General features: G+C 66.3%; 57 protein-coding genes, 1 pseudogene and 2 riboswitches (1 of these 60 running past the window's edge). Of the genes and pseudogenes, 33 read left to right on the top strand and 25 right to left on the bottom strand.

Annotated features, from left to right (window positions below; translation table 11 throughout):
* From ACEWQ0_RS08350 to metX, 4 genes are all read right to left on the bottom strand, one after another.
* Positions 1–1369, bottom strand: the 5' portion of a protein-coding gene (locus ACEWQ0_RS08350; RefSeq protein WP_476485069.1) for a sensor domain-containing diguanylate cyclase. It extends 437 nt beyond the left edge of the window; only the first 1369 of its 1806 coding nucleotides appear in the window; the start codon lies at positions 1367–1369; its stop codon lies beyond the left edge, outside the window.
* 132 nt (positions 1370–1501) lie between these two features.
* Positions 1502–2593, bottom strand: coding sequence for a homoserine dehydrogenase family protein (locus ACEWQ0_RS08345; protein WP_476485068.1), 1092 nt, complete (start codon positions 2591–2593; stop codon positions 1502–1504).
* Positions 2586–3794 carry a cystathionine gamma-synthase gene (gene metB, locus ACEWQ0_RS08340; protein WP_476485067.1) on the bottom strand — a complete coding sequence of 403 codons (1209 nt, stop codon included), beginning with the start codon at positions 3792–3794 and terminating at the stop codon, positions 2586–2588. Before metB ends, ACEWQ0_RS08345 begins: the two co-directional genes overlap by 8 nt.
* Entirely contained in the window at positions 3791–4786 is a 996-nt protein-coding gene (metX, locus tag ACEWQ0_RS08335) for a homoserine O-succinyltransferase MetX (RefSeq protein ID WP_476485066.1), read from the bottom strand. The genes metB and metX overlap by 4 nt, the downstream gene beginning before the upstream one ends.
* A 102-nt stretch (positions 4787–4888) precedes the next feature.
* Positions 4889–5007: riboswitch (SAM riboswitch) on the bottom strand.
* 114 nt (positions 5008–5121) lie between these two features.
* Positions 5122–5197: riboswitch (SAM riboswitch) on the top strand.
* A 61-nt stretch (positions 5198–5258) separates the two neighbouring features.
* Between metX and ACEWQ0_RS08330 the strand changes: the two genes are divergently transcribed.
* The 3 genes from ACEWQ0_RS08330 (at position 5259) to cspE (ending at position 8096) form a co-directional block, all read left to right on the top strand.
* Entirely contained in the window at positions 5259–6275 is a 1017-nt protein-coding gene (locus tag ACEWQ0_RS08330; protein ID WP_476485065.1) for a LysR substrate-binding domain-containing protein, read from the top strand.
* Positions 6276–6634: 359 nt separating this feature from the next.
* On the top strand, positions 6635–7591 hold the full coding sequence (cysK, locus tag ACEWQ0_RS08325) for a cysteine synthase A (RefSeq protein ID WP_476485064.1): 957 nt from the start codon (positions 6635–6637) through the stop codon (positions 7589–7591).
* A 295-nt stretch (positions 7592–7886) separates the two neighbouring features.
* The gene (gene cspE, locus ACEWQ0_RS08320) at positions 7887–8096 is read left to right on the top strand and encodes a transcription antiterminator/RNA stability regulator CspE (protein WP_476482466.1); all 210 of its coding nucleotides are present in this window, start codon (positions 7887–7889) and stop codon (positions 8094–8096) included.
* 62 nt (positions 8097–8158) lie between these two features.
* Here cspE and ACEWQ0_RS08315 read toward each other — a convergent pair whose 3' ends face one another.
* Together ACEWQ0_RS08315 and ACEWQ0_RS08310 are read right to left on the bottom strand one after the other, a co-directional pair.
* On the bottom strand, positions 8159–8329 hold the full coding sequence (locus tag ACEWQ0_RS08315; RefSeq protein ID WP_476485091.1) for a DUF1295 domain-containing protein: 171 nt from the start codon (positions 8327–8329) through the stop codon (positions 8159–8161).
* A 205-nt stretch (positions 8330–8534) separates the two neighbouring features.
* Complete coding sequence (locus ACEWQ0_RS08310) at positions 8535–8693, bottom strand: hypothetical protein (protein ID WP_476485063.1); 159 nt, start codon at positions 8691–8693, stop codon at positions 8535–8537.
* A gap of 222 nt (positions 8694–8915) precedes the next feature.
* Here ACEWQ0_RS08310 and ACEWQ0_RS08305 point away from each other — a divergent pair, with 222 nt between their 5' ends.
* The 10 genes from ACEWQ0_RS08305 (at position 8916) to hisIE (ending at position 17543) form a co-directional block, all read left to right on the top strand.
* Complete coding sequence (locus tag ACEWQ0_RS08305; protein ID WP_476485062.1) at positions 8916–9329, top strand: hypothetical protein; 414 nt, start codon at positions 8916–8918, stop codon at positions 9327–9329.
* A 143-nt stretch (positions 9330–9472) separates the two neighbouring features.
* The gene (locus tag ACEWQ0_RS08300; RefSeq protein WP_476485061.1) at positions 9473–9787 is read left to right on the top strand and encodes a YerC/YecD family TrpR-related protein; all 315 of its coding nucleotides are present in this window, start codon (positions 9473–9475) and stop codon (positions 9785–9787) included.
* Positions 9788–9996: 209 nt separating this feature from the next.
* Complete coding sequence (gene hisG, locus ACEWQ0_RS08295; RefSeq protein ID WP_476485060.1) at positions 9997–10911, top strand: ATP phosphoribosyltransferase; 915 nt, start codon at positions 9997–9999, stop codon at positions 10909–10911.
* The gene (gene hisD, locus ACEWQ0_RS08290) at positions 10908–12218 is read left to right on the top strand and encodes a histidinol dehydrogenase (RefSeq protein WP_476485059.1); all 1311 of its coding nucleotides are present in this window, start codon (positions 10908–10910) and stop codon (positions 12216–12218) included. Before hisG ends, hisD begins: the two co-directional genes overlap by 4 nt.
* Positions 12215–13279, top strand: a complete 1065-nt coding sequence (gene hisC, locus ACEWQ0_RS08285; RefSeq protein ID WP_476485058.1) for a histidinol-phosphate transaminase — start codon at positions 12215–12217, stop codon at positions 13277–13279. The genes hisD and hisC overlap by 4 nt, the downstream gene beginning before the upstream one ends.
* A complete protein-coding gene (gene hisB, locus ACEWQ0_RS08280) occupies positions 13276–14337 on the top strand; it encodes a bifunctional histidinol-phosphatase/imidazoleglycerol-phosphate dehydratase HisB (RefSeq protein WP_476485057.1) in 1062 nt (353 codons plus the stop codon). The genes hisC and hisB overlap by 4 nt, the downstream gene beginning before the upstream one ends.
* A 190-nt stretch (positions 14338–14527) precedes the next feature.
* On the top strand, positions 14528–15115 hold the full coding sequence (gene hisH / locus ACEWQ0_RS08275) for an imidazole glycerol phosphate synthase subunit HisH (protein WP_476485056.1): 588 nt from the start codon (positions 14528–14530) through the stop codon (positions 15113–15115).
* Positions 15116–15292: 177 nt separating this feature from the next.
* Positions 15293–16024, top strand: a complete 732-nt coding sequence (locus ACEWQ0_RS08270) for a 1-(5-phosphoribosyl)-5-[(5-phosphoribosylamino)methylideneamino]imidazole-4-carboxamide isomerase (protein ID WP_476482457.1) — start codon at positions 15293–15295, stop codon at positions 16022–16024.
* Positions 16012–16779, top strand: a complete 768-nt coding sequence (hisF, locus tag ACEWQ0_RS08265) for an imidazole glycerol phosphate synthase subunit HisF (protein ID WP_476485055.1) — start codon at positions 16012–16014, stop codon at positions 16777–16779. Before ACEWQ0_RS08270 ends, hisF begins: the two co-directional genes overlap by 13 nt.
* 161 nt (positions 16780–16940) lie before the next feature.
* Positions 16941–17543, top strand: a complete 603-nt coding sequence (hisIE, locus tag ACEWQ0_RS08260; RefSeq protein ID WP_476485054.1) for a bifunctional phosphoribosyl-AMP cyclohydrolase/phosphoribosyl-ATP diphosphatase HisIE — start codon at positions 16941–16943, stop codon at positions 17541–17543.
* Positions 17544–17607: 64 nt separating this feature from the next.
* On the opposite strand, the gene ACEWQ0_RS08255 is transcribed toward hisIE, so the two are convergent.
* On the bottom strand, positions 17608–18279 hold the full coding sequence (locus ACEWQ0_RS08255) for a YdcF family protein (protein WP_476485053.1): 672 nt from the start codon (positions 18277–18279) through the stop codon (positions 17608–17610).
* Between the two features lie 147 nt (positions 18280–18426).
* Between ACEWQ0_RS08255 and ACEWQ0_RS08250 the strand changes: the two genes are divergently transcribed.
* Genes ACEWQ0_RS08250 through ACEWQ0_RS08240 form a run of 3 tightly spaced genes read left to right on the top strand, consistent with a single transcriptional unit; the run spans position 18427 to position 21151 of the window.
* The gene (locus ACEWQ0_RS08250; RefSeq protein WP_476482452.1) at positions 18427–19605 is read left to right on the top strand and encodes a beta-ketoacyl-[acyl-carrier-protein] synthase family protein; all 1179 of its coding nucleotides are present in this window, start codon (positions 18427–18429) and stop codon (positions 19603–19605) included.
* Positions 19602–20393, top strand: coding sequence for a beta-ketoacyl synthase chain length factor (locus ACEWQ0_RS08245; RefSeq protein WP_476485052.1), 792 nt, complete (start codon positions 19602–19604; stop codon positions 20391–20393). Before ACEWQ0_RS08250 ends, ACEWQ0_RS08245 begins: the two co-directional genes overlap by 4 nt.
* Positions 20390–21151, top strand: coding sequence for a glycosyltransferase family 2 protein (locus ACEWQ0_RS08240; RefSeq protein ID WP_476482450.1), 762 nt, complete (start codon positions 20390–20392; stop codon positions 21149–21151). Before ACEWQ0_RS08245 ends, ACEWQ0_RS08240 begins: the two co-directional genes overlap by 4 nt.
* Here the strand turns inward: ACEWQ0_RS08240 and ACEWQ0_RS08235 are convergent.
* Positions 21145–21645, bottom strand: coding sequence for a DUF4124 domain-containing protein (locus tag ACEWQ0_RS08235; protein ID WP_476482449.1), 501 nt, complete (start codon positions 21643–21645; stop codon positions 21145–21147). The two genes, ACEWQ0_RS08240 and ACEWQ0_RS08235, sit on opposite strands and share 7 nt — an antisense overlap.
* A gap of 121 nt (positions 21646–21766) precedes the next feature.
* Between ACEWQ0_RS08235 and ACEWQ0_RS08230 the strand changes: the two genes are divergently transcribed.
* Positions 21767–23461, top strand: coding sequence for an NAD(P)/FAD-dependent oxidoreductase (locus tag ACEWQ0_RS08230; RefSeq protein WP_476485051.1), 1695 nt, complete (start codon positions 21767–21769; stop codon positions 23459–23461).
* A 7-nt stretch (positions 23462–23468) separates the two neighbouring features.
* Here ACEWQ0_RS08230 and ACEWQ0_RS08225 read toward each other — a convergent pair whose 3' ends face one another.
* Positions 23469–24443 (bottom strand): chorismate transformation FkbO/Hyg5 family protein, encoded by a 975-nt coding sequence (locus tag ACEWQ0_RS08225; protein ID WP_476482447.1) that lies wholly within the window; start codon positions 24441–24443, stop codon positions 23469–23471.
* Positions 24444–24623: 180 nt separating this feature from the next.
* Between ACEWQ0_RS08225 and ACEWQ0_RS08220 the strand changes: the two genes are divergently transcribed.
* Genes ACEWQ0_RS08220 through fabG form a run of 9 tightly spaced genes read left to right on the top strand, consistent with a single transcriptional unit; the run spans position 24624 to position 32043 of the window.
* The gene (locus ACEWQ0_RS08220) at positions 24624–24899 is read left to right on the top strand and encodes a phosphopantetheine-binding protein (protein ID WP_476482446.1); all 276 of its coding nucleotides are present in this window, start codon (positions 24624–24626) and stop codon (positions 24897–24899) included.
* Positions 24900–24921: 22 nt separating this feature from the next.
* Positions 24922–25530, top strand: coding sequence for a COG4648 family protein (locus ACEWQ0_RS08215; protein ID WP_476482445.1), 609 nt, complete (start codon positions 24922–24924; stop codon positions 25528–25530).
* Positions 25527–26858 carry an AMP-binding protein gene (locus tag ACEWQ0_RS08210; protein WP_476485050.1) on the top strand — a complete coding sequence of 444 codons (1332 nt, stop codon included), beginning with the start codon at positions 25527–25529 and terminating at the stop codon, positions 26856–26858. Before ACEWQ0_RS08215 ends, ACEWQ0_RS08210 begins: the two co-directional genes overlap by 4 nt.
* Positions 26855–27163: an ApeI family dehydratase gene (locus ACEWQ0_RS08205; RefSeq protein WP_476485049.1), complete on the top strand. Its 309-nt coding sequence runs from the start codon at positions 26855–26857 to the stop codon at positions 27161–27163. The genes ACEWQ0_RS08210 and ACEWQ0_RS08205 overlap by 4 nt, the downstream gene beginning before the upstream one ends.
* A complete protein-coding gene (locus ACEWQ0_RS08200; protein ID WP_476485048.1) occupies positions 27147–28103 on the top strand; it encodes an LpxL/LpxP family acyltransferase in 957 nt (318 codons plus the stop codon). The genes ACEWQ0_RS08205 and ACEWQ0_RS08200 overlap by 17 nt, the downstream gene beginning before the upstream one ends.
* Positions 28033–28602 carry a LolA-related protein gene (locus ACEWQ0_RS08195; RefSeq protein ID WP_476485047.1) on the top strand — a complete coding sequence of 190 codons (570 nt, stop codon included), beginning with the start codon at positions 28033–28035 and terminating at the stop codon, positions 28600–28602. Before ACEWQ0_RS08200 ends, ACEWQ0_RS08195 begins: the two co-directional genes overlap by 71 nt.
* On the top strand, positions 28599–30854 hold the full coding sequence (locus ACEWQ0_RS08190; protein ID WP_476485046.1) for an MMPL family transporter: 2256 nt from the start codon (positions 28599–28601) through the stop codon (positions 30852–30854). The genes ACEWQ0_RS08195 and ACEWQ0_RS08190 overlap by 4 nt, the downstream gene beginning before the upstream one ends.
* Positions 30851–31291, top strand: a complete 441-nt coding sequence (locus ACEWQ0_RS08185) for a hotdog family protein (protein WP_476482439.1) — start codon at positions 30851–30853, stop codon at positions 31289–31291. Before ACEWQ0_RS08190 ends, ACEWQ0_RS08185 begins: the two co-directional genes overlap by 4 nt.
* A complete protein-coding gene (gene fabG / locus ACEWQ0_RS08180; protein ID WP_476482438.1) occupies positions 31288–32043 on the top strand; it encodes a 3-oxoacyl-ACP reductase FabG in 756 nt (251 codons plus the stop codon). Before ACEWQ0_RS08185 ends, fabG begins: the two co-directional genes overlap by 4 nt.
* A 177-nt stretch (positions 32044–32220) precedes the next feature.
* Here fabG and ACEWQ0_RS08175 read toward each other — a convergent pair whose 3' ends face one another.
* Positions 32221–34395, bottom strand: coding sequence for an AsmA family protein (locus tag ACEWQ0_RS08175; protein WP_476485045.1), 2175 nt, complete (start codon positions 34393–34395; stop codon positions 32221–32223).
* A gap of 113 nt (positions 34396–34508) precedes the next feature.
* Positions 34509–35126 carry a hypothetical protein gene (locus ACEWQ0_RS08170; RefSeq protein ID WP_476482436.1) on the bottom strand — a complete coding sequence of 206 codons (618 nt, stop codon included), beginning with the start codon at positions 35124–35126 and terminating at the stop codon, positions 34509–34511.
* A gap of 144 nt (positions 35127–35270) precedes the next feature.
* Here ACEWQ0_RS08170 and ACEWQ0_RS08165 point away from each other — a divergent pair, with 144 nt between their 5' ends.
* Positions 35271–36755, top strand: coding sequence for an alkaline phosphatase family protein (locus ACEWQ0_RS08165; RefSeq protein ID WP_476485044.1), 1485 nt, complete (start codon positions 35271–35273; stop codon positions 36753–36755).
* 50 nt (positions 36756–36805) lie between these two features.
* Here the strand turns inward: ACEWQ0_RS08165 and ACEWQ0_RS08160 are convergent, their stop codons facing one another.
* The 4 genes from ACEWQ0_RS08160 to ACEWQ0_RS08145 form a co-directional block, all read right to left on the bottom strand.
* Positions 36806–38722 (bottom strand): right-handed parallel beta-helix repeat-containing protein, encoded by a 1917-nt coding sequence (locus ACEWQ0_RS08160; RefSeq protein WP_476485043.1) that lies wholly within the window; start codon positions 38720–38722, stop codon positions 36806–36808.
* A 157-nt stretch (positions 38723–38879) separates the two neighbouring features.
* Positions 38880–40487 (bottom strand): BCCT family transporter, encoded by a 1608-nt coding sequence (locus ACEWQ0_RS08155; protein WP_476485042.1) that lies wholly within the window; start codon positions 40485–40487, stop codon positions 38880–38882.
* A gap of 101 nt (positions 40488–40588) precedes the next feature.
* Positions 40589–40879 (bottom strand): hypothetical protein, encoded by a 291-nt coding sequence (locus tag ACEWQ0_RS08150; protein ID WP_476485041.1) that lies wholly within the window; start codon positions 40877–40879, stop codon positions 40589–40591.
* On the bottom strand, positions 40876–41373 hold the full coding sequence (locus ACEWQ0_RS08145) for a methyltransferase family protein (protein ID WP_476485040.1): 498 nt from the start codon (positions 41371–41373) through the stop codon (positions 40876–40878). Before ACEWQ0_RS08145 ends, ACEWQ0_RS08150 begins: the two co-directional genes overlap by 4 nt.
* 142 nt (positions 41374–41515) lie before the next feature.
* On the opposite strand from ACEWQ0_RS08145, the gene ACEWQ0_RS08140 reads away from it, so the two are divergent.
* From ACEWQ0_RS08140 to ACEWQ0_RS08125, 4 genes are all read left to right on the top strand, one after another.
* Positions 41516–42382: an aminotransferase class IV gene (locus ACEWQ0_RS08140; RefSeq protein ID WP_476485039.1), complete on the top strand. Its 867-nt coding sequence runs from the start codon at positions 41516–41518 to the stop codon at positions 42380–42382.
* Positions 42375–43112, top strand: a complete 738-nt coding sequence (locus ACEWQ0_RS08135; RefSeq protein WP_476485038.1) for a sulfotransferase-like domain-containing protein — start codon at positions 42375–42377, stop codon at positions 43110–43112. Before ACEWQ0_RS08140 ends, ACEWQ0_RS08135 begins: the two co-directional genes overlap by 8 nt.
* 154 nt (positions 43113–43266) lie before the next feature.
* The gene (locus ACEWQ0_RS08130) at positions 43267–44430 is read left to right on the top strand and encodes a VWA domain-containing protein (protein ID WP_476485037.1); all 1164 of its coding nucleotides are present in this window, start codon (positions 43267–43269) and stop codon (positions 44428–44430) included.
* 5 nt (positions 44431–44435) lie between these two features.
* Positions 44436–45041 carry a DUF2799 domain-containing protein gene (locus ACEWQ0_RS08125; RefSeq protein ID WP_476482427.1) on the top strand — a complete coding sequence of 202 codons (606 nt, stop codon included), beginning with the start codon at positions 44436–44438 and terminating at the stop codon, positions 45039–45041.
* 31 nt (positions 45042–45072) lie between these two features.
* On the opposite strand, the gene ACEWQ0_RS08120 is transcribed toward ACEWQ0_RS08125, so the two are convergent.
* From ACEWQ0_RS08120 to ACEWQ0_RS08085, 8 genes are all read right to left on the bottom strand, one after another.
* Entirely contained in the window at positions 45073–45621 is a 549-nt protein-coding gene (locus ACEWQ0_RS08120; protein ID WP_476482426.1) for a cytochrome b, read from the bottom strand.
* A gap of 124 nt (positions 45622–45745) precedes the next feature.
* On the bottom strand, positions 45746–46927 hold the full coding sequence (locus ACEWQ0_RS08115) for an MFS transporter (protein WP_476485036.1): 1182 nt from the start codon (positions 46925–46927) through the stop codon (positions 45746–45748).
* A 74-nt stretch (positions 46928–47001) separates the two neighbouring features.
* Positions 47002–47616 carry a cation efflux transmembrane domain-containing protein gene (locus tag ACEWQ0_RS08110; RefSeq protein ID WP_476482424.1) on the bottom strand — a complete coding sequence of 205 codons (615 nt, stop codon included), beginning with the start codon at positions 47614–47616 and terminating at the stop codon, positions 47002–47004.
* A 59-nt stretch (positions 47617–47675) separates the two neighbouring features.
* Positions 47676–48011 (bottom strand): DMT family transporter, encoded by a 336-nt coding sequence (locus ACEWQ0_RS08105; protein ID WP_476482423.1) that lies wholly within the window; start codon positions 48009–48011, stop codon positions 47676–47678.
* 43 nt (positions 48012–48054) lie between these two features.
* Complete coding sequence (locus ACEWQ0_RS08100; protein WP_476482422.1) at positions 48055–48300, bottom strand: DUF6868 family protein; 246 nt, start codon at positions 48298–48300, stop codon at positions 48055–48057.
* Positions 48301–48326: 26 nt separating this feature from the next.
* Entirely contained in the window at positions 48327–49052 is a 726-nt protein-coding gene (locus tag ACEWQ0_RS08095) for an SIMPL domain-containing protein (RefSeq protein WP_476482421.1), read from the bottom strand.
* A 30-nt stretch (positions 49053–49082) separates the two neighbouring features.
* Positions 49083–49697 (bottom strand): HdeD family acid-resistance protein, encoded by a 615-nt coding sequence (locus ACEWQ0_RS08090; protein WP_476485035.1) that lies wholly within the window; start codon positions 49695–49697, stop codon positions 49083–49085.
* A 177-nt stretch (positions 49698–49874) separates the two neighbouring features.
* On the bottom strand, positions 49875–50144 hold the full coding sequence (locus tag ACEWQ0_RS08085) for a zinc-binding dehydrogenase (protein ID WP_476485034.1): 270 nt from the start codon (positions 50142–50144) through the stop codon (positions 49875–49877).
* Positions 50145–50218: 74 nt separating this feature from the next.
* Here ACEWQ0_RS08085 and ACEWQ0_RS08080 point away from each other — a divergent pair, with 74 nt between their 5' ends.
* Positions 50219–50983, top strand: coding sequence for an SDR family NAD(P)-dependent oxidoreductase (locus tag ACEWQ0_RS08080; RefSeq protein WP_476482418.1), 765 nt, complete (start codon positions 50219–50221; stop codon positions 50981–50983).
* Between the two features lie 36 nt (positions 50984–51019).
* On the opposite strand, the pseudogene ACEWQ0_RS08075 reads toward ACEWQ0_RS08080, so the two are convergent.
* Positions 51020–52029 (bottom strand): annotated as a pseudogene (locus ACEWQ0_RS08075) (outer membrane protein assembly factor BamB family protein).
* A 103-nt stretch (positions 52030–52132) separates the two neighbouring features.
* On the opposite strand from ACEWQ0_RS08075, the gene ACEWQ0_RS08070 reads away from it, so the two are divergent.
* Positions 52133–53362 carry an ISL3 family transposase gene (locus tag ACEWQ0_RS08070; RefSeq protein WP_476485033.1) on the top strand — a complete coding sequence of 410 codons (1230 nt, stop codon included), beginning with the start codon at positions 52133–52135 and terminating at the stop codon, positions 53360–53362.
* A 355-nt stretch (positions 53363–53717) separates the two neighbouring features.
* Here ACEWQ0_RS08070 and ACEWQ0_RS08065 read toward each other — a convergent pair whose 3' ends face one another.
* Positions 53718–54038 carry a hypothetical protein gene (locus tag ACEWQ0_RS08065; protein ID WP_164834383.1) on the bottom strand — a complete coding sequence of 107 codons (321 nt, stop codon included), beginning with the start codon at positions 54036–54038 and terminating at the stop codon, positions 53718–53720.
* Between the last annotated feature and the right edge of the window lie 438 nt (positions 54039–54476).

Raw genomic sequence — 54476 nt, 5'->3', positions numbered from 1 at the left:
GATCCAGATCGAGAATCAGCACCGCGCGGTCAAGGGCGTCGTCGGGCGAGACGTTTTCAAGGTAGGTTCTGAGGAATCGCCGGTTGTAGGCTTCGGTCAGCGAGTCGAGGTTGGCCAGGCGCGAAGCACGATGCTGCTCTTCGATGGCGCGTGCGTGCCGACGATAGAGATCCCGCACCCGCCAGCTCAGACCCAGCGCGAGAATACTGGCTTCGACAACTGCACCGATATAGATCAGGTATTCGAAAATATTGCTGCGCGGCACCAGATCAAGCGATATGAACACGCGTGCCAGGCCGCTGAGAATGAACACCAGCCAGGCGGCCAGAAAGATGTAGCCCTCGGTTGCACCGCGCCGGCCGGCGACGACCGCAGCGACGATCAATAGCACCTCGAAAAGCAGCTGAACGGGCTGCAGCGCCGTAAGCAGCAGCGGCAGTTGCTGATCAGCAACCAGCGGCGTGGCGACGACGAAGGCGGCCAGCAGGCCCAGCAGGCCGTAGATGGCCCGGCTCAGGCGGGGCGCGTGCCGCTGCGGGTTGACGAAGGCGAAGAAGAACAGGCCGATGGTCAGCAGCGCCAGCGGCGAGAGCATGATGTAGATAGAGGTGGCGTGCCGCTGCAGAACCTCGGGCAGCAGGTAGTTCTGCACCAGTCCGGCATCGACCCCCAGCAGCAGCAGAATGCTGAGCATCGCCAGCACATAGAACAGATGCCCACCCTGGCGAAGGTTCAAATAGAGAATGAAGTTCTGGAAGATCAGAGCGAACAGAATTCCGAACAGCAGCCCCAGAAGCAGAGAACTGGTGCTCATCCAGTCCGAAAAGGAGGCTTCGCTTTCGATCCACAGCTCCAGCGGCTGAAGGCTTTCTTGAACGGTTTCAACGCGGATCAGCAGCGTTTGCACCTGGCCGGGCTGCAGCGTGAATCGGGCCGCATACTGACGGCCGGCGGTTTCCATGGTGACGGCCCTGTCGAAGGCGGCCTGAAACTGTTGCAACGTGCCGTCAGGCTGCGGCACATGCAGCTGAAACTCCCGGAAGAAGCGCCTGGCGACCCGCAGCACGTAATTGCCGGCGCCATGCCGGGGCGCGCTGACGCGAAGCTTCAGCCACAGCGGCGGGGCGCTGTGCCCCAGGCTGGCCATCCAGGGCTGAAAGCCGGCGTCGCTCTCCAGCAAAGCGTGCGGCTCGAGCTCACCCGCCGGATCAGGCCGGAACACGGCATATTGCTTGAGGTCGCCGGCCACGCCGTCGACGGGCAGCAGGATGGGCTCGGCCCGGTGTTGGGCATTCAGCGGCCCGGCGATCGCCAGCAGCAGAAACAGCCATGCCGCTGGCGGCGGACGAACCCTCCGGCCGGCACTCATGTGCCGCTATCCCGACATCTGGCGCGGGCACCCTTGAACATGAACAGATATCCTTCAACCCTCTGCAGCAAGGATATCCGCGAGCGTCTGTCAAGTCCATTGGTTGCCTGGGTTCGGCCCCCTGCCGCTGGGTCAGCTACAGCATGCCTCGCGGACCTCCGACCATACCTGCAGCGCGGTGATGTCGGCACCGGCTCCCGGGCCGCGAATCCAGATCGGCTGGTCACGATAGGCGGCGGTGCGAATCGAGACGATGTTGTCCCCCGGGGAAATTGCCGCCAGTGGATGCTCCGGCGGCACGCGCCTGAGCCCGACGCGGGCATGCACGCGCCCGCTCTCATCCACGCTCACGTGACCGGCGTGGATCACCGTCGCGCCCCGGCCCGGGCAGCCTGCCGCCGCTTCGCGCCAGCGCGCATCCAGCGCGTCGCTGCGGCTCAGAAACGCCGGCACAGCCAGATCAGCGGCGGCTGTCGGCACCAGGCTGTCGACATCGACCTCGTCGAGCCGCAGGGCCAGACCGGCGGCCCGCGCGGCGATCACCAGCTTGCGCGCCACATCCAGGCCGCCCAGATCGAGGCGCGGATCCGGCTCGGTCAGTCCAGCAGCGTGCGCGTCGACCAATGCACGCGAAAACGGCTTGCCGCTGGCTACCTGACTGGTGAGAAAGCTCATGGTGCCCGAAAGCACGCCTTCGATGCCCAGCAGGCAATCACCGGCCCGCCGGAGCCCGCGCAAGGTCTGCAGGATGGGCAAGCCGGCGCCCACCGTGGTGGCGTGACGATACCGCGGGCTGTGCAGATCAGGAGCGAACTCCAGTTCGCCGGCCGCGGCCCACTTGTTGGCGGTAATCACCTCGAACCCGTCCGCCAGCCACTCGGCGTGATGCGCAGCGACCTCGGGGCTGGCGGTGACATCCACCAGCAAGTGCCGACGGGCCGGCTGCGCGGCGATAAAGCGCGCCAGCTCGTTGACGTCGGCCACGCAGCTGCTGTCATTCAGCCGGTGGCGCCAGCTGTTGCCCGCCAGGCCAGTCGGTGACAGCACCATCCGGCGGGAGTTGCTCACGGCGTGCAGACACGCTCCCTCAGGCTGCTGCCGGGCCAGCCAGGCGAGCACGCGCGAGCCCACGTTGCCCGGTCCGATCAAGCCCATTGCCGCCGCCTGTTCCAGCGGCTGCCTGCTGGCCGGGCCGGGCCGAATCTGCGGCTGGAGTTCAAGCATGGCCTGCCAGCTCCTCGCGGCCGCGGTCGGACAGGGCCGCCAGCACGGCCACTAAATCCAGCGCAGCGCGCAGATCCTCGCGCAGGTCGTCCAGGCTTTCGAGCCCGACCGACAGGCGCAACAGGCCGCCACCGATGCCGGCGCGGCGTTGATCCTCGGGCGACATCGCGGCATGCGTCATCGTGGCCGGATGGGCCACCAGGCTTTCCACGCCCCCCAGTGACTCAGCGAGGGAAAACAGCTTCAGCCGGGAGACGCACTCGCGCGCGGCATTCGTGCCGCCCGTCAGCTCGAAGCTGATCATGGCGCCAAAGCCACGCTGCTGGCGACGAGCCAGCAGGTGGCCGGGGTCTTCGCTCAGGCCGGGATAGTGCACCCGCTCGACGGCCGGATGCCCCACCAGCAGATCGACAATACCGGCGGCGTTGTCCTGGTGCACGGCCAGGCGTGCGCCGAGCGTGCGCAGCCCGCGCAGGGTCAGCCAGGCATCGAAGCCGCCGCCGGTGACACCAATGCAGTTGGCCCACCAGGCCAGCTCATCGCCCACAGCGGCGTCGGCCGCAATCACCGCGCCGCCGACCACGTCGCTGTGGCCATTGATGTACTTGGTGGTGGAGTGCACGACGATATCCACGCCCAGCTCGATGGGCTTTTGCAGTATCGGTGACAGAAAAGTGTTGTCGGCCACCACCAGGGCATCCACAGTGTGGGCGGCGGTGGTTACGGCTTCGATATCGGTAATGCGAAGCAGGGGATTCGAAGGCGTCTCGAGCCACACCATGCGCGGCTGCCGGGCCAGCGCCTGCTCCAGCGCCGCGGGATCGCGAAAGTCGATCCACTCAAGCTGAAAGGCCCCGCGACGCGCCCAGCTGTCAAACAGGCGGAAGGTGCCGCCATAGCAGTCGATCGGAGCCAGCAACAGGTCTTGTGGCTTGAGCAGCTGCAGCACGGCAGTAATGGCCGCCATGCCGGTTGCGGTCACCACGCCGGCCTGCCCGCCCTCGAGATCGGCCAGGGCCGCGCCAAGATGCGCCCGCGTGGGGTTGCCCGAGCGACTGTAATCGAATCGCCGCGGCCGGCCGAATTCGGCGAAAGTGTAATTCGAGCTGAGATGAATGGGCGGCACCACGGCCCCATATTGGGTATCCGACTCGATGCCGGTGCGCACCGCGATGGTGTCGCAGCGAGTCCATGTGCTCATTCGATTTCTCCTTTGATGATGTCCCCGATCAATGGGTTGAGCTTTGCGCCTTCCTTCAGGAACGCGTCGTGGCCATAGTCGGAGACGATTTCGTGGTAGCGGCAGCGGCTGCCGATTCCCCGGGCGAGCGCCTTCATCTGGGCGGGCGGGACCAGGGCATCGCCGCGGACGGCAATCAGATCGGCGCCACAGCGCACGGCGGCCGGATTGACCCGGTGCCGATCGAGTGATTCAGACAGACACAGGTAGCGCTCGCAGTCGAACTGGCGGCAGAACTGCTGCCCCTGGTGGGCAAAGTAGCCTTGCAGTTCGGCCAGCACGACATCTGCATCGCCGCCGGCAAACCGTTCGGCAAACAGGCTGGCCGGTCGATAGGTGGTCAACGCCAGCGCGCGCGCAATCGACAGGCCTTCGTCGATGCGTCCGCTCTTTTGCCCCAGCGTCACGATCTGGCGCTGGATCAGGCGGCGCGCTACCGCCATCGGGTGCGGCTCGTGGGCACCACTGACGGCAACCAGGTGGTTGATGCGGGCCGGGTAACGGGCGGCAAAAGCCAGCGACACCATGGCGCCATAAGAAGCACCCAGCAGCGTGCCGATGCGGGCGATGCCGAGCTCATCGAGAACCAGCGACAGCGCGGCCGCCTGCTGGGCGGTGGTGACCGCCTGTCCATCCGGCCAGTGCTGTCCCAGCCAGTCGAAAGAAACGATGCGAAAAGTTGCCGGATCGAGCGCTTGATCTGCGCCGAAGATCTTCGGCCACCAGCGGTCCACGCGCCGATCAGCGCTGATCCCTCCGAGCACGACAACCACCGGCGCGCGAGCGGGGCCCCACACGCTGTAACGGATCAGCGGCGCATGCCGGCGCCCGGCGGCATAGGGAATCGGCCGGCAAATGCGACCGTCATGACGGCCGCCGCTCCGGACGGCCCGCAGGTAACCCCGCCCGCCGTGCGCCGACCGTCGTGTGATGGATGCAGATTGCGCTGCCATGAAAACCTCCTCACTGCTTGCTCCCAAACCGGCTCGATCAAGCCTGCGGAGCGGTGGATGAGAAGGTTTCACCAGACACCCGGTCGGACCGGGGAAGGGAAACACTCATCTGCCAGTCAGATACGCGTGATCTGCCGCAGGAATTGGCACCTTGCGAATCGGAGCATCCGCTGGTTGCCCCGGCGTCAAAGGGCCTGTCCCTCAGCCGGTCTTGATGAGTCATGGAGCGTCAAACTATCAGTCGCCAAGGGCAGAGGCAACGAAGTTCTGGTTATAAGGCAAGGCTTTGCAGCTCAGCGCGATCGGGGTTGACAATTGCGATGGAGTTCGCAATAGTCACTCACAGCGCCGATTTGAGCCAGCTTGCGGGCGCTTTAAAAGTTCAGCTAAAGCGGTCGGCCGTGCCGCCTTCCTCTTTATCCTGACTTTCGTGCTGGCTCATTCGATCCGGTCGCAAAATCAGGATGCATCGATGAAACTGCAGCAACTCCGCTTCTTTCTCGCGGTCATCAAGCACGGTCTCAATATCACCGTCGCCGCCGAGCACCTCTACACCTCGCAACCCGGCGTGAGCAAGCAGATCCGCCTGCTCGAAGACGAGCTGGGCCTGAAGCTTTTCGTACGGCGCGGCAAGCGGCTCACTGCGCTTACGCCCGCCGGCGAGCAGATTGCCCGCCGGATCGAGCGAATCTTCTCGGAGGTGCGCGGCATCAAGGCCCTGGCCGGCGAAATTCGCGGCGAATCGGGCGGTACGCTGTCGCTGGGCACCACGCAAACGCAGGCACGGTATGTGCTGCCACCGGTCATCGACGCCTTCCGGAAGCGTTTTCCCGACGTGGACTTTCATCTGCACCAGGGCACTTCCGAGCAGATTGGCCAGATGCTCGATGAACGCCAGATCGATTTCGCCATGCTCTCCGGCCAGCCCGAAGGCTTCGGCGCCGACCGCATTCTGCCGATCTTTCAATGGGACCGGGTGGTGCTGGTGCCGCGCGACCACGAGCTGGCGCAGCGGCAAGCCCCCCTGGACCGGGCCACGCTGGCGCGCCATCCCCTGGTCACCTACCTGTTCAGCGATCGGCCCGACTCATCGCTGATGAGCTCGTTTGCGGGTGAGAACCTGACCCCTCGCATCGCCTTTACCGCCCGCGATGCCGATGTGATCAAGACCTACGTGCGCATGGGCATGGGCGTGGGCATTCTGGCCAGCATGGCGCTGGAGGAGGGCGCCGACGACGATCTCGTCGCCATCGACGCCAGCGGCCTGTTCCCGCGCCTGACGACCTGGGTCGGGTTCAATGAGGAACTGCTGCTCAAGGCCTATCACCGCGATTTCATCGGCCTTTTGGCGCCGCATATCACCCGCGATGTGCTCGAGGACCTGGAACGCCAGGCGCCCGAGCTCGAGATGTATCGGCGCATCGGACGCCTGCCTCTGCCGCTCAAGTCCAGCCCCGCCGCACAGCCGCGCAGCCTGCGTGGATGCTGAGCCTGACCGGCTCCGATATCGGCTGCAAAGCTACGTGGGCGGCGGCATATAACCGGCGGTTATATTGACTTGGCGACGAAGTATTTCACCTGCTGTGGCGAACTCGCTACGCTGCCGACATCAAACCGGCTCCTCACAGGCCGACAGCCGCTGACTGCTGCGGTTTGTTGCGCTCCGCGCCCGGCGCGCGCGGTCAATCGGGTGCGGCGGGGGTCGAACCGACCCGCCCCCTCGGCGGTCGAACAGAACAGAGGCGGCCGGCCCCGGTTGGGGCGCGGATCGCCCGGGCGGTTCCTGAAACCTCGCATTCGGCGGCGAACGCTGCCGCCTGAGTGCTTTCATCAGCAAGGTAGACAGACATGCTTTACGACAATATCCTGCAGACCATCGGCCGCACGCCCGTCATCCGGCTCAACCGCCTGGCGCCGACACACGTCGATTGCTACGTCAAGGCAGAATTCTTCAACCCGATGGCATCGGTCAAGGACCGCCTGGCCATCGCCATAATCGAAGCGGCTGAACGCTCCGGCGAGCTGAAGAAGGGCCAGACCGTGGTCGAGGCCACCTCAGGCAATACCGGCATTGCCCTGGCCATGGTCTGTGCCGCCAAGGGCCATCCCTTCGTGGCCGTGATGACCGAAACCTTTTCGGTGGAACGCCGCAAGATCATGCGGGCGCTGGGCGCCCGGCTGATCCTGACCCCGGCCGAAGAGCGCGGCACCGGCATGGTCGACAAGGCCGCGGAGCTGGCCCAACAACACGGCTGGTTCCTGGCCAGGCAGTTCGAGAACGAGGCCAACCCGGAATACCATCGCAACACCACCGGTCCGGAAATCCTGCGCGACTTTGCCGGCAGGCGCCTGGACTACTTCGTCTCCGGCTGGGGCACCGGCGGAACCATTACCGGAGCCGGTGAAGTGCTCAAGCTGGCGCGACCGGATCTCCGCATCATCGCCGCCGAGCCGGCCGGGGCCGCAATGATGGCCGGCAAGGAGTGGAACGCGCACAAGATCCAGGGCTGGACGCCGGACTTTCTGCCCGCTGTGCTCAAGGTCGACATCGCCGACCAAATCGTGACCATCAGCGACGAACAGGCGCGCGACACGGCGCTGGCTCTGGCCAGCAGGGAGGGCATCTTTGCAGGCATTTCGGCAGGCGCCACGGTCGCCGCCGCGCTGAAGGTGGCCGACCAGGCAGCGGACGGCGCGAGCATTCTGGCCATGCTGCCCGACACCGGCGAGCGCTATCTGTCGACCTACCTGTTCGAAGACATCCACGAAGGCTCGGACGACGACTGGCTGGCCGAACAGGGCTGAAAGATTGCGGCCCGAGCGCTGCGCAGCATGCGGGGAAAGTGCGGTGAAAAAAAGCTCGCTTTTTTCTTCGAGCGGGCGTATAGTGCCGGACGCTGCAGAACACAGCAGTGGTCGAATCTGAAAAAGTATTCCTTTCCGTCTACCCCTCATATTCCACCATCTTGTTCTGGGAACTTCCGGGTCGTGTTGCGCCAGAGCGCTCGCGGTCGCTCGGTTTTCTCATACAGCATCATCGAGGCCGGCCATCGGGCCGTGCCTCATACATCAGATAATATTTGCAAAGGTAAAAGACATCATGTCCAGCACGACCGGAACAGTGAAGTGGTTCAATGACGCGAAGGGCTTCGGCTTTATCTCCCAGGACAATGGCGGCGCCGACGTGTTCGTGCACTTCAGCGCCCTGAGCGGCTCAGGCTTCAAGACCCTGGCCGAAGGCGCCAAGGTGAGCTTTGACGTCACCGACGGCCCGAAAGGCCCGCAGGCGGCCAACGTCGTTACCGTCTGAAGGTTTCGAACAGCCGTTCTGTCAGAAAGCCCCGCCACTGGCGGGGCTTTCTGCTTTCCGGGTCAAGCCAGGGCAGATGACCTGAACTGCCGCGTGCCTGCTCGGAGGGCGACCAGCGGATAGCTGCGCCAGTGCAGCCACTCATGACAGTAGTCGGGATGCCGCGATTGGCGCCACGGGCCACAGCGACAGAGCTGCCAACGCCTGGACGGGGCGGCCTTGCAAACCGCCACAGCCACAGCACGAACCGCACTGCGGCGCAGCAAAAAGGCGACGCGGGCAGGCCCATGGCGAAAAGAATGGCAGATAAGCAAACGCCCGCCGTGAAGGCGGGCGTCAGTGACCGGTCGATGTTACTGACTGGTCAGACAGGTGCATCCTCAACTGCAATGCACCGCGGGTTCCCCTTCCCGAAGTCTGTCTCGGGCCGGCGCGTCTTCAGCCGGCAACAGCGTGCAGGTTCTCTTCCTGCTCCAGCTGCATCAGCCACTCGACGACGACTTCATCGGCGAGCAGGTTGTCGAATCCGTGTTCTTCGCCGTGGACGGACAGTTGCACGTCCTGGTCCTGTTCTGCGGCTCGAATGTTGTTGTTCATGACTGGCATCCTTTGTCAGTTTTGCCGTTCGCTGACATAAATGCAGATCCTGTGCCAAAGCTCGAAATTCGACAGATTCAGGCTTGAGAAACGCTTTTTTGATCAGTTTCTGCTCACGATGTGACAGTTTTTGTCCACTGACTGACGCCCTGCGTCCATTCGGGGTCGGCCGACCAGCGTCGGGTTCAGAATCGGTTCAGCGCGCTGCCGCATAATGCCGCCATGAAACGCATTTCGACGCTGCCCGGTTCTTCCGCCCTGCTGGCCATCCTGCTGATCGCCGCCTTCGGTGCCGGCTACGCCGAAGCGCGCCCCCCGCACGGCTGGTCGGGCTGGCCGCCGCCAAGCGAGTACTACCATCTCGAGCATCCGCAGCATCGCCTGGCCTGGTGGTATGCCAACCAGTCGATGCGCCAGTCGCAGCAGGCGCGCGAGATGGCCTGCGGCTTTACCGGCCAGCGCTGGGCCCTGGACTGGGAGCTGCACTATCGCTGGGCCCTGCGTGCCGCACCAAAGCGCGCCTATCAGCGCATCGAGGAGCGCGACCGCCACCTGAGCACCTGCCGCAGCCGCAAGCTGCGCAACTACCAGCGCTCGCCCTATCGCCGCGGCCCCGGCGGCTACGGGCGCGGGTAGCGCCACGCCGCCACCCCGCCGCACACAACGATCACCCGCCTCCGCGGCCGTCCACCGCCCGCGCCGAATACCACGGCGCACTGATGCTTTTCATCTTCACACCACTGTGATAACGTATTAACATGCTATTACATTGGACCGCCATGAAAGACCTCGACCCCCGACACTCGCAGGCCAGCCGCGCCGCCCGCTCGAGCCTGACCGAAGCCTTGCTGGCCATGCGCACGCCCGAGGAGATGCGCGCCCTGCTCAAGGATCTGACCACCCCGGCCGAGCTCGAAGCCATGGTCGATCGCTGGCGCGTGGTGCGCCACCTCGACCAGGGCCGGCCCTACCGCGAAATCCACGCCCTGACCGGCGTGAGCGTCACCACCGTCGGCCGCGTCGCGCGCTACCTCGAACATGGCCACGGCGGGTATCGGATGGCGCTGGAACGAATCAAGGAAGGGGCTGATTGACTCGGCCGAAGTTTCCAATCACCAAACACCAAGTACCAAACAAAGCTCAATGATCGAAATCCCAATTTCCAAACGATCAAGCCCCCCGTTTCGGTCATTGTGAATTGGAGCTTGTCTGGAAATTGGTGCCTGGAATTTGATCATTCCCAAGGGCACAGACGGCTGCAAGAGTCGAAACCGGTAGAGCATCGAACAGAGGCACCCAGCACGTGAACCGCATCCAATTCGCCATCCAGAAATCCGGCCGCCTGGCCGACCAGTCGCTCAGCCTGCTCGAACGCTCCGGCCTGCACTTTGCGCGCAGCAAGGACAAGCTGTTCTGGTACGGCCGCAACCTGCCCGTCGACCTGCTGCTGGTGCGCGACGACGACATTCCCCGCCTGCTCATCGAGGGTGTGTGCCAGCTCGGTATCGTCGGCGAGAACGTCGCCGAAGAGAAACTGCTGGAATACAGGCGGCTCGAGCGGCGGCACCGGTCCGACGCCCAGTCCAGTCTCGGACTCGACCGCCTCGGCCGGCTCGGCTTCGGTCACTGCGAGCTCAAGCTGGCCGTACCCGAAAATTCGCAGGCACGGTCCATTGTCGACCTGGCCGGCAAGCGCGTGGCGACCAGCTATCCGCGCCTGACCCGGCGCTTTCTCGACGACAACGGCGTCGAGGCCGAGATCATTAAACTCAACGGTGCCGTCGAGATCGCGCCCAGCCTGGGCACGGCCGACGCCATCGTCGACCTGGTATCGACCGGCACCACGCTGCGGGCCAACCACCTCAAGGCCATCGAACCGGTCATGGGCAGCCAGGCCGCGCTGTACCGCTGCCCGCAAGCGCTCGATAGCGAAAGCGAGCGGCTCGTCGACAAGCTGCTCACCCGCATCTGCGGGGTGCAGAAGGCCGCCGAGACCAAATACGTGATGCTGCACGCCCCGCGCGAGCGCCTGACCGACATCGCCACCATCCTGCCCGGCGCCGAGGCGCCCACCATCCTGCCGCTGGAAGGTCAGACCGAGCGCGTAGCGGTGCATGCGGTGTGCACCGAACAGGTGTTCTGGGAGCACCTCGAGGAACTCAAGGCCGCCGGCGCATCGGCAGTGCTGGTGCTGCCGGTCGAGAAGATGCTGGCATGAAGATCCTGTCCTGGAAACGGCTTTCGAGCGAACAACGCGCGCAGGCTCTGGCCCGCCCGGCGATGGAAACCGGCCGCGAGCTGCAGGCTGCCGTGGCCGACATCATCACCGCCGTGCGCCACGGCGGCGATACCGCCGTACTCGACTACGGCCTGCGCTTCGACGGCCGCTCGCCCGCCGCCCTGCTCGCCGGCGCCGACGAGCTGGCGACCGCCGGGGACGAACTCGACGATGACCTCCGGCGCGCGATCGACACCGCCATCGAAACCGTCACCCGCTTCCACCGGGCCGCGTATCCGCAGGATCTGCGGGTGGAAACCGCGCCGGGGGTGATCTGCCAGGCGCGCTGGCGCGCGCTCGATCCGGTCGGCCTGTACGTCCCCGCCGGCAGCGCGCCGCTGCCTTCGACGGCGATCATGCTCGGCGTGCCCGCCCGCCTGGCCGGCTGCCGGCGCATCGTGCTGGCCACGCCCCCGGGCGCCGACGGTCGCGCCGACGCCGCCGTGCGCCATATCGCCCACCGGCTGGGCATCGACACCGTGCTGGTCGCCGGCGGCGCCCAGGCCATCGCCGCCATGGCCTGGGGCACCCGGTCGGTGCCGAAGGTCGCGCGCGTGTTCGGCCCCGGCAACCGCTTCGTTACCGAGGCCAAGCGCCAGGCCGCGCAGGATCCAAAGGGCGCGGCCATGGACCTGCCGGCCGGGCCGTCGGAGGTGATGGTCATTGCCAACGACAGCGCCGATGCCGATCTTGTCGCCATCGACCTGCTCAGCCAGGCCGAGCACGGCCCCGACTCGCAGGTTTTTCTGGTGACCGATTCCGATCGGCTCGCGCGCGAAGTCGTCGCCTCCATCAAGCGCCTGGTTGCCCGACTGCCGCGCGCCGATATCGCCCGTCAGGCGCTGGCACAAGGCGCGATCGTGATCGTCGAGGCGCTTGCACAGGCCGTGACGGTGGCCAACGACTACGCCCCGGAACACCTGATCATCGCCACCGACAACGCGCGCGAGCTGTGCGACCGCGTCGACAATGCCGGCTCGGTCTTTCTTGGCCACCACACCCCCGAAACCCTGGGCGATTACGTTTCCGGCACCAACCACGTGCTGCCCACCGGCGGCTGGGCGCGGGCGTGTTCCGGCCTGTCGCTGACCGACTTCATGCGCCGCATGACCGTTCAGGAGGCCACGCCGGCCGGGCTGAAGAATCTTGGCCCCGCGGGCGCACGGCTGGCCGCGCACGAGGGGCTGGATGCGCACCGCCTGGCGATCCAGCTTCGGCTGGAGCGCATCGGGGAGGTTTCGAAATGAGCGTCATCGATCTGGCCCGGCCCGAGATCCGGGCCCTGGCACCGTATGCCTCGGCACGCGCGCTGGCCGACAGCGCCGGCATTCTGCTCAACGCCAACGAAAATCCGTGGCCGCCCGCGGGCGATCAGGGCCTGGCGCTCAATCGCTATCCCGAGCCGCAGCCGGCATCGTTGCGAAAGAAGCTCACTGCCCACTACGGGGTGGACGAAGCCAGCCTTCTGCTCACCCGCGGCAGCGACGAGGGCATCGACCTGCTCACGCGCGCCTTCGTGCGGCCCGGCATCGACCGCGTGATGACCTGCCCGCCGTGTTTCGGCATGTACGCGCTGGCAGCTTCCATCCAGGGCGCCAAGCTGACCGAGGTGCCGCTGCGCGAGGCAGGCACCGGGTTCGCGCTCGATCTGGAAGCGCTCGCCGCCGCCGAAACGCCCAGGCTGCTGTTCTTGTGTTCGCCCAACAACCCCACCGGCGACGGCCTGGCGGCCGAGACCGTACTTGGCCTGGCCCGCCGGCATGCCGGGGACGGGCTGGTGGTGCTCGACGAGGCCTATATCGAATTCTCCGAGCGCCAGTCGCTGGCTTCCAGAGTGGCGCAGCAGCCCAACCTGGTGGTGCTGCGCACACTGTCGAAGGCTTTCGGCCTGGCCGGCTGCCGGCTCGGCGCGCTGATTGCCCACGCCGAGGTGATCGAGCTGCTTGGGCGCATCATCCCGCCCTATCCGCTGCCCACGCCGTCGATCGCCGCCGCTGAAACCGCGCTGGCGCCCGAGGCCGTGATCGCCCGGCGCGAGCAGCTCGATCTGCTGATGGACGACAAGCGACGGGTGGTCGCCGCGCTTCGATCCCATCCTGCCGTCGATCGGGTGTGGCCCGGCGAAGCTAATTTCGTGCTCGCCCGCGCCGCCAGCGGCCCCGAGCTTGTGCGCGCGGCCGCGAACGCGGGCATCCGCCTGCGCGACCAGTCCGCCCAGCCGGGGCTTTCCGACTGCCTGCGCATCACCCTGGGCACGCCCGAAGAAAACACCGCTTTCATCGAATTCCTGCAGGACTGGACCCCATGAAAAAGATGCTTTTCATCGACCGCGACGGCTGCCTGATCGAAGAGCCCGAAGACGAGCAGGTCGATTCATTCGAGAAGTTCCGCCTGATGCCGGGCGTGATTCCGGCGCTGCTCGAACTCAGGGCCGCCGGCTTCCACTTCGTGATGGTCAGCAACCAGGACGGTCTGGGCACGAGTGCCTTCCCCGAAACCGACTTTCTCGGGCCGCAGAAACTGCTGCTGCAGATTCTCGAATCCCAGGGCATTGCATTCGACGCCGTTCACATCGACCCGACCCGGCCCGAAGACAACGCGCCCACGCGCAAGCCCGGCGTCGGCATGCTGCTCGACTACCTGCGCGATCCCGAACTCGACCGCCGCCGCTCGGCGGTCATCGGCGACCGCGAATCCGACCTCGAGCTCGCCGAAAACATGGGCCTGCGCGGGCTGCGCATCGGCCACAACGATCTCGACTGGCCCGGTATCGCCCGCGAGCTGCTGGCCACCGCGCGCATCGGCGAGCTTGGCCGCACCACGCGCGAGACCGACATCAAGATCCGGGTGGACCTGGACGCCACCGCGCCAATCAAGATCGACACCGGCATCGCCTTCTTTGATCACATGCTCGAGCAGATCGCCGCTCACGGCGGTTTTGCGCTACAGCTCGACTGCAAGGGCGATCTGGAAGTCGACGACCACCACAGCGTCGAGGACTGCGCGCTGGCGCTCGGTGCCGCCCTGGACCAGGCCCTGGGCGATCGCAGCGGCATCGGCCGCTACGGTTTTGTGCTGCCCATGGACGAGTCTCTGGCGCAGGTGGCCATCGATCTGTCCGGCCGCCCGGCAATCGTGTTCGATGCCGACTTCCCGCGCGAATCCATCGGCGGCCTGCACACCGAAATGGTGGAACACTTCTTCGCCTCGCTGGCGCAGTCGCTGCGGGCGGCGGTGCACGTCAGCGTCACCGGCGAGAACACCCATCACATGATCGAGGCCTGCTTCAAGGGTGTCGGGCGTGCCATGCGGCCGGCGCTGGCGAGGACTTCGGAGGGGATGCCTTCGACGAAGGGAATGCTCTGATGGTGACAGCAAATCCGAAATCCGAAGCACCAAATCCGAAGGAAATCCGAAATCCGAAATTCCAAATTCGAAACAACCATCGGCTGAACTCGTTTAGGCATTTCATGCTTCGTGCTTGTTTCGGATTTGGTGCTTCGGGTTTCGAATTTCGGAGCCCTGTCGCAGACGATCACCTTCGAGAAGCATCCACATGACCCTCGCCATCATCAATTCAGGCGGCTCCAACCTCGGCTCGGTCCAGCACGCCTTGCGCCGACTCGGCGTCGAGCCGGTACTGACAAGCGATGCCGAAATGATCCAGTCCGCCGACAAGGTAATCCTGCCCGGCGTGGGCGCGGCGGCCTGGGCAATGAATGCGCTGCGCTCGGCCGGGCTGGTCGAGCTGATCCGCGGGCTGACCCAGCCGGTGCTGGGCATCTGCCTGGGGCTGCAGCTCATGTTCGAGTCGTCCGAGGAAGGCAATGTCGAGTGCCTTGGCCTGATTCCCGGTCGCGTGCGCAGGCTGAAGGCCGGCGAGGGGCTGAGGCTGCCGCATATGGGCTGGAACCGCCTCGAGTGGCTGGCCGACGACCCGCTCGCCTGCGGGCTTGACGGCAGCGAATGGTTCTACTTCGTGCACGGCTTTGCCGCCCAGACCGATTGCACCGTGGCGGTGAGTGAACACGGCCAGCGCTTCGCCGCCGTGGTGCGCCACAACAACGTGGTCGCCTGCCAGTTCCACCCCGAAAAGTCCTCAGGTGCCGGTGCCCGAGTCCTTGGGAATTTTCTCGAGAGCTGAAAAAACCCTTTGGAACCACGTAAGACACGGAACGACACGGAAAATGAACGAACCAGCTCACAAAAGACTGGAAGCAGACAAAATATCGACTTCGCTCGAGTCATTCACGCATGGTTTGGCTGCCGTGCATTCCGTGCCTTCCGTGGTTGCGGTATTTGCCTTCTTTGGAGATGACTCATGCAATTGATACCCGCCATTGACCTCAGAGGCGGGCGCGTAGTGCGGCTGCAGCAAGGCGACTACGCGCGCGAGACGCGCTACGACGACGATCCGCTCGTGCTGGCAAAGCGCTATGCCGACGCCGGTGCGGGCCTGATTCACATCGTCGACCTCGACAGCGCGCGCTCGGGCGGCGAGACCAACCTCGCCGCCATCGAGCGCGTGTGCAACGAGGTCGACGCCGACATCCAGACCGGCGGCGGCGTGCGCTCGCACGAGGATTTCCGCCGCCGCATCGACGCCGGCGCGGCGCGCGTGGTGATCGGCAGCCTGTGCGTGCGCGAGCCCGAGTCGGTCATGGCCTGGCTGGCCGGCGCCGACGGCCAGCGCATCGTCGCCGGTCTGGACGTCGTCGACAGCGACGGCGAATGGATGCCGCAGGCGGCCGGCTGGACGGAACCGGGCAAGATCGATCTGTTCACTCTGCTCGAGCGCCTGTTGCAGGCCGGCCTGGTTCATCTGCTGTGCACCGATATCGAGCGCGACGGCATGTTCGCAGGGCCTTCTCTTGCGCTCTATCGCTCGATCTGTCAGCGCTTTCCGTCACTCGACGTGCAGGCCTCTGGCGGCATCGGATCGGCCCAGGACCTGGCGGAGGTCGCGCCCGCCGGTGTGGCCGGCTGTATCGTGGGTCGGGCCCTGCTGGAGAACCGCGTGGCGCTGAGCGAGGTAAGCAAATGGTCGCGGTAAGGCTGATTCCCTGTCTGGACGTGCGCGACGGGCGCGTGGTCAAGGGCGTGCGCTTTCGCAACCACCGCGACGTGGGCGACATCGTCGAGCTGGCTGGCCGCTATCGCGACGCCGGCGCCGACGAGCTGGTGTTCTACGACATTGCCGCCAGCCCGCAGCGGCGCAGCGTCGACACCGCCTGGATCGAGCGCGTGGCCGAAACCCTCGATATTCCCTTCTGCGTGGCCGGCGGCATTCGCGACGTGGCCACCGCGCGTACGGTACTGCACGCCGGCGCCGACAAGGTTTCGGTCAACTCACCGGCGCTCGAGCGCCCGGCGCTGATCGGCGAGCTGGCCGACGCCTTCGGCTCGCAGTGCGTCGTTGCCGGCATCGACTCACTGCGCGAAAACGGGCGCTTGCGGGTGCGCCAGTACACCGGCGACCCCGACCACATGGTCGACCCGCGGCGCGACACCCTGAGCTGGGTCGAAGAGGTCCAGCGCCTCGGCGCCGGCGAGATCGTGCTCAACTGCATGGACGCCGACGGCGTGCGCGACGGCTACGACATCGAGCAGCTTCAGGCCGTGCGCCGGATCTGCCGCGTGCCTCTGATCGCCTCCGGCGGCGCCGGCCGGCGCGAGCACTTCCTGGCCGCCTTCGCCGACGCCGATGTCGACGGCGCCCTGGCCGCCAGCGTCTTCCACTCCGGCCGGATCGCCATCCCCGATCTCAAGACCTGGCTGCGCGAACGCGGCATTTCGGTCCGGTCTTGAGTTCCGGGAAGCGCAGACTTCGCAGATTCAAGAAAATCAGAACCTTGTAACCACGGCAAACACGAAATGACACGGAAGAAAGAGTCTTTGGCCGCGCATTCAAGGTTTGCTTTCCGCGTATTGCCGTGTCTTCCGTAGTTTTAAAAAACGCTGGACTCTGAATGAACGTACAACTCGACTGGAACAAGGGCGGCGGGCTGCTGCCGGCAATCGTGCAGGACGCCGATGACGGGCGCGTATTGATGCTCGGCTACATGAACGCCGAGGCACTGGAGGCGACCCGGCAATCGGGCCGCGTGACCTTCTTCTCGCGCAGCAAGCAGCGGCTGTGGACCAAGGGTGAGACCTCGGGCCACCATCTCGAACTGGTCGACCTGCTGCCCGACTGCGACCGCGACACCCTGCTGGTGCTCGCCCGCCCCGCCGGGCCGGCCTGCCACACCGGCGCCGATACCTGCTTTGGCGACACACACATTCCCCGCGTCGGGTTCCTGGCAAGCCTCGAGCGCACCATCGCCGAGCGCGCCGGAGCGGATCCGAAGGCAAGCTATACCGCCCGGCTGCTCGCCGAAGGCAGCCAGCGCTGCGCCCAGAAAGTAGGGGAAGAAGGCGTGGAAGTGGCGCTCGCCGCGAGCGCCGGCGAGCGCGATGAGCTGGCCGCGGAAGCCGCCGATCTGCTCTATCACCTGCTGGTCTGTCTGCGGTCGGCCGGCGCCGACCTGGACTCGGCGCTGGACATCCTGATCGGCCGGCACAAGCGCTGAGTTTATTGACCCGGCATCAAAGCAGGTTGCATTCAGCCGCGCTGCCCGACTGCGTCAGCCGGGCTCAGCCAAGCCGCTCGATCAGATTCCGCCGCCGCGCCAGCCGCGCCCAGGAGCGGCCGCAGACAAACCAGCACAGAAAGGCGGCCTCGCGCAGACTGGTGGCAAAGTTGCCGGGGGTAGGCTGCCAGCGCGGCTCCGCCGGTACCGCAAGCGCCGCGATGCCCAGGTGCTGCGCATAGGCCATGGCGCGGGCCAGGTGAAAGCGGCTGGTAACAACGCCCACGCGCGAGTGCGCGGGCAGCATGGCTCGCGCGTGGCGCAGGTTTTCGAACGTGTCGGTCGACAGCTCCTCGAGCTGAACCCGCCCGGAGGCCAGGCCGTGGCGTTGCGCCAGCCATTTCCGGCCGGCCGCCGCCTCGGAGGGCCGGCCGCCGCCGGCCAGCAGCAGTTGCAGCTGCGGGCTCTGCTCGGCCAGGGCCGCCGCCCGCGCAAGACGCGCACGATAGATCGGCGACGGCTGCCCTGATGCCTCCAGCAGGTGACCGCAGACAACCAGCCAGTCAAGCTCGCCGGGGCACGCCCGTGCCCGCGCGGTGGCGAGCACCCGCAGCCAGGTGACGACCAGCACCAGCCCGCCGGTGGCCAGAAGCGCCAGGGCGGTGATCACAAGGGACTCGCGCAAGCCCGGGTCGGCCAGCGCGCGGCGCAGTGTCAGGGTCGAGACGGTAGACATGAGCAAAGAGGTGCAGATCGGCTCGCCGGGTGCTCATGATAGGCCGCCCAGCGCCCGGCTGGCGAACGGATTGCGAGCACCCGCCGGCGTGCCTATACTGGCGCACCTTTCCAGTAACCCGCGCTGCGCCGGGGCTGCACGAATCGCATGAACGATCTGCACATTACCGCCATGACGCTGAGCTGCGCGGCCGGATCCGGCCTTGATGCCCTGCGCCGGGCCCTGCGCGAGGGGCGCAGCGGCCTGCGCCGCAACGACTATCCGAACTGCGAACTCGATACCTGGATCGGCCGCGTCGAAGGCGTCGAGAGCGTCTCGCTTGACCGCGACCTGGCGGCCTTCCAGTGCCGCAACAACCAGCTCGCCAGCCTGGCCCTGGATCAGGACGGCTTTCGCGACCAGGCCGCGGCCCTGCTCAATCGGCACCGGCCCGAACGCATCGCCTGCGTGATCGGCACCTCCACGGCCGGCATCAGCAGCACCGAGCTGGCCTTCCGCGATCTCGACGAGGCCGGGGAGTTTCGCCCCGAACACGTCATGCCCCGGGTGCACACGCCGCACACCTCGGCGGCCTTCGTAGCCGCCGCGCTGGGCCTGGACGGCCCGATCCAGACCGTCTCGACGGCATGCTCGTCGTCGGCCAAGGTCTTTGCCACCGCCGCGCGGCTGATCGCGGCAGGGCTTGCGGATGCGGCCGTGGTCGGCGGCGTCGACAGCCTGTGTCTGTCGGTGCTCTACGGCTTCCATTCGCTGGAGCTGGTCTCGAGCGAGCCCTGTCGCCCTTTCGATCGCTCGCGCAACGGCCTGAACCTCGGCGAGGCGGCGGGTTTCGCCATCGTCGAGCGCAACCCGAAGACCTCGCTGGGCCGGCTGCTGGGCTGGGGCGAAACCTCCGATGCCCACCACATGGCCTCGCCGCACCCGGAGGGCGAAGGCGCCATCACCGCCATGCGCCAGGCGCTCGAGCGCGCCGGGCTGGCGCCCGGGGCCATCGGCTACGTCAACTGTCACGGCACCGCCACGCCGATGAACGACCGGATCGAAGCGGCCGCGCTGGCGACCGTTTTCGGCCAGCCGCCGCCGGCCGGCTCCACCAAGGCCTGGACCGGCCACACCCTGGGCGCGGCCGGCATTACCGAAACGGTCATCAGCCTGCTGGCACTCGGCGACGGCTTTCTGCCGGCCAGCCTCAACTGCAGCGATCCGGAACCGGCCGCCGCGGACTTCATTCTGCGCGCGGGCTGCCAGGCCGAAATCGAAGCGGTGATGACCAACTCCTTCGGCTTCGGCGGGTCGAACTGCACGCTGGTCATGGGGGCGGCATGAGCACGAAAGTTGCGATTCTCGGCTGCGGACTCAGCGCCCCGGGGCTGCCCGACGTCGACGCGCTCTCGCGCGTGCTCGCCGGTGACGAACTGGGCGATGAAAAACCCGGCAGCGCGAGCATTTCCCTGCTCTCGCCGCGCGAGCGACGACGCTGCCCCGAGACCGTGCGCCTGTCGATGGCTGCCGCCGAGCAGGCCTGTCGCGCGGCCGGCATCGAGGCTTCGCGGCCCGACGCCGTGTTCAGCTCCGGCATGGGGGATCTGGCCATCAGCGACTACATGTGCCGCACCCTGGCCGACACGCCCGAGCTGCTCTCGCCGATGCGCTTTCACAACTCGGTACACAACGCCGCGGCCGGCTACTGGTCGATCGGTGCCGGCGTACGCGGCGACGTGACCGCGCTCAGCGGCGGCGCCGACAGCCTCGTCGCCGGCCTGATCGAGACAGTCGCCCGGGTCACGGCCGACGGCCGGGCAGTGCTGCTGGTGGCCTACGATGCGGTCGCCGAGGCCCCCATGCGCGTGGTGTGGCCGGCCCGCCATCCCTTTGCCTGCGCTTTCATGCTGGGCCCGGTCGAGCGCGGCCGACCCGCCGTCGCGATCAGGGCCGAAAGCGGGCTGCGTCACGACGAGGGCGCCACGCTGCCCGGCGCTCTGGCCGAACGCGCCGCCGACAATCCGGCCGCCCGCGGGCTTCATCTGCTCGCCCTGGCACTGGGCCATCAGCGCAGCAGGCTGCGGCTGGGAGCACAGCAGGGCCCGGGCCTGGTGATCGAGCCGGCGGCATGACAACCGCCGCCCTGATTCCCGCCCACAACGAGATCCGAACGATTCGCCCGCTTGTCGAGGCCGTGCTCGGACAGGTCGATACCGTGATCGTGGTCGACGACGGCTCCAGCGACGGCACCGGTCAAGCCATCGGCGATCTCGATATCCGCCTGATCCGCCACGCCAGCCCCGGCGGCAAGGCCGCCGCGCTGGCAGCGGGCTTTGCCGCCGCGCTCGAGGCCGGGGCGATACGCGTGGTCACGCTCGACGGCGACGGCCAGCACGACCCTGACGAGCTGGCGCGCCTGCTGGCCGCCGCCGATGACCATCCCGATCATCTTGTCGTCGGCGCCCGCCTGCGCCAGCGCCACCGCCAGCCGGGCATCCGGCGATTTGCCAACCGCTTTGCCGATTTCTGGATCGGTTGGGCCAGCGGCCAGCGCCTGCCCGACAGCCAGAGCGGCTACCGCGTTTACCCCCGCGGCCTGATCGAAGGGGTTCGACCCTCGACCGCCCGCCGGCACGGCTTCGTCTACGAAACCGCCATGCTCATCGACGGCGCGCGCGCCGGCTTTCCGGCGCTGGCCGTGCCCATCGACAGCATCTATCACGATGATGCCCGCGCCAGCCATTTCCGCCCCGGCCGTGACGTGTGGGAAATCTTGCGGTTCGTGGCCCGGCGCATTCTGCTCTGCGGCTGCTACCCTCAGGGCCTGTGGCGCATGGTCACGCGCCCGGCGCGCTTTGCCGAACCGACGCGCGAGCTGCAGCCTCACTGACCCCGACGTCCGACCGCGCCCGGATGAATCCGGTGCTCTTCGTAAACCTCGCGGTTGTGGAACGGCATGTCGGCGACCTCGGCGGAGCCGATGCCGAGCTCGTCGTCGACGCGCCTGAGACTGCGGATCATCTCGCGCCGGTCGGCAGCCTTGACGTGGCGGCGCTTGAGCCCGGACAGCAGCTGCCGACGTTCGTGCTCGAGCGCAAGCCGATCGCGCCTTGAAAGCCGCACAGACGCGGCCCTGCCAGCCGCCTCGGCGGCCGTCGTTCGCGTCTCCCGGCTGGTCGATCGCGCCGGCGCTGATGGGAGACGATGGCCCTGGTGCGGACTCGCGTCGACCCGGCTGGGCGGCCCGATATCAGAGCGGCAGGGCAGATCGGAAAACATCACTGCGCCGTCCGACGACCTGCAGCGATAGACCGACTGAGCCGGCACGCCCTGCCAGCACGCGCACAGGGCCAGTGCGGTCACGGCGATCCATCTCGTGTTCATGTTTCCTCCGGCGCATGGATGCCAGGTCAAGAATCGTCGATGATCGTCGATGACCGCAGCTGCCGTAATCGGGGTTCGGCGCGGCCGGGTGTGCGACAACCGCGACGCATCCCGTGAGAGCATGTCGACTCGCAACCGCTATACTTTCGCGATGCACGCGACCGCGAACGCCATTCCCGGCACCACCGACGTCGCCATTCTCGGCGGCGGGCTGGCCGGCCTCACCCTGGCGCTGCAGCTCAAGCAGGCACGGCCAAAGCTGTGCGTGACCGTCATCGAGCGCAACCGTCACCCCGTGCCGGAGGCGGCGCACAAGGTCGGCGAATCGACCGTCGAGATCGCCGCCGACTATTTCGCCAACGTGCTCGGTCTCAAAGATCACATCGAGCGCGAGCAGCTGCGCAAATACGGACTGCGCTTCTTCTTTCACGCCGGCGACCACAACGACCTGGCCAATGCCGCCGAGCTGGGCGCGGCGCGCCTGCTGACCGTGCCCAGCTATCAGCTGGACCGCGGCATTTTCGAGAACCACCTGGGCGAGCGCGCCCGCGAGCTCGGCGTGACCTTCATCGACGGCGCGCGCGTGAGAACCACCGCGCTGGCGGGTGACGCCAGGCCGCACCGAGTTCACCTCGAGCGCGACGGCGAGACCTTCGCGATCGAGTCGCGCTGGGTGATCGATGCCATGAGCCGGGCCTCGCAGCTGCGCCGTAGACTCGACCTGGTCGAGGACAACGGCCACCACTGCTCGGCGGTATGGTTTCGCATCAACCGGCCGATCGATCCTGACGAGTGGAGCGCGAATGCCGACTGGCGAGCCCGCTGCAGCGAGCTGCCACGCCGGCTGTCGACCAACCATCTCATGGGCAAGGGCTACTGGGTGTGGCTCATACCCCTGGCCTCGGGCTCGACCAGCGTGGGCATCGTCTTCGACAACGCCCTGCATGATTTCGGCGCCCTGAAGTCCTTCGACGGCGCCATGGCGTGGCTGGCCGAGCACCAGCCACGCTGTCACCGGGCGCTTGCCGAAGCGCTGGAGAGCGCCGGCGGCAGGCTGCAGGATTATCGTTATCTGCGCCATTTCTCGCACGGCGCGCGTGCGGTCTATTCGGGCCAGCGCTGGGCTCTGACCGGCGAGGCCGGGGTGTTTCTCGATCCCTTCTACTCGCCCGGCAGCGACTTCATCGCCATCTCCAACACCTTCGTCACCGACCTGGTGCTGCGCGAGATGGCCGGCGAGGGCATCGCCCGGCGGGCGACGCGCCATGAGCGCACCTATCTGAGCTTCTACGCATCGTCGCTGGCGCTCTATCGCGACCAGTACCCCCTGTTCGGCCACTTTCGCGCGATGAGCGCCAAGACCGTGTGGGACTACGCCTATTACTGGGGCGTACTGGCGCTGCTGTTCTTTGCCCGCCGCACCACCGACATGCCCTTCATCGCCCGTCACGGGGTCGCGCTCGAGCGGCTGCGCGCCGTCAACGTCGAGATTCAGACGATGTTCCGCCGCTGGGCCGAGCTCGAGCCCGACCATCGGGCCGCGGGCGTACTGGTCGATCAGTCGGCCTCGCCGCTGCTGGCCCGCCTCAATCGGGAGCTCACCGAGGTGGCTGGCGAGCCGGAAGAGGCACAAAGCGCGCGTCTTTGCGCCAACGCCGAACTACTGCACGCGCTGGCACTGCAGCTGTGCGCCATCGCACCGGTGGGCGCGCGCGATCGGCTGCAGTCGGCGGACGCGGCCCTGGTGGTCGACGAAAACCTTCTCGCCGGCCTGCCGCCCGCCCTGACCGAGCCGCCCGGGTCGGCCGCCGCCTGAGCTGCCGTCAGACCCGGCTGACCGCCTCGATCTCGACGAGCAGATCCGAGCGGCACACGTCGCCACGCAGGCCGGCCAGGCGCGCACGGGGCCAGCGCTCGCGCAGGCGCCGCTCGACAGCCGGCCAGTCACCGGCATGGCGCACGTAGACCCGCAGCAGGCTGTCCCGGTCGAATTCCGCCAGGCCGGGGCGATCGAGCTTCTCGGCCGACTCCGCCATCAGCGCTTCGAGATTGCGGATGATTTCCTCCAGCTGGGCGTCAACATCCTCTTGATGCAGGCTGCGATGCCCGACCACGCTGGCTGTTCCCGAAATCATCAGCAGCGCCTGGCCATCCAGCCCGGCGATTGCGGTAGCCCGCGCGAAAGAAGGGCTGCGCGGCCCATAGCGGCGCGGATACCGATAGGCGCTGACCTGCCGCGGGTTTTCTATGTTGATACCCGGCTCGGGCGCGCACAGCAGATAGATTCTGAGGCAGGGCTCATCGCTGCCGATCGCCGTGCCGGCGCACAGCTCGGCGTCGCCATAACCGGCCTTCTGCAGCGCTGCGGCCCGGCCCAGACAAAAGCGCCGATAGCGCTCCTCATCGCCGTCACCGGCATTGATCGCCGGCAAATAGTTCCAGGCCCGCAGCAGCTGCCGGCGGCCGTTTGCGGCAGCAACCGACAGCAGCTCATCGTAGGCTGCTTCCACGGCCCGCGCCGGGTCGGAGGCCGGATCTTCGGGCCACTCCAGCGACAGAAACAACAGCTCGCCGGCACGTCGCCAGCTGACTTCTCCCGTGCGCCCGGCGCGGACGTCATCGTCCACGCGCCAGCACTCATCGGCCAGATCACCGCCAAGCCACAACAGTCCACAGCCGGCCGCACCGGGCCGGGCGCTTGCCAGCGCGAACTCGAACAGGGCCGAGGCGTCCCGGGCGGCTGCGGGTTGCGCGCTCAGACCGCCGGGCAGGGCGGCGCAAGCGATCTCATGAGACATGATCTGGCTCCGAAAGCACAACTGAAGGCACTGCCAGGCGGCAGGTATGAAAAGCGTCTTGCGTATTATAATGGCGCGGGAGCACTCGGCAGCACGCCGTTCAGGATTCCGCTTGTTCAATCAGAAACAAACCGGACGGGCCGACTGCCAGCGCCGTCGCCTTGACCGGAGGGAGCAGACATGAACACACCGCAGTCGCCGCAAGAGCGTGAACTGGCCGAGTTGCTCGTCAGCTCGCTCAACCTCGAAGATCTCTCGCCGCAGGAGATCGAACCCGAAAAACAGCTCTTTGGCGGTGAGTACGGGCTCGACTCCATCGACGCGCTGGAGCTGGCCGTGGCTGTTTCCAGGCATTATGGGGTTCAGCTCAAAGCCGATGACGAACGCAATCGCCATGCCTTTGCCAACCTGCGCGCGCTCAACCAACACATTCAGTCCCTGCGCGAGCAGGCCTGAAGCAGCGGCGGAGCATCCGGCCATGCCCCGCTGGCGCCTTGCCGCTCTCGCGCTCTACCCGCTGCTGGTCTATCTGTCGCTGTATCTTGGCCGGCCCGGGCTGCGATCGCTGTGCCTGCCCCTGCTGGCGCTGCTGTTCTTGCCGCTGCTGCCCGGCCGGGCCGGGCGCCTGCTGTTGATGAGTGCGGCCGTCGCCCTGGCGGCGCTGGCCGTTCTGGTGCCTTCTCTGGCGCTGTGGCCACCGAGCCTGATCTTCACCATGGTGGGGCTGTGGTTCGCCACCACGCTGCGTCATGGCTGCACGCCGGTCATCGAACGATTCGCGCGCCTGGTGCACGCCGGTAACGGTACCGAGGCACCGGCGCATGCCGAAAGCTGGCTGCGCGGATGGACGCTTGCGTGGGCGCTGATCCTGACCGCCATCGGCAGCGTAGCCCTGTGGCTGGCCGCCGCCGACCGCGCCCAGGCCTGGCTGATCTGGATGGTGGTCGCCGCGCCGGTTATCATGCTGGCAACGCTGTGGGCCGAGCTGCTGCTGCGTCGCCGGGCATTCCCCGACGACGAACACCCCGGCCTGATCCGCTTTCTGCTGGACGTTGTGCGCATTCAGCCGCATCATTTCGCCCGATGACATCACTCCCTCTGGCTAGGCGACCGCTCGACGCGACGATCATGCTGCACGACAGCCAGCGCGTCAGCCTGGCCGCCTTTCTCGGGCGCGCCAACGCGCTGGCGGCCCGCCTGCCGCCGGGCGCTCCGGTCATCAATCTGTGCCGGGATCGCCACGCCTTCAGCGTTACCTTTGCCGCCACCCTGCTGGCCGGCGGCTGCAACCTGTTGCCGGCCAATCGGCTCAAGGCCACCGTGGACGATCTGACCGCGACCTTCACCGAAGCCGTGGTCGTCTCCGATCAGGCGCTTGCCGGCTTCTCGGGCGCCACCGTCGATCCTGCAGACAGCCTTGCCTGCGACCAGCTCGCCGCCAGCATTCCGCGGGTTGACGCCGAACAGCTGGCCGCGGTGGTGTTCACTTCCGGCAGCACCGGCGAGGCGTCACGCATCGGCAAGCCCTGGCGCACGCTGCATGCAAGCAGCGACATCAATGCCGACGAGCTCGATCCGCCGCACGCGGCCCAGCTGGTTGCCACCGTGCCGCCGCAGCATATGTGGGGGCTGGAAACTTCGGTCTTGCTGCCCTGGTTCCGGGCGGTCTCGGTGTCATCGTCACAGCCTTTTTTCGTCGCCGACATCGTGCGCAGGCTCGAAGAGCTCGATGGCCCACGGGCGCTGGTCTCTACCCCCGTGCACCTGCGCGCGCTGATCGAGTCGGGGATCGCACTGCCACCACTCGAGCGCGTCTATTCGGCCACCGCGCCGCTGAGCCGCGCGCTGGCACGGGCCGTCGAGCGCGCCAGCGGCGCGCGCGTGGTGGAAATCTATGGCTGCTCGGAAACCGGCTGCCTGGCACGGCGAGAAAGCGCCCGCAGCGATGACTGGCAGCTGTTCAGCGCATTCGAGCTGAACCAGCAGGGCGAGCACCACCTGGCGCGCGCCGAACACCTGCCCGGGCCAGTCAGGCTGCTGGATCATCTGCTGCCCCGCGAGCACAAGCGTTTTCGCCTGCTGGGCCGCCACAGCGACCTGATCAACATTGCCGGCAAGCGCGCCTCGCTGGCAGAGCTGACCACCACGCTGCTGGATGTGCCCGGCGTTATCGACGGCGTGATCTTTCAGCCGCCCGAAACCGAAGAAGGCCCGGCCCGCCGGCTCGCCGCCCTGGTCGTGGCGCCGGCGCTGTCGGCAACCGACATCCGGCGCGCGCTCCTGGGGCGCATTGACCCCGCCTTCATGCCGCGTCCACTCAGGCTGGTCGAGCGTCTGCCGCGCGCCGAGACTGGCAAGCTCCCGCGCCAGTCCCTGCTGCAGCTGTTTTCGCAAACGCTGAGGAAAGCCGGATGAATCCCGTTGATATCATCTGCCGGATACCCGCCGATCACCCGGCGCTCGACGGGCACTTTCCCGGCAACCCGATCGTGCCCGGCGTTGTGCTGCTGGAGCTGGTGCAGCGCCAGGCCTGCGCCCTGGCCGGCTTTCACGACGGCCCGGTACGCTGGCAACGCGTCAAGTTCCTGCGCCCGGTCCGGCCCGAGCAGCCCATCCGGCTGCACATCGAGGGCACGGCCGATCAGTTCTCCTTCAGCATTCGCGGCGATGACGGCCAGCCCGTGGCCCGCGGCCAGTGTCGTCATGGCGCACTGGCGTGAACGCCCCGAAGGCGGCAACCGCCTGGCGCTGGCGATCATTCGCTGGCTCATTCTGCATGTCGGGCGCGGTGTCGCGCAGGTGTGCCTGTGGCCCACGACGCTGTACTTCTTTCTGGTCAGAGGGCCTGAGCGGCGCGCCTCCCGCGACTGGCTCAAACGCGTAAACGCACCCCGCCAGGGCCACGCCGGCGTTCTCATCCACATCTATACCTTTGCCGTGACCATTGTCGACCGCGTGCTGCTGCTGGCCGGCCGCGGCGACCGCCTCGACGTCCGCGCCGAAGGCACGGAGGCACTGCACGAGCTGCTCCGGAAGGGCCGCGGCTGCATGCTGCTGGGCTCGCACCTGGGCAGTTTCGAGGCGGTACGCGTGTTCTGCCGCCAGGCGCCGGCAGAACATCGCCGACTGAAAGTAGTGATGGATCGGGCCCAGAATTCGCTCATCACGCGCATGCTCGAAGAAATCTCGCCGGACATCCGTGACACCGTCATCGACGCCGGCCAGCCGGGCCCGGCCATCGTGCTCCAGGCCGGCGGCGTCATGGAAGCCGGGGGCATGGTCGCGATGCTGGCCGACCGCACCCGCGCCGGCGAGGCTGCCGTGACGGTATCCTTTCTGGGCGAGGATGTGCGCATGCCGGCCGCTCCGGTAGCCATCGCCCAGGCGCTGGAGGTGCCGGTGGTGATGGTGTTCGGGCTCTATGCCGGCCGCGGGCGCTACCGGCTGATATTCGAAACCCTTCAGGACGGGCAGGGGCGGCCGGCCGATCGTGATCAGCGGCGGGCCATGCTCAACGAGCGCATCCAGCGCTACGCCGAGCGGCTGGAACACTACGCCCGGCAATATCCCTACAATTGGTTCAACTTCTATGATTTCTGGACTGCTGACACTGCTCCTGCTGATCGCGCCGACGGCCACCGAAGCGCCGGACGATCTTGACCAGCTGCTGGCCGGGCTCGAACCGGGGGCGGATGCACAACACCGCCTGCGCTTCACCGAGACACGCGACTCGGAGCTGACCGACAACCCCCTGGTCGTGACCGGCACGCTCTGGCGCGACGAACAGGGGCGGCTGGTGCGGCAAACGCGCGCGCCCCGGCAGGCGGTGCAGCGCCTTGGCGAGCGTATGGTGGTGGTTGAGCGCCCGAACCGCTCCACGCGCCGCTTCCGCCTGGAACGCGCACCCGAGCTGGCGGTGATCCGGCACGCCCTGATGGCGCTTCTGGCGGGTGACGCCAACGCCCTGCGTCAGCACTTTGATTACGAGTTGAACCACAGCGAAGGCGGCTGGCGGCTGGTGCTCACGCCCCGTGAGAGGGCGCTAGCCCAAAAGGTCGACTCACTGTCGCTGAGCGGGCACGCGGGCAGGATCGAGCGCTTCGAGCTGTCTCTGGCCGACGGCACATGCATTGCCACCGAACTCGAACGGCATCCATGAGGCATCTGTGGCGCCCGCTGCTGGCTTTGCTGGTGCTCGGGGCCGCCGCAGCGATCGCCGTGATCGAGCTTCAGTTCGACTATCGGCTGGACGCCTTCCTGCCGGCGCCGGCCTCGCCCGAGCAGGCGATCGTGGTCGAGCAGGTGGCCGCGGGTGCGTCCAGCCGCCTGATTCTGGCCGCCATCGCCGGCGACGACCCCCTGGCACTGGCCGCAACAAGCCGCAAACTGGCCGCACGCTGGCGCCGCCTGGACGGCAGCGAGCGCGTTGACAACGGCGACTGGTCACCCGACGACGCCCTGATCGGACGGCTGATGCAAGCGCGCTTCGTGCTGTCCACGAACGTGGCCCAACGGGTGGCGCCCGCCGCCATTGAAGCAGCACTCGACGACCGCATGAGCGACCTGGCGCTTGCCGGCGGCCAGGCCGAAGAACTTGTCGCGCGCGATCCCCTGGGCCTGGTCGAAGAACTCGCCACCCGCTTGTCGAGCGGCCGCCAGACCCACACCGTCGACGGCGTGTGGTTCACGCCGGACAGCAACCGCGCGCTTCTGGTGGTGCACTCGGCCCACGCGCCCTACGCCGTTGACCGGCAGCAGCAACTGCTCGAACGCCTGCGAACGAGCTTCACGCAACTGGCCGCCGAAGGGCAGACGCTCGAGCTGGCCGGGGCGCCGGTCATCGGTGCGGCCAGCGCGCAGGCGTCGCGCGCGGATGCCGTGCGCCTGAGCCTGTGGGGCAGTGCGCTCCTGCTGGTCGTGCTGGCGTTTGCATGGCGCTCGGCGAGCGCCATGCTGGCCGGGGCCGTGCCGCTGCTGTTCGGCGTCGTCTGCGGCCTGCTGGTCACGCTGCTGGCCTTCGGCCAGGTGCATGGCCTGACGCTGGCTTTCGGTTTCACCCTGCTGGGCGTCGCCCTGGACTATCCGGTGCATCTGTTCGGCCATGCCGACCGCCGGGCGCTGGCGGCCACCGCGCGCAGTATCCGCGGCCCGCTGTTGCTGGGCGTGGCCAGCACGCTGACCGCCTATATCGCCATCTGGCTGTCGAGCAGCCCCGGGCTGGCCCAGCTGGGCGCCTTCTCGGCGGCCGGCCTGGCCGGAGCCGCGCTGGCCACTCTGTGTCTGCCCGCACTGGATCCGGCCCTTCCGCGACGTACGCAGCCCACCCGCGTCCAGCCGTTTCACTGGCCGTGGATTCCGCTGCTGCTGGGGCTGGCGGCGCTCGGCCTGCTTGTCTGGCAGGGCGATGCACGCTGGTCCAATGATCTGTCGCGCCTGAGCCCGATCGACCGCAGCCAGGTCGAAGCCGACCGCCAACTCAGAAGTGCCATCGGCGCCGCCGACGTGCGCTACCTGCTGGCGGCCACGGGAAACACCCGCGAGCAGGCCCTGGCAGCCAGCGAGCAGACCGGGCGTGTGCTCGAGCAGGCACGCGCCCGGGGTCTGATCGACCATTGGCAGGCGCCGGCTCAGCTGCTGCCATCGCAGGCAACCCAGCGTCAACGCCTGGCCGAGTGGCCTGACCCGGACACGCTGCGCCAACGTCTGCAGGCGGCGCCGTCAGGGTTTCGTGCCGACGCCTTCGAGCCCTTCCTGGCCGACCTTGCAGCGGCCCGGGCACGCGGGCCCATCGATGCGGATTTCTGGTCCGGCACTGCGCTTTCGGCACGCCTCGACGCGCAGCTGCGGCAAGGCAGGGCAGCCTGGCGGGCGCTGATCATTCCCGCCGGCCTGTCCGACCCCGAGGCTCTGCGCGACTTGCTGGCCGAGCGCCAGGCGCCGGCAAGGCTGATTGACCTGGCCGCAGGCTCCCGAGCCATGGTGGCCGCCTGGCGCAGTGAGGCACTCTGGAGCCTGGGCATGGCGGCTATCGTGATCATCGGGCTGCTGTGGCTGCGGCTGCGGCGACCGCGGGAGGTGCTGGCCGTGGCGCTGCCGCCGGCGGCTGCTTTATTGGTTACCGCCGCGGTCATGAGTCGCTTCGACGGCGGGCTGAGCATCGCTCACCTTGTGGGCCTGTTGTTGACCGCCGGCATCGGCCTCGATTACGCCCTGTTTTCGCGCAGTTTTCGCGGTGACCCGCCCGCCGTGGCGCGCAGCCGCCGCGCCATCAACACCTGCGCAGCCTCCACCGGCGGCGTCTTTCTGGTGCTGGGTCAGTCCGAAATTGGCCTGCTGCGCATGCTGGGATCGACCGTCGCGCTGGGCATTTTGCTATCTTGGCTGCTGACCCGGATCGGGCAACCCCGATGAGCGAGCAAAGAATCGATATCGAAGCCCGCGTGCCGCATGCCGGCGCCATGGTGCTGATCAACGAGGTGGTCAGCCACGACGAAACCCGCATCACCTGTCGGGCGAACACCGGGGCGTTGATCGATCATCCGCTGGGCCGCAAGGGCAGGCTGCCGGCCAGCGCCCTGGCCGAATACGGCGCTCAGGCCATGGCCGTGCACGGCAGCCTGCTGGCCGCCGCGGATGCCCCCGTGCGCGAAGGTCGACTGGTGGCGTTGCCCAGCCTGGAAACCGGCCTGGCTGCGCTCGAAGAACCCGCCGAGTTGCTGATTCATGCCGAACGGCTGGGCGGCAGCGCAATGGGCGAGATCTACGAATTCCGCATCCTCAGCGAACAAACGTTGCTCGCCCGCGGCAAGGCCACGGTCATGTTCCCCGACTCCGGCACCGCCGCATGAGGCGTGCACACCGCGACACGCGACCGCAGACCTGTCGCGCGCTGGTCACCGGCGGCTCCGGAGAGATCGGAGCGGCCATCTGCCGGGCGCTGGCGGCCGACGGTCATGAGGTACTGGTCCACGCCGGCCGCGGGCTGGATCGCGCTGAAGCCGTGGCCGAGACGATTCGTGGCGCGGGCGGTCGGGCCAGCGCCGTGCAGGTCGACCTGACCGACGGCGAGGCCACGCGCGCCGCCATTTCCGAACAAGTCGACGCCGCGCCGCTGGGCGTGGTAGTGCACAACGCCGGAGCACACGATGATGCGCCGATGGCCGGCATGTCGCCGCAGCAATGGCAGCGCGTGATCGAAATCAATCTGAACGGCTTCTACAACGTGGTGCAGCCGGCGCTGCTGGGCATGGCCCGCCTGCGTTGGGGGCGCGTGGTTGCGGTCTCGAGCGTGGCCGCGCGCATCGGCAACCGCGGCCAGGTCAACTACGCCGCTGCCAAGGCCGGGCTGCACGGCGCGGTCGCCTCGCTGGCGCGCGAAATGGCCAGCCGTGGCGTCAGCGCCAACGTCATCGCCCCGGGCGTGATCGACACCGGCATGCTCGGCGAGGTCGACCGCGACAGCCTGCTGGCGGCCATCCCGGCGCGCCGCCTGGGCCAACCCGAAGACGTTGCCGCGCTCGCCGCCTTCCTGTGCTCGGACGCGGCCGGCTACGTCAACGGCCAAGTGATCGGGGTGGACGGCGGCATGGCGCCCGGCTGACGTCAGCGCCTGAGAGCTACTGCGCAGCCGTCTGGCGCTATCCGGCGGTACTCGCGACCCTCATGTATCAACCATGCGTTCCGGCGGCCAGCGCCACACGGCCGCTCGCTACGCTCTCAAACGCTGACGTGCCCCGGCCCGGCTCGGTCGCTGCGTCTTGCTGCGAGTCCTGTCGGGTCAGGTTTCTGGCGGCGGCTCGGTTTCGGTTTCTTCTTCCGACTCGTCTTCCTTCTGTTCTGACTCACCGGCATCAGAAGCGTCGCCCGGCTCGGCGTCCTGTTCGGATTTCGACTTCTTATCGCGCTCCAGCAGGCCCTTCAGCAGACCGCGGGCGGCTTCGCGGCGGCGCTCTTTCTTGTCGGCTTCGGCGTCCTGCTCATCGGCCTGTTCCGCGTCGCCCGGCTGGCCGTCGGCATCGCTGTGCTCACCCTCGGGCCCCGACTCCGGCGCTTTCTCGCCCCTGCCCTCCAGCGCCTCGAGCAGGCGGCGGCCGAGCTCTTCGCGCACAACACCTTCGGCCAGGGAGGCCAGATCGACCCTGACTTTCGGGGAGGTCATGTCGCCGGAAATGCTGAGCGGGATGCGACCATCGGTCGAGCGCCTCAGTGCGCCGGGCAGTTTTTGCGTCAGCTCCTCGCCCAGATCCAGCGCCAGGGCGTAGTCGACCTGGCCTGCGCCCAGGTCGATGCGGCCCTGTCCAGTGGCCGCATAGCCGGCAGCCGCCAGGTCCATGCTGGGCAGCTCGACTACGCCGTCCTCGATGCGAAGCCCGCCGCTGAGCGTCTGAAAGTGGGTCTCGCCGCTGAATACGCGGGCGATATTACCCAGATTGTCAGAGGTCAATTCCTGGTCGATCAGGGCCTGCAGATCAACGCCCTGCAGCACGCCCTGAGCCACCGCAAAGCTGCCGCTGCCGTCGAGCGAACGCAGCATCTGCTCGGCGCTGAGCCCGCGGAAGCTCAGATCCATGCTGAACTCGCCCTCGCCGTCGACCGGCGACTTGCCGGTCAGCAGGGCAACCACTTGGTCGACGTGAACCCCGGACAGCCGGGGCGTGAGAACAACGGCGGGCGGCTGCTGATTGAAGTCCACCCGGGCGGTGCCCTGAAACTGCCCGCCGAACAGCCACGCAGACAGTGGGTCGAGCGTGAGTTTGCCGCCGCTCAACCGGCTGCGGGCACTCACGTCGGTCAGCGTGGCGCCGTCGACCAGAATCAGCTCGCCAAGATCGAGCGAAAAGCCGAGATCGAATATCTCCAGGGCGCTGAAGTCCGCGACTGCTTCACCCTCCTTTTCCGCCGGCACGGCCGGCTCGTCGGGGGCGTCACCGGTGTCGTCGGCCGGCACCAGGCGAGTCAGATCAAGTCGCTCGCCGGTGACGGCAAGCTGGCCGCTGATGGTCTCGCCCAGGCTCGCCTGGCCGTCGAGGCGCAGCACGTCACCGTTGAGCGCAACCTCGACGGCCGGCAGACTGGCCTGAATGCGTTCGCCGATGGACGCGGAAACGGGCTGCCGCGCCGTGAGCTCGGCGACAAGCCCGTCAAGCTCGCTGCGGTTGGTCAGTTCACTGAGCTCGATGGTCAGCGGCTCGGCCATCGGCCTGACCGTCAGGCTGCCACCTGCCTTGCCTTCGATGCCGGCACCGGGCAGGCGGTACTGCAACGACCAGTCCGAAAGCGCGGCTTCACCCAGATCGGCGGCCACCCGGAGGGTACCGTCAAAATCGAGCGTCAGCGCCGTCTGCCCGCCCTCAACCAGTCGGCCTGCAAACGACAGAGGCACCTCCTGTCCGGCAGCAAAGCCTTTCAGCGTCACGCGGTCGAGCTGCAGCTCCGTGCGCGAGCCCGCGGCCAGGTCGATCATGCTGAACACCACGTTCTCGAAATGAACGGTGCCGGTACGGATGTTCGACAGATCAGCCGGCTTGCCCGAAGGTTCGGCCGCCGGCTCCGAAGGCGCGAACAGCCCTTCGAGGTTGCTCGCGCCGCTGCGCGCGGTGACGACGTGCAGCCCGGCACCTTCGATGGTCACCGTACCTACCTCGACATCACCACGCAGCAGCGGCAGAACGCGGAGGGCGGCCGTGGCGCGCTCGATGCCGGCCAGCGGCGGCGCCTGGTCGAAGGCGGGTGGATTGCCGATGGTGACATCGCGGATATCCAGCGCCAGCCAAGGGAAGAACTTGAGCTCCATCGGCCCTTCCAGCCGCACTTCCCGGCCCAGCTGGTCGCTGGCACGCGCGGCCAGCTCCTCTCGGTAGTCATCCGGGTCGATCAGCAGCGCAGCCGCTACCACCGCGACGATCAGCAGGACAATCAGAACCAGAACGAAAAGAACGATCTTGCGCAACATCGGCCAGCGCCTCCGGCGAAATCAGTATCGGAAAGCTTAGCAGATGGCGTCGTTATCAACCCGGCATAACAGCAGGTTGCGTTCAGCCGACACCGACCTCCAGCAGGATAGTTTCAGATGCCGAACCAGGCGAAGGCGTATCCCTCCATCAGCTCCTCGCGATGGGGCGAGACCATATCGACGACCTCATCGGGCACCTGCTGGCTACGCACCTGAGGGGCCTGGTCACCAAAGGACGCAACCGCGACTTCCTGGCCGAGGGCACGATAGGCCTGGTTGCGCACGTACAGGTATTCCTGCAGGGAAAAGTTGTAGCGGTTGAGGGCGTCCACCTGAGCGCGTTTGGCCTCGATCAGCAGCTCGCCCAGATCCTGGTAGGCTCCGAACATATCGCCAATTCCCGCCTCGCGATTTTCGGACTCGAGCTCTTTTTCCATGGCATCAAAACGCTTCTTGAGCCGCTCGAGATCGCCTTCCATGCTGGCGCGCATATCACGCTGGGCGACTAGAAAGCGCTGGAACTGCGCGTTGGTCACCACGCCATCGGACGGTGCCTGGTAGTCATCGGTGTGCTCGATGCGCTCATTGAGTTCTGCATATTCCTGCACGAACTCCTGAACGCCGCCGGCAAACTCCCAGGCCGGCTTGATCACGAAAAAATAGCCCGCGGTGCCGCCGGCAAGCACCAGCACCAGCAGAACGCCCAGACAGCCGATCAGAAATTTTTTCATTTTGCATGAACCTTTTTTTAACTGGTTGACGCCCAAGGATACGTAAACGGCAACACAATCCGGCCACTCCCGGGCGCTTTCGGCGTCATCCGAGCGGCCAGCGCTTAGAATCAACCCATCAGCCATCTAGAGCGGTTCCCTTTCATGCGCCATTCAAATCGTGCTGCCGCCCTCATCCTTGTTCTGCTTGCAGCCGCATCCGCGCTGTCGGGCTGTCAGGCCGCCTCTTCCGGCGCCGACGATGAGAAGCCCACGCCGCTGCTGCTGATCTCCATCGACGGTTTTCGTCACGACTACATCCAGCGGTTCGACAGTCCGTCCATCGACCGCATGGTTCGTGAGGGGCTGGTGGCCGACAGCCTGCACCAGGCCTTTCCAACCAAGACGTTTGCCACGCACTACACGATGGTGACCGGAAAGTATCCCGGAACGCACGGCGTGGTTGCCAACAGCATGTGGGATCCGCGCCGCAAGGCGAGCTTTTCCATGCGCAACCGCAAGGCGGTCAACGACGGCTTCTGGTATCAGGGCGGCGAGCCGATGTGGGTCACGGCCGAGCGCCAGGGTCTGATCGCCGCGACCTATTTCTGGCCGGGCTCGGAAGCGATGATCCGGCGCACACGACCGAGTTACTTTCGCACCTACGACGGGCGGGTGCCGCAGGCCGAACGCGTCGACCAGGTGCTGGAGTGGCTGACGCTGCCTGAGTCGAAGCGGCCGGACTTTCTGACCCTGTACTTCAGCCGGGTCGACTCGCGCGGGCACCGCGACGGGCCGGCGTCCAGCAGCGCGCTCGAGGCCGCTGCGCAGCTGGACGCCGAGCTCGGCCGGATGCTCGACGCACTCGAGGCGCGCGGCCAGCTCGACCGGATCAACATTCTTCTGGTTTCCGATCACGGCATGTCGGCCGTCCACCCCGATCGCGTCATTGCCCTCGATGACCACATCGACCTGTCGCAGGTCCACGTCTCCGACTGGGGGCCGGCGGCACAGATCTGGACGCGGGAGATGGACGCGGACGCCATCGTTGCGGCGCTGGCCGAGGTGAAACATGTGCGCGCCTGGAAGCGCGAGGACATTCCTGCGCGCTATCACTTCGGCAGCCACTATCGCGTTCCCGAAGTGCTGGTGGAAGCCGACCCGGGCTGGCTGATATCGAGCCGGCCCTACATGGCCAGTCGCAATCCGCCCAGGGGCATGCACGGCTGGGATCCGGCGCTGGCGGAAATGCACGGCATCTTCATCGCCCGCGGGCCGGATTTTGCCGCCGGCAGCCGCGCGCCGGCCGTAGCCGCCGTTGATCTGTATCCGCTGATGGCGCACCTGCTCGGCCTGAAGCCGGCCGACAACGAAGGCCGGCTGCAGACCTTTCTGCCCTACCTTGACGGCGACGCGCTCCCGGACTATCGCGTCGAGCGCTTCGACTGCCGGGCGGGAGAAGTGACCGCGCGCATCGGGCCAGAACACATGGCGCTCGAGCTCGGGCCGCGTGTCTATGTGCTGGCGCGCAGCGGAGAGCAGGCGTTTCGCGCCGCCGGCCTGAGTTTTCGTATGGCAAATGGAACAGCCGAAGGCTCGATCGACGGCCGGGCGCTGACCGGCTGTCGGGCCGTGGTCGGCGAGCGCTGAAATCCCGGCCCACCCGGCCTCATCTGGACGGCGGGGTGGGCCGGAGTCGCTCAGTTGCCCTCGAAGCGGTCGGCGAAGATCTTGTCGGGCAGCCACTCGACGCTGCCCAGGTCGCATTCGCTGCCGCCGCCCGCCGGGCGCGGCTGCCCGCGCTGGTCGAGCGCAAACGTGCCGCCGCAGCCGCTGGTGCCCAGCGGAATCACGTTGAGCCCGGCCCCGGACGCGTCCGGCAGGTGGGTCAGGGTGAAGCCGCCGTTGTCGGCCAGCGGCCCGAGCATGGGGTCAGCGCCAATCAGGCTCTGGGTGATGCTATCGAGCGTGAAACCGTGTCCCGGGTCGATCGCACCGACCAGGGTGTAGTTGATGTCGACCTGCGCACCAGCCAGGTCCGCCGGCCCGCCCGAATCGCTGTTGCCGGCAATGATGCTGTTGCGCAGCTCGGGCTGGCCGCTGGTGGCGCCGCCGTACAGGGTCAGCCCGCCGTACTGGTCGGCCTGGTTGCCGGTCATCGTGAGCCCGTCGATCAGGGCGTCGGCATCGCCCTCGAAAGTGAGCCCGAGACCGCCTCCGGAGTAATCGGCCTGATTGCCGCTGACGGTGGTATTCCGGATCAGCACCTCGGCCGGCCCGTCGGCCAGCACCGCACCGCCGCCCATGGATTGACCCGCACTGTTGCCGCTGATGGTGGTGCGCTCGACCTGAAGCGCTCCATAAGCATAAACGAGCAGTCCGCCGCCCTCGGCATCTGCCTGGTTGTCCGAAATCTCGGTGCCGAGCAGGTAAAGATCCGTGGAGTCGGCGATAAGCCCGCCACCAGCGCGTGCCTGATTGCCGGAAATGACCGACTCTTCCACCAGCGCCCAGCCCCCATACAGGAGCACGCCGCCGGCCGCATTGTAGGCCTGGTTGTCGGTAATGGTCGAACCCAGCATCACCGTTTCGGACGATGGGCCAAAGGCAGCGACGCCGCTCATGCCCTGCGGCCCGCCGTTGCCGCTGACGGTGGTGTCGATCAGCGTCAGCGCGGCATATGAAGCGTAGATGCCGCCGCCGTCGTTGCCGCTGATGGTGGAGTTGACGATGGTCGCCTCCGGAGAGTATCCAAAAACGAGGCCCAGGCTGCCGTCAGGGCCGGCCGTGTTGTCGGCGATAGTCGATCCGGCGATCAGGGCATCGCTGGCCTGCGCGAATACCGCGGTACCGTAGCCGGCACCCGAGCTGTTGCCACTGACCGCCGAGTTGAACAGGCGCAGCCGGGATTCTCTCAGGAACACCGCGGCAAGACCACCGCTGTAGTTTCCACTGATGGTCGAGTCGCTGATCGTCACGGTCGCGTAGTAGCGACCATAAACGGCGCTGCCGGAATCGTAGCTGGTATTGCCGCTGATGGTCGAACCAGCCAACCTCATGTCGCTCCCGTACAGGTAGACCCCACCACCGTAATACCCCGTCTCGTTGCCGCTGATGGTCGAGTCGGCGATCGACACCTGGCTGTATACGGCGGCAGCGCCCCCACCGATGTAGCCGGCGTAGCTGTCGGTGATGCTCACGTCCTTGAGATCGAGCTCGCCGCTGTAAATGAAGATGCCGCCGCCGTAGTCAGAGCGGCTGCAGCGGGTGATGGTCATGCGCTCGGCGGCCAGGCGCGCGCTATCGGCGCTCAGGCAGGCGTGATCGTCGTCACCCGAGAGCGTGACTTCGCTGCCCTGCAGGGTCATGTCTTCGGTGATGTCGGGCAGATCGGCGGCCAGGGTGATGGTCTGGCCGCTGATGGCCGAGAAGTCGAGCGTATGTGGCCCGGCCTGGCCGTTGGCGTCGATGATCGCCTGGCGCAGGGTGCCAGCGCCGGCGTCGGCATTCGATGTGACCGAAAAGGTGCCCGCGTGAGCGCCGGAGGTCGCCAGGGCCAGGCCGATGGCGGCCGCCAGCGCCCGGGGCTTGAGGCGGCTGCTTGGTCTCGTCTGCATGTTCTATCCCTCTTTGTTCGATGGTCTTGTGCCAAGCCGGAAGCGTCTGCTTCTTCAGCCCGTCAAGAACCCGCACGCGATGGCCACGTGCTGCCCCGAGTTTACAACGACGCCCGGGAAATTGACACCCGTCACGTTATTGCCGCGCAGTGGTCGATTACTCAGCGCCCGGTCGCCGGTCAGGGGCATCGGCGTCGTCGTCCTGCCCCCCCTGCCGATCGGCATCGTGCTCTGCCACCATCCTCAGAACGCGCTCGCGCAGCAGCGCTTCACTGAGCTCCTTCTGGCGCTGCTCGGCCTGGAACGCGCGCAAGAGCGAGGCGGCCATGAAAATCATCAGCACCATGAACGGCAGGGCGGCAATGATCGAGATGGTCTGCAGCGCTTCGAGCCCGCCGCTGGCCAGCAGCACGCCGGTGACCAGCGCGGTGACCACGCCCCAGGTCAGGCGTGTGGGCCGGGCGGGGTTGAGCCGGCCCTGGCTGGTGAACATGCCCAGCACGAAGGTGGCCGAATTGGCCGAGGTGATGACGAACAGCACGATGAGCACCAACATGGCGATACCCAGCAGGCCAGAAGCCGGCAACCCATCGAGCATGGTGAACAACCCGGCGCTCATTTCGCGGCTGACCGCCTCGCCCAGCCCGGCGCCGTCGAACAGCTCGAAATGCAGGGCAGTGCCGCCGAAGATGGCAAACCACAGCATGCTCAGCAGCACCGGCACGCCGATGACGCCAACCACGAACTCACGCACCGTGCGCCCGCGCGAAATGCGGGCGACGAAGCTGCCGACAAACGGCGCCCACGACAGCCCCCAGGCCCAGTAAAACAGAGTCCAGCGCTCGACCCAGTCATCACCGGTATAGGGCTCCATGACCAGGCTCATGCCGATAAGGTTGGAAAAGTAGTCGCCAATGCCGTTGGTCAACACGGCGGTAAGGAAGTCGGTGGGCCCGGCAAAGAACACGAACAGCAGCACCAGACCGGCCAGCAGCATGTTGGCGTCGCTGACGTAGCGGATACCGGCTTCCAGCGGCGTCAGCGAGGCGAGCAGGAAGATGAGCGCAATGCCGCCGAGAATGGCAAGCTGGCTTTCCAGCCCGAAGGCCACGCCGGCGACCGTGCCGAGCCCGCTGTTGATCTGGATGATGCCCAGGCCCATCGTCGTGGCCACGCCGAAAACGGTCGAGACCACCGCCAGCACGTTGATGGCATAGCCGGCGCTGCCGTCAACGCGATCGCCGAGCGCGGAGCGAAAAGTCTCGCTGATCAGCCCCGGGCGGCCGAGCCGGAAGCGGGCATAGGCAATCGCCAGGCCGACGATGCCGAAGTTGGCCCACTGATGAAAGCCCCAGTGAAAGAAGGAATACTGGATGGCCAGTTCGGCGGCCTCGGCGCTGCCCGCCCTGGCCATGCCCAGCGGTGGCGTGGTGAAGTGGCTTATCGGCTCGGCCACGCCCCAGAAGACCAGGCCCACGCCCATGCCGGCCGAAAAGATCATGCCCAGCCAGGTCAGGTAGGGAAACTCCGGGGCCTCACCGTCGGCACCGAGGCGGATGCGGCCGTAGGGGCTCAGGCCCACGCCGATGCAAAAAATCAGAAAGCCGGTGGTGGCGAACAGGTAGAGCCAGCCGAAATGCTCGGTGGTGAAAGCCAGCGCGGTATCGGCCCAGACCGTCAGCTCGGCGGGCATGCGCACGCCCAGAGCGACGAAGCCGAGCATGATCGCCAGCGACCAGATCAGGGTCCAGGGGGCACGCTGCAAGCGCCTGCGCAGATTCCAGGAAGACACGGTTCAGCGGCGCGGGCGGGCGGCTGGATTACTACCCTGTGCCATCAATCAGGCTCCGATTCGGGTCGCAGCCTTCATTGTAGGACTTTCCTGCCGGCCAGCAGGCCGCGATCCGGCGACGCCGGCTCAGCGCCTGGGAGAGCACCGAGGCGGCGCGCCAGGCCCGCAGCCGCCGGCGAGAAGAACAGCTGTGCGCTGCAGTGGAGGTCACCGGAGACGTGAACGAGATAGACGGCCCAGCCCGGCGGGCGACCCAGGCGCTCGAATTCCGCCCGCGCCTGCTCCTGAATTTCAGCAACTTCGACCTCGGCCAGCAGCGCATCGCCCAGGTCAAGCCGACGCCAGCTCTTGCGGGCGCTCATCATCTGCGCTCGCCGCGCCGGCCAGCGCCCGGAATTGCAAGCCAGCGCGAGCTGCGCCGGCAGTAGTCGAGATAGGCCGCGCCGAAATGCGCGCCGAGCGCGCGCTCCTCGGGCCGGATCTGAAAACGGGTCATCCAGGCAATAAAAACCACCGGGCCAAGCAGGGCCCAGGGCGCGGCCAGCCACACGGCCCAGGCCAGCAGCAACAGCAGCAGGGCCAGATACATGGGATTGCGGCTGTAGCCAAAAACACCGTCGGTTACCAGCGTGCTGGCGCCCTGCGGCCGGATCGGGCTAACCGTCGTGCGAGCGCGCCGAAAAGCGGCAACGGCGCTGGCCCCGATCCATGCCGCCGCCAGAAACAACGCCACAACCAGGGCGCCCGTGAGCAGCGGGGCGATAGAGAGCCGAAACGTCACGCGCGCCAGGCCCCACATGGCAAAGGCGACAAGCACGAACAACAGCGCTGGCGGCAGCTTGAGTTCCAGACGATTCATGCCGGGTATCTTCTGGGGCGAACAACAAAGACTGTCTGCATGGGAACGGCTGGGATGGAGGGGCTCCAGTGTACCCTGCTGCTGGCAACAATCGCGGCGGGGTACACTGGATTCAGTCTTCAAAAATGAGGTTTCCCAAGCCATGCAGGTCTGGATCAACGGTCAGCTTCTGCCCGAAGCCGAGGCAAGCGTTTCAGTTTTCGACTCCGGTTTCGTGCTGGGCGATGGCGTATGGGAAGGCGTGCGTGTCGTGGGCGGCCGTCCGGCCTTTCTCGGCGTGCATCTGGAGCGATTGGCCGAGGGCGCCAGCGCGCTGATGCTGGCGGGCTTGCCGAGCGAGGCGGAGTTGACGCAGGCGGTCAAGGCCGTCATCGAAGCCAATGAGCTGGTTGACGGTGCGCATCTGCGCATCATGCTCACCCGCGGCGTGCGGCGGGAACCGTATCAGGATCCGCGCCTGATTCACGGCGGGCCTACGCTGGTGATCATTCCCGGGCACCACCCGGTCAGCGACGACATTCTCGAGAAGGCGCAGAAGCTGTTCACCGTGCACGTCCGCCGCGGCGCACCGGACGTGCAGGACCCGCGCATCAACAGCCACAGCAAACTCAACTGCATTCTCGCCCGGATTCAGGCCAGCATGGCCGGGGCTGACGAAGGCCTGATGCTTGATCCCGACGGCTTCGTCGCGACCTGCAATTCCACCCATTTCTTCATCGTGCGTGACGGCGTGGTGATGACTTCCGACGGCCGCTATTGCCTGGGCGGAATCACGCGCGGCCACGTGCTCGAGCTGTGCCAGACTCACGCCATCCCGTGCAGCGAGAAGACGTTCAGCCTGACCGACGTGTACGCCGCCGACGAGGCGTTCACCACCGGCACGCTGGCAGGCCTTCGCCCGGTTGGCGAGGTGGACGGGCGCACCATCGGCACGGGCAGCCGCGGCCCGGTTACCGAACGCCTGCAGCGACTTTACGCCGATCTGCTTGCGGGCGAAGCGCGTGCCTGACACGGTTCGCATCGCCATGTGGTCCGGCCCGCGCAACATCTCGACGGCGATGATGCGCGCCTTCGAGAACCGGCCCGACTGCACGGTAGCCGACGAGCCGCTCTATGGTGCCTGGCTGAAGATGAGCGGCGAACCACACCCCATGCGCGAGGAAGTCATCGAGGCCATGAATACCGACTGGCGCTCGGTTACCGAAGATCTCACCGGCACGATACCCGGCAGCGCAGCGGTTTGGTATCAGAAGCACATGACCCATCACATCCTGCCCGAGATGATGGAAACCGACTGGCTGTCAAAGCTGGTCCACGTGTTTCTCATTCGCGACCCGCGCCACGTCGTTGCCTCCTATCTGGACAAACGCGACACGGTTTCTCCCGAGGACATCGGCGTACCGCAGCAGCAGCGCCTGCATGAATTCATCGTCGGCCGCATCGGGCAGGAGCCGCCGATCATCGACAGCGGCGAGTTCCTCACCGATCCCGAAGGTCATCTGCGCGCCCTGTGCCGAGAGCTGGACATTCCCTTCGTCAACGACATGCTTTCCTGGCCGGCAGGCCCGCGCGACAGCGACGGCATCTGGGCGCCACACTGGTACGGGAAAGTCCACGAGTCGACCGGATTCGGCCCGCCGCCCGCGGCCCCGCCGCAGCTGGAGGGGCGCGCCCGCCGCGTTGCCGACAGCTGCCTGCCCCTGTATAAGCAGCTGTTGAGTCGGCGCCTGCGGCCCTGAGGATCCCGCCGCAGCAACGACTTGTTCAAGCCGAGCGCTTCGCGATGCCTGGCATATTGCAGTCGCCATTTGCGTAATCATGGAACGCCCGTTACAAGCGCCCGCTGACTTGCGGCGCGAAGATTCACCAACCGTTCCAAGACGGAGACGCCTGATGAAACGAACGCTGATTGCCCTGTTGATGCTTGTCACGACCACCGCCGGCGCGGCCGAACAGAATCTGCTGTTCATTTTCGACGCCTCCGGCAGCATGTGGGCACAGATCGAGGGCACCGCCAGGATCACCATCGCCAAAGACGTGATGACCGACCTGGTCGAAGAGCTGCCGGACACCAGCCAGGTCGGCCTGATGGCCTACGGCCACCGCCGCAAGGGCGACTGCGACGATATCGAAACCCTGGTGCCGCTCGGGCCGCTGGATGCCGGCGCAATGATCGAGCATATCGAAGCGCTCAATCCCAAGGGCAAGACCCCGATCACCGCGGCGGTGGAACAGGCCGTCGAGCAGCTGCGCCAGATCGAGACATCGGCCAGCATCGTGCTGGTATCCGACGGGCTGGAGTCCTGCGGCGGGGACCCCTGTGACGCGGTCAGATCGGCCAGGCAATCCGGCGTGGACTTCCAGCTTCACGTGGTCGGCTTCGCCCTGGGCGACGCCGATACCGAACAGCTCGAATGCATGGCCGAGGCGGGCGGCGGGCGGTTCTTTACCGCCGCCGACGCCGATGAATTGACGCAGGCTCTGGAGACCGTCAGCGCGCCGGTCGAGCCGCAGCCGGAAACCACCGACGTCGTCTTCGAGGCCACCGATGGGGAGGACGGGCCGGTGATCACGCGCGGCCTGACCTGGACGCTGCGTCGTGCCGACAGCGACGAGGTGGTGATCGAGAACTTCGATGCCGCAACCCTGACGATGGCCGTCGAGCCCGGCGAATATGTCGCTGAAGTCGAGCGCAGCGGTGACGGCGCCACGGCCGAAAAGGCCGTCACGGTCGAGGCCGGCGAGCGCCAGCAGTTTTCCCTGCCGATCGTGGTCGAGCGACCCGAGGCCACGGTTTCGGTGCCTGAAGCCGCCGCGGCCGGCGCCACCATTGCGGTCAGCTGGACCGGCCCGGATGAACACAAGGACTACATTGCCGTGGTCGAGGCCGGCGGCGGCGTGCGAGACCATATCAACTACACCTATACCCGCGAAGGATCGCCGCTGAAGCTGACCATGCCGCCAGAGGCCGGCAACTACGAGATTCTCTACGTGCAGCGCCAGGGCCGGAAAGTGCTGGCGCGCGTGCCCATCAAGATCAACACTGAAGAGGAATGACGAACTTGTCTCAGCTCATGCACTGGATCCGCGGAAAGGCCGGGCACGCTTATCGAGCGGCGGCCACGGTCGCACTGATCAGCCTCGCCCCGGTGGTTCTGTTACTGCCCGGCTGCGCCACCCTGTCGGAAGGCGAATGCCTGACCGCCGACTGGTACCAGATCGGCCAGCAGGACGGTCGCCACGGGTTTCAGCGGGCGCGCTTTCACAAGCACCAGAAGGCCTGTGCCGAACATGGTGTGCGCCCCGACGAAAACGCCTACTACGCCGGCCGCCTGGCGGGGCTGGAAAGCTACTGCGCGCCATCGAGCGGTTTCCGCCGGGGCCGCGATGGCGACCGCTACACGGGCGTTTGCCCGCCCGATTGGGAGCCGGCCTTTCTGAGCGAGTTCCGCAAGGGCGAGGAGTTGTATGCGCTCGATCAGGAGATTCAGAGAGTCGAGCGCGAGATTGCCTCCAGGGAGGCACAGCTCGACGAGGAAGATACCGGTGACGAGCTGGCCGACCGGCTACGCAAGGAGCTGCGCGAGCTGCATCGGGACCTGCGTCACCTCAGCCGGGAACTGATCGCCCTGGAGCAGCGCTACCTTTCTCCGCGACACGCGTGGTGACCCGGCCGACCGCCGGGCCAACAGGCGTGCTTCAGGAAATATCCGGCCGCGGGGCCGACGAAGCGCCACCGCTTGCCCGACCATGAAGCAGATAGTAGCGAATCCCGCCAAGCAGGTGGAGCCCCAGCAGAATCGGCAGGAACCACAAGCCGTTATAGACGTGAACGAGCCCCATGAACCCCTGCACCGCTTCGCTCTGTCCGACCGGAATGCGAAAGCTGAACCAGCCGAAAACGTTGACGGCATGGCCGCCGAGGAAGATGGCCAGCGGCCCGGTCAGAACCTGAACGACCAGCGAAATCAGAATCAGGCGGTGCACCAGCCAGGCCAGCCAGCGCTCGCCGCCGGTCGGCCCGACGTTGGGCGGAAAGCCCTCGTAGAGGCGCCAGAACACGCGCCAGAGCACAAACAGCAGCACGAAGAACCCGACCGACACATGCATGCCCATCAAATAGCCGCGCACGTCCTTGCCCGGCGCGAAGGCCGCGGCAAAGCCGATCAGCAGCATGATCACGACCAGCACAGCCGTCAGCCAGTGGTTGATGATGGCAATGCCGGAATAGCGGTTGGTATCGGGCATGGGCTCTCCCTCCAGGGCTTGATATTGACCTGAACCTACCACAACGGCTTGGCTGACAACAATCGCCGCGACCGGCTGGCCGGGCTGAATCAGGATCCGCCGAGGCTGCCGGAGCGGGCGTCGATCACGGCCGCGCCGGCTTTTCCGGGTCCTTGGCCGGCCGTGTGCGCGGGAACCACCGGGAAGCCAGCGCGAACACGGCGCCGATGGCGGCCATGACCAAAAATGCGTCGACATGCCCGATGCGGCTTACCAGCACGCCGGAGGCGGGCGAACCCACGGCCTGCCCGACGGCAATTGCCAGAAACGGCACGACCGCAGCCAGGGGCGGGTTATGGCTCAGCACACGCACCCCCGTCATCAAGTGGATGCCGGTGAGCGTCATGTAGGCCAGCCCGAACAGGCCGGCCGAAGCAAGCGCGGTACCGACCGCGCCCGGGGCAAGCGCGAGCAACAGCAGCGACAGCGACAAGGCGGCGAACGCCAGGCCCTGAATCAGCGCAACGCCGAAGCGGTCGGCCAGGTCGCTGGCGACCGCGCCGCCCAGACCGAACACGCCAAGCACCAGCCACAGCCAGCCCGCTATCTCCGGATTGCGGCTGCCGGCGACAACGACCAGGTCGGGCGCGAACACCCAGTAGGCGGAACTGACCAGGCCCAGGCCGAACAACGACAGGCGCCGGGCGCAAACCCGCGAGTCAAGCGAGGAGGGAAGGGGTCGGCCCTGACCGCGATACAGCCGCGAGGCCGTTGGCACCTGGCGCCAGGCCGCGACCGCGCACAACAGGGCCGCGGCGGCGAATACCAGGTAGGCTGCACGCCAGCGATCGGGCAGCAGCACCGCCGTGGGCACCGATATCGCGATACCGATGCTGGTGCCGGCATTCATCACCGCGCTGACCCGGCCGTGCATGAACGGCCTGACCGCCGTCTCCATTCCGGCGGCCAGCGCGGGCATCATCAAACCGGTGCAGATACCGCAGGCGAACACGCCAGCACCCAGAGACCAGGCGCCGCCGGCCGTGGCGATGACCGACAACCCACAGAGTCCGAACAGACTGGCGAGGCAGGCCGTGGTGCGCGCACCGAGGCGATTCGAGATGGCGACGGCAAACAGGCTGGCGATCGAGAAACTCACGAACGCCATCGACCCCACCACGCCCATGATGTCGGGTGAAATGCCGAGATCTTCGCGAATCGCCGGAACATAGAGCCCGAAGGCAAAGCGAGCCAGCCCGTAGCTCATGGCGATCAGCGCCGTTCCGGCGGCAGCGTAGCTCGTGGCGCTGACCGATCGTAATGTCAAAACCGCGCCGCGGCTTCAGGGCGCTCGATGAACGCTGGCCTGCCCGCGCCGGTGCGTGAAGACACCCGGCATGCTCATGCCGTCGCCAGTTCCGCGCGGGCCCGGCCGATAACGCGGACCGCCGACCTGATCAGGTACAACACCAGCAGCGAGGCCACCAGGATGTCGGGCCACGCCATACCGGTCGCCCACACCGCTCCGGCGGCCACGAACACCGAGAGATTGGCGACGATATCGTTGCGCGAGCACTCCCACACCGAACTCATGTTGATGTCGTCGGCGCGGTGCTGCCACAGCAGATACAGGCAGGTGCCGTTGGCCGCCAGCGCGAGCAGGCTGAAGATGCCCATCAGCTCGAAGACCGGCGTCGCCGGCATCACCAGCAGCCGATACGCGATCTGGGCGGCCACGGCAGCGGCGGCCAGCAGGATCAAGACACCCTTGAGCAGCGCCACCCGGGCCTTGGTGCGAGTGCTGCGGGCAACGGCGTAGAGGCTGATCGCGTAGGTAAAGGCATCGCCCAGGTTGTCCAGGCTGTCGGCCAGCAGCGCGCTCGAGCGCGCAAACAGGGCCGCGGCCACGATGACGACAAACATCACCGCGTTGATCACGAGAACGACGTTCAGCGTGCCGCGCTGACGCTGGCGCAGCGCATCGATCGAACCGTCATGTCCGCAGCATCCGCCCATTATCCTCTCGCCAACCGGTTGCAGAAACGAGGTGGTAATTCGACCGACAGCATTGCCTTTCAGGCGTTCCCCGTGGTCTTCGAAAACAGGTTGATGACAGCCACGCCGATGACGATCAGCGCCATGCCGACAATGGCCGGCGGATCGAGCGCCTGGCCAAAGAAGGCGTAGCCGGCCAGCGCGATCAAGGCCACGCCAACGCCGGCCCAGATGGCGTAGGCAACACCGACCGGCAGCGTCTTGAGGGCCAGCCCGAGAAAGAAGAAGGCGACGGCATACGATACGGCCACGACCAGCGACGGCCCGATCCGGGTGAAGCCCTCGGCGCTCTTGAGAAAGGTAGTGCCGACAACTTCAGCGACTATCGCAATCGACAGATAGAGCCAGTGAGGCATCGGGTCTTCTCTTCATGCTCATGAACGCGCTGGCCGCGCCCCATCAGGCAATGATCTTCAGTGCCAGCCAAGGCGCAAAGTTGAACGCGAATATCGCGATCTTGTAGAGCGCGAGGTAGTAGAAATAAGCGCGGCCCACATCCTTGCCGTCGAGCCCGAACAGGGCCGAATGAATACGCGCCAGAGGCCTGCGCAAGGTGATCAGAAGCAGGGCCGACAGAGTCAGGACGATCAGGTTGATCACCAGCGACCAGCCGAGCAGCGCGCTCAGTGTCTGCAGTGAAATCATGGCCTCCTCCAATGGCATGCGGTCGGTCAGTCCGACAGGTAGTACTCGATGGTCGAGACCACCCGCACCTTCTTGATGTGCGGCGTGGTCGAGTCACGATCGTTGATCGAGAACTGGCCCTGGCGGGCGCGTTTGATCTTGCCCAGCCGGCTGTTGGAATCCTCGGCGAACTTCTCGGCCACCGAGCGCGCCTTCTTGGTCGCCTCTTCGACCATTTCGGGCTTGATGTCGTTGAGCCGGGTATACAGGAACATGCCGGAACGCTGCCCGGCGTACTGATCGCCGGCCACCACCACGCCGCGCTTGCCCAGCTCGAGCACGTTGGCCATCGCCTCGCGCACCGCCTCGACCTGCTCGGAGTGCACCGTCACGGTGCCGCTGCCGCTGTAGCGAAACTTCACGCTCGACTGATCGCCCCACTGCTGGGCGTATACATCAGTCACGTTCGGCGGCGAGGGGATGATTTCCTCATCGGAAATGCCGTAGCGCTTCAGGAAGTCCCGGATGATGGCGGACTTGTCCTCGATGGTCTGATAGACCTCGTCGAGATCGTTGCTGGCCACCTGAAAAGTCAGCGGCCAGGCGGCGATATTGGCCGTCACCTCACGCTCCGACAGGCCCTTGACGGTCACCGTGCGCTCCATGGCCTTGACCGACAGGGCCGCGTTCCCGGCCACATAACCCAGCAAAGTCAGGCCGACCACCAGACAGATTCCAAGGATCAGTGATCCCGAACGAACGTGATTCGACATCGCGTCACTCCCGGTCAATGCAAATCCTGATCAGCCCTGCAGGCTGCCCGAGCGCTTGTTCAGGGCCCGGATGGCCAGCGCCAGCATCACATACGCCCAGCCGTGAAAGATGAGCTCGATGGCCACCAGCAGGCCGATCAGCCACAGCGCCGATGCCGGCCACTGAAACAGGATCAGGCCACCGAGCACCAGCGACGCCAGACCGGCAAGCGCAATCCAGCCCCAGGCCGCAGCGCTGCCGCGCAGCTGAAAACCCATCAACAGCCGCAACACGCCGATGACGACAAACGCACCGCCCAGAAAGGCGGTGAGCACCAGCGAGCCGGCCACAGGCTCAGTCACCAGCATGAAGCCGGCGGCAAGATAGAGCAGGGCGATCAGCACGTGCAGCAGAATGCTCTTCCAGCCCCGGCACCTGAAGGCATCAACAAGCTGAAAGGCGCCGCCGACCAGCAGCAGCGCGCCGAAGAACAGGACGGTGACGATCGTCATGGCCACGCTCATGCCCAGGGCAATCACGCCCAGGACGAGAAACAGGATACCCAGGGCCAGCAGCCAGCCCCAGCTGTGGCGTCGCTGGCCAAATACGGTCCTGATCTCCTCGGCTGAACCGGAGAACCGTTCCTGCGATGCGGGTGTCGTCATGGCTTGCTCCTGATGGCTCGGCACGCCTACAGCAGTGCCGGAAGTGGCGCATTGCGCCGTTGTGGCCGCACGCCGTCGACAATCCAGGCAGCGCGGCCAGCACCTGAACCGGTTTTACCAATGAAGTCGTCGGTTCAAGTGTACCAGCCCCGATCGGCGGCCGGCCCGCCGGGCCTGTCAGTCAGGCACCTTGACCACGACCTTGCCCCGGGCATGCCGGGTTTCGGTTTTTGCCAGGGCATCGAGCGCCTCGTCGAACGGATACACCTTCTCGATTTCGACGCGGATCTGCCCGCGCGCAACGGCGTCCACCAGCGCGCGAGGCCGCGCATGCACTCCAAACGCCTTGACCTCGATGCGCACTTCATCATCGCTGATCTCGGGGATCGGCACGTCGGCCGGCCGTACTGTCTGGTGCTTCGCCTCCACTCTGATAAATGCTTTCATGGCTACTCCCGGGCTGATGCCGTCTCGCTGAACATCGCTCGCGCGTCTCACTCGGCTGGCGTTACACTGGATGGATGACCGAGAAAACAGCTCTGATTACCGGCGCCACCGCCGGATTCGGTGCCGCCATGGTGGCACGTTTTGCCAACAACGGCTGGCGCGTGGTTGCCTGCGGGCGCCGGGCCGATCGGCTGGCCGAACAGGTCCAGCGTTTCGGTGCCGAAAGGGTTCATGCCGCCGCCTTCGACATTCGCAACGCCCGCGAAATGAACGATGCCCTGGCTGCTCTGCCCGCCGGCTTTTCCGACATCGACCTGCTGGTCAACAACGCCGGCCTGGCGCTGGGCACCAACCCGGCGCAAGACTGTGATCCGGACCAGTGGCGGCAGATGATCGACACCAACGTCACCGCGCTGGTGACGCTGACCCACGCCCTGCTGCCCGGGCTGATCGAGCGCCGCGGCGCGATCGTCAACGTCAGCTCCATCGCCGGCACTCATCCCTATCCGGGCGGCAACGTCTACGGCGCCACCAAGGCTTTCGTGTCCCAGTTCTCGCAGAACCTGCGCGTGGACCTGCACGGCACCGGCGTGCGGGTGACCAACGTCGAGCCGGGCCTGGCCGAAACCGAGTTCACCCTGGTGCGCACCGGTGGCGATCAGGCCGCGTCCGAAGCGCTGTATGCCGGCGCCCACCCGATCACCGCCGCCGACATCGCCGAGACCGTCTGGTGGATCGCCAATCTGCCCGCGCACCTCAACGTCAACCGCATCGAGATCATGCCCACCAGCCAGAGCCCGGCGGGGCTGCAGATCTACCGCGAGAACGCGCCTGACTGATTGCTCCCGGGGCCCGTGGTCCGGCCCGAGCGCGCGTCAGCGCAGCTGATCCTCGGGCAGCGCATAGGCAATCACGGCGTCGCCGAGCCGGGTGCCGACATAGCCGTGACCGCCGGCCACGACCACCAGATACTGGCGCCCGTCGCGCCCCAGATAGCTTGCCGGCGTGGACTGACCGCCCGCGGGCAGGCGCGATCGCCACAGCACCTCGCCGCTGCGCAGATCATACGCGCGCACGTAGTAGTCGACCGTTGCCGACAGGAAGGCAACGCCGCCGGCGGTGGTGATCGGGCCGCCGATGCCGGGCACGCCGGTTTCAAACGGCAGCGGAAACGGCGCCATGTCACGCACCGTGCCGTTGACGTGCCGGTAGACGGTCTCGCCGCTGTCGAGATCCACCGCCGCGATATAGCCCCAGGGCGGCGCCTGGCAGGGCAGGCCGAGCGCCGACATGAACGGTTTCAGCACCGCGGCGTAGGGCGCGCCGAAGTTTTCGTTGCCCATCGGATAACCGGGGGCGGAAACAACCTGCTCGAGCGAATCGGGCCGCGGCACCAGCGTCGAGACAAAGCCCAGATACACCGGCATCGCGAACATGATTCGCCGTTCGGGATCCACCGCGACGCTGCCCCAGTTGAAGATGCCGAAGCTGCCCGGATGGGTCAGCGTGCCGGCCAGGCTCGGCGGGGTGAAGCGGCCCTGATAGTTCAGCTTTGCAAGGCGGATGCGGCACAGCATCTGATCGTGGGCGACAGACCCCACATGTCCGCACCGGTGACCGGCTCGGGCGCAAACGAGATTTTCGACACCGGCTGGGTCGGGGCCGGACGCTCACCGGGCACGGCCTGTTGGGAAACGGGCACTTCCTCGACTGGATGCACCGGCTCGCCGCTGCGTCGATCGAGCACGAAGATTTCGCCCTGCTTGGTTGCCTGAACCAGCGCCGGGACGACCTCGCCATCGACCGTGAGATCGATCAGCGCGGGCGCGGCCGGAACGTCATAGTCCCAGAGATCGTGATGGACGGTCTGGAACGACCACGCCACGGCGCCGGTGGCTGTCAACCCAAAGTAGAAATGTCCCCTTTTCTGCCGCTGTTGAATTTTGAGTGGGTATCATCGCCTCGGAACCCTGTTTGGAGCCGGAGTGATGAGCGCCCAGATTTTCGAAGCCGCCCTTGGCCTGACGCCGCCGTGGTTCATTGCTGACCTGGAATTTGACGAGGCCGCGAGGACGCTGACCATTCAGGTCGATTTCCGGCGCGGCAGTCGTTTCCAGATTGCTGATTTCGAAGGGGAACACCCAGTTCATGACACCGTCACCAAGCGCTACCGGCATCTCAACTTCTTCCAGCACGAGTGCTTTCTGGAAGTGCGCGTGCCACGCGTCAAGCTGCCTGACGGGTCGGTGCGGCAGGTCCAGCCCGACTGGGCCGGGAAGCTGTCGGGGTTCACGCTGCTGTTCGAGGCCCTGGTGTTGATGCTCGCTCAGCAGATGCCGTTCCGGGCGGTGGCCCGCATTGTGGGCTTGAGTCCGCACCGCGTCATGGCGATCTGCGAGCGCTATGTGGAGCTGGCGAGAGCCGAGGCCGATCTGTCCCAGGTTCGTAGCCTGGCGATCGACGAGACCTCCCGAGCCCGTGGACACGACTACCTGACCCTGGCGGCCGATGCCGAGCGACGTGCGGTCATTTTTGTCACCGAGGGGCGCGGCTCGGAAACGGTTGCCGAGCTGGCTGACGAACTGACAGCCCATGGCGGGGACCCGAATGCTGTCGACAGCTGCAGCATCGACATGTCGCCGGCCTTCATCCGAGGCGTCACGGACCACCTGCCCAAAGCCGGGATCACGTTCGACAAATTCCATGTCATCGCCAAGGCCTCCGAGGCCGTCGATCGGATGCGGCGGCTCGAGCAGAAAGCCGATCCGGCTCTGAAAGGTATGCGATGGAAGCTGCTGAGATCCCCCAAGGGGCTTAGCCGAGGCGCTCGGCAGGAGCTCCAGACCCTGGTCGCTCGGCTGACGACACTCAGGACGGCACGTGCCTGGCAGTACCGCGAGCAGTTGCGCGCCATCCTGCAGCGAAAGCAGGTCAACGTGGTCCGTCAGATGCTCCACCAGTGGTGTACGAACATCATGCGCTCCAAGGTCGAGCCGATGAAGGCTGTTGCCAAGATGATAAGGCGACACCTCGATGGCATCGTCGCCTGGGTGAAAACACGCCAGACCAATGGCTTCCTGGAAGCGATCAACGGACTCTTCCAAGCTGCGAAACGAAAAGCCCGAGGCTACACGCGACTGAGTACCGCCCGGACGGTGATCTTCCTGCTGGCGGGGAAGTTCGACTTCGGACGCATCAATCCGCATGTGTATGCTTAACCCTCTTGGAATTCAACAGACCCTCATACTTGAACTGGACGGTGGTTAGATCCCAGCCTTCCTCCTGGCGGTGAGCGACTGCCTTGGATACAAATTCCTGACCAGCCTGAACCACTGACGAAAAGTGTTCGCCAGGGACGAAAAGGTCGATGTCATTCAGGTCACGCTCAGAGCCATATCCCTTTGCAGCGAGTCCCCCACAGATTAGAAAAGGGATATTCCTGTCGCTCAGTAACCCCACGATCCATTGGGCTGCCGAATGATGCACGTTTCCTCCTTTTGCGCATAACACTGAGCGCACCGGTGACTTTGACGTAGCGAAGCGGAGACAAAGGCATCCGAGTGCCGCGCCTGGTTATGTTTGATATTCGATTTCTACGGCCGACTCGTCTCCACAATGAATGAAGAGTTCCCCTTTCGCTGAATTTGAAGATGAAAACTGGAACCAACCACGGCCAGATTTTTCACGACCATCATCATTTCCAGACCAAGAAAACTCGACTCGCCCTCCATCATCTGGAATGCGGTAGTCGATTTGGCCCTCAACTGCTCCGAATACAAAAAAGCCGAGGCCATCTTCATCGAACTGGAAGTATCCGGGCTCAATAAGGTCAACAAAGTCTTGATCCCACATTTCCATCCACTTAATTCGCCAGCGTCCAACGACTTTGCTCAAACTACCTCCTTAAAACATAACGCTTGAATTAAGCCGCGCCGCAAAGCGGGGTCGGCTTGAATAAATTGTTAGGCCGCATCTCCGTTACAGGCTAGCGCCGAAGAACGTTGCTGCGTCAGCAGCTATGCGACCATGCAATTCGCCCCGATCAATCTCGTTTTGGTCTTTACAAATGGTGCTCAGAAAAATTCTGCCCCGGAAATTGCATGAAGCAAGAAAAGAATAGTGACCTACATCGGGAATGGTGACAGGCACAGCATCCGGAATTCCCTCTCTGACCGCATTGAGCGTTTCCGATAGTAAGTATCCCCCGGCAAAGCCGGGGGCTTTAATTGTGAGCCGCTCAAAGCGGCCTGTGACGGAGCTTGCGCTCCTTGAGCCCCCTAAAGGGGGCGGCTACATCAAGTTTAGCTGATCCAGTCGGCGGTCCTCGGCCTC

This window comes from Wenzhouxiangella sp. YN9 (assembly GCF_056324165.1).
Note: the sequence above shows the minus strand (reverse complement) of the source record. Positions and strands in the feature narration are given on the sequence as shown.

What these genes read in the sequence shown, in the direction of transcription:
- ACEWQ0_RS08250 (WP_476482452.1), top strand. Translation starts at nt 18,427, where the DNA reads ATGAACGATCTGCACATTACCGCCATGACGCTGAGCTGCGCGGCCGGA.
- ACEWQ0_RS08330 (WP_476485065.1), top strand. Translation starts at nt 5,259, where the DNA reads ATGAAACTGCAGCAACTCCGCTTCTTTCTCGCGGTCATCAAGCACGGT.
- ACEWQ0_RS08245 (WP_476485052.1), top strand. Translation starts at nt 19,602, where the DNA reads ATGAGCACGAAAGTTGCGATTCTCGGCTGCGGACTCAGCGCCCCGGGG.
- ACEWQ0_RS08235 (WP_476482449.1), bottom strand. Translation starts at nt 21,645, where the DNA reads ATGAACACGAGATGGATCGCCGTGACCGCACTGGCCCTGTGCGCGTGC.
- fabG (WP_476482438.1), top strand. Translation starts at nt 31,288, where the DNA reads ATGAGGCGTGCACACCGCGACACGCGACCGCAGACCTGTCGCGCGCTG.
- ACEWQ0_RS08080 (WP_476482418.1), top strand. Translation starts at nt 50,219, where the DNA reads ATGACCGAGAAAACAGCTCTGATTACCGGCGCCACCGCCGGATTCGGT.
- cysK (WP_476485064.1), top strand. Translation starts at nt 6,635, where the DNA reads ATGCTTTACGACAATATCCTGCAGACCATCGGCCGCACGCCCGTCATC.
- ACEWQ0_RS08085 (WP_476485034.1), bottom strand. Translation starts at nt 50,144, where the DNA reads ATGAAAGCATTTATCAGAGTGGAGGCGAAGCACCAGACAGTACGGCCG.
- hisIE (WP_476485054.1), top strand. Translation starts at nt 16,941, where the DNA reads ATGAACGTACAACTCGACTGGAACAAGGGCGGCGGGCTGCTGCCGGCA.
- hisH (WP_476485056.1), top strand. Translation starts at nt 14,528, where the DNA reads ATGACCCTCGCCATCATCAATTCAGGCGGCTCCAACCTCGGCTCGGTC.
- hisC (WP_476485058.1), top strand. Translation starts at nt 12,215, where the DNA reads ATGAGCGTCATCGATCTGGCCCGGCCCGAGATCCGGGCCCTGGCACCG.
- ACEWQ0_RS08255 (WP_476485053.1), bottom strand. Translation starts at nt 18,279, where the DNA reads ATGTCTACCGTCTCGACCCTGACACTGCGCCGCGCGCTGGCCGACCCG.
- ACEWQ0_RS08305 (WP_476485062.1), top strand. Translation starts at nt 8,916, where the DNA reads ATGAAACGCATTTCGACGCTGCCCGGTTCTTCCGCCCTGCTGGCCATC.
- ACEWQ0_RS08205 (WP_476485049.1), top strand. Translation starts at nt 26,855, where the DNA reads ATGAATCCCGTTGATATCATCTGCCGGATACCCGCCGATCACCCGGCG.
- ACEWQ0_RS08215 (WP_476482445.1), top strand. Translation starts at nt 24,922, where the DNA reads ATGCCCCGCTGGCGCCTTGCCGCTCTCGCGCTCTACCCGCTGCTGGTC.
- ACEWQ0_RS08130 (WP_476485037.1), top strand. Translation starts at nt 43,267, where the DNA reads ATGAAACGAACGCTGATTGCCCTGTTGATGCTTGTCACGACCACCGCC.
- ACEWQ0_RS08090 (WP_476485035.1), bottom strand. Translation starts at nt 49,697, where the DNA reads ATGACGACACCCGCATCGCAGGAACGGTTCTCCGGTTCAGCCGAGGAG.
- cspE (WP_476482466.1), top strand. Translation starts at nt 7,887, where the DNA reads ATGTCCAGCACGACCGGAACAGTGAAGTGGTTCAATGACGCGAAGGGC.
- ACEWQ0_RS08200 (WP_476485048.1), top strand. Translation starts at nt 27,147, where the DNA reads ATGGCGCACTGGCGTGAACGCCCCGAAGGCGGCAACCGCCTGGCGCTG.
- ACEWQ0_RS08240 (WP_476482450.1), top strand. Translation starts at nt 20,390, where the DNA reads ATGACAACCGCCGCCCTGATTCCCGCCCACAACGAGATCCGAACGATT.
- ACEWQ0_RS08160 (WP_476485043.1), bottom strand. Translation starts at nt 38,722, where the DNA reads ATGCAGACGAGACCAAGCAGCCGCCTCAAGCCCCGGGCGCTGGCGGCC.
- ACEWQ0_RS08300 (WP_476485061.1), top strand. Translation starts at nt 9,473, where the DNA reads ATGAAAGACCTCGACCCCCGACACTCGCAGGCCAGCCGCGCCGCCCGC.
- ACEWQ0_RS08345 (WP_476485068.1), bottom strand. Translation starts at nt 2,593, where the DNA reads ATGCTTGAACTCCAGCCGCAGATTCGGCCCGGCCCGGCCAGCAGGCAG.
- ACEWQ0_RS08185 (WP_476482439.1), top strand. Translation starts at nt 30,851, where the DNA reads ATGAGCGAGCAAAGAATCGATATCGAAGCCCGCGTGCCGCATGCCGGC.
- ACEWQ0_RS08145 (WP_476485040.1), bottom strand. Translation starts at nt 41,373, where the DNA reads ATGAATCGTCTGGAACTCAAGCTGCCGCCAGCGCTGTTGTTCGTGCTT.
- ACEWQ0_RS08105 (WP_476482423.1), bottom strand. Translation starts at nt 48,011, where the DNA reads ATGCCTCACTGGCTCTATCTGTCGATTGCGATAGTCGCTGAAGTTGTC.
- ACEWQ0_RS08195 (WP_476485047.1), top strand. Translation starts at nt 28,033, where the DNA reads ATGATTTCTGGACTGCTGACACTGCTCCTGCTGATCGCGCCGACGGCC.
- ACEWQ0_RS08110 (WP_476482424.1), bottom strand. Translation starts at nt 47,616, where the DNA reads ATGGGCGGATGCTGCGGACATGACGGTTCGATCGATGCGCTGCGCCAG.
- ACEWQ0_RS08095 (WP_476482421.1), bottom strand. Translation starts at nt 49,052, where the DNA reads ATGTCGAATCACGTTCGTTCGGGATCACTGATCCTTGGAATCTGTCTG.
- ACEWQ0_RS08225 (WP_476482447.1), bottom strand. Translation starts at nt 24,443, where the DNA reads ATGTCTCATGAGATCGCTTGCGCCGCCCTGCCCGGCGGTCTGAGCGCG.
- ACEWQ0_RS08175 (WP_476485045.1), bottom strand. Translation starts at nt 34,395, where the DNA reads ATGTTGCGCAAGATCGTTCTTTTCGTTCTGGTTCTGATTGTCCTGCTG.
- hisF (WP_476485055.1), top strand. Translation starts at nt 16,012, where the DNA reads ATGGTCGCGGTAAGGCTGATTCCCTGTCTGGACGTGCGCGACGGGCGC.
- ACEWQ0_RS08100 (WP_476482422.1), bottom strand. Translation starts at nt 48,300, where the DNA reads ATGATTTCACTGCAGACACTGAGCGCGCTGCTCGGCTGGTCGCTGGTG.
- hisB (WP_476485057.1), top strand. Translation starts at nt 13,276, where the DNA reads ATGAAAAAGATGCTTTTCATCGACCGCGACGGCTGCCTGATCGAAGAG.
- ACEWQ0_RS08190 (WP_476485046.1), top strand. Translation starts at nt 28,599, where the DNA reads ATGAGGCATCTGTGGCGCCCGCTGCTGGCTTTGCTGGTGCTCGGGGCC.
- hisD (WP_476485059.1), top strand. Translation starts at nt 10,908, where the DNA reads ATGAAGATCCTGTCCTGGAAACGGCTTTCGAGCGAACAACGCGCGCAG.
- ACEWQ0_RS08210 (WP_476485050.1), top strand. Translation starts at nt 25,527, where the DNA reads ATGACATCACTCCCTCTGGCTAGGCGACCGCTCGACGCGACGATCATG.
- ACEWQ0_RS08070 (WP_476485033.1), top strand. Translation starts at nt 52,133, where the DNA reads ATGAGCGCCCAGATTTTCGAAGCCGCCCTTGGCCTGACGCCGCCGTGG.
- metX (WP_476485066.1), bottom strand. Translation starts at nt 4,786, where the DNA reads ATGGCAGCGCAATCTGCATCCATCACACGACGGTCGGCGCACGGCGGG.
- ACEWQ0_RS08310 (WP_476485063.1), bottom strand. Translation starts at nt 8,693, where the DNA reads ATGAACAACAACATTCGAGCCGCAGAACAGGACCAGGACGTGCAACTG.
- ACEWQ0_RS08170 (WP_476482436.1), bottom strand. Translation starts at nt 35,126, where the DNA reads ATGAAAAAATTTCTGATCGGCTGTCTGGGCGTTCTGCTGGTGCTGGTG.
- metB (WP_476485067.1), bottom strand. Translation starts at nt 3,794, where the DNA reads ATGAGCACATGGACTCGCTGCGACACCATCGCGGTGCGCACCGGCATC.
- ACEWQ0_RS08165 (WP_476485044.1), top strand. Translation starts at nt 35,271, where the DNA reads ATGCGCCATTCAAATCGTGCTGCCGCCCTCATCCTTGTTCTGCTTGCA.
- ACEWQ0_RS08120 (WP_476482426.1), bottom strand. Translation starts at nt 45,621, where the DNA reads ATGCCCGATACCAACCGCTATTCCGGCATTGCCATCATCAACCACTGG.
- ACEWQ0_RS08150 (WP_476485041.1), bottom strand. Translation starts at nt 40,879, where the DNA reads ATGATGAGCGCCCGCAAGAGCTGGCGTCGGCTTGACCTGGGCGATGCG.
- ACEWQ0_RS08270 (WP_476482457.1), top strand. Translation starts at nt 15,293, where the DNA reads ATGCAATTGATACCCGCCATTGACCTCAGAGGCGGGCGCGTAGTGCGG.
- ACEWQ0_RS08220 (WP_476482446.1), top strand. Translation starts at nt 24,624, where the DNA reads ATGAACACACCGCAGTCGCCGCAAGAGCGTGAACTGGCCGAGTTGCTC.
- ACEWQ0_RS08140 (WP_476485039.1), top strand. Translation starts at nt 41,516, where the DNA reads ATGCAGGTCTGGATCAACGGTCAGCTTCTGCCCGAAGCCGAGGCAAGC.
- ACEWQ0_RS08230 (WP_476485051.1), top strand. Translation starts at nt 21,767, where the DNA reads ATGTCGACTCGCAACCGCTATACTTTCGCGATGCACGCGACCGCGAAC.